The organism is Limnohabitans sp. Hippo3 (assembly GCF_003063665.1).
GTDB lineage: Bacteria > Pseudomonadota > Gammaproteobacteria > Burkholderiales > Burkholderiaceae_C > Limnohabitans_A.
In genome coordinates this window covers 1-56304 of the sequence record NZ_NESF01000011.1, presented here as the reverse complement: position 1 = coordinate 56304, position 56304 = coordinate 1, and the positions used below count along the sequence as shown (strand labels likewise).

Sequence of the window (56304 nt, the reverse complement as noted above, 5' to 3'; positions counted from 1 at the left end):
GCGCTCGCGTGTGTCGGGCATGCGCCTGGGCGTGTCGTTCGCGGTCAGTTCCCTGTCGGTCTGGGCCTTGGGGCCGGTGGTCAAGGCCATGGGCTTTGGCCACTCGCTTTTGTTGCTGGCTGGTTTTTCAGTGACCACCACGCTGATTCTGACCTTGCTGCCCGGTGCGTCGCACGAGCAGACGTCGGGGGTTTGAAGCGCTCAGCCGATCAAGGCGTCAGTCCTGCCCCTCGGTCAGCGTGTCGAGCTGGAACTTGCCGCTCTTGTGCCACAGCCACACATCGGTGTAGGTGACCTGGCTCATGTGTTTGGGCACAGGGTAGGGGGCGGACGCTTTGACCATACGTTCGATCTCTGCCATGACATGGGGCACATGCTTGGGCGCACGCATCCAATTGACCGCCTTCACCGAGCCTTTGTGGTCGATGTCCACATTCAGCACGCCCACGGCTTCGAGCAGTGGCGGCATGCGGCCTTTGTAGATGCGGTGCGCGTGCATGCCATAGAGGTGGCCTGCAGCATCTTTTCGGTACTCTTTGCTGTTGCGGGCCAGCGATGTGGGGCCTGTGGGGGCAGGGACGGGTTCAGGCGCTTTCGCTGCCGGGGGCGGCGGGGGTGGAGGCGTCACGGCAGGAGGCGGTGTGCTGCAGCCGCTCAACAAACCCAAGACCGCTGTACCCAAGCCCAACAAGGCGGTGGTGACTTTGTGGTGAGTGGTAGGAATCCAGCGTGTGGTCATGGTGAGCCCTTGTCCTTGGCATACTCTGTGGTGGCCGTGATTGTGGCATTGAGTCGGCTTGGTGGGCAAGCCAACAGCGACCCTTTTCTTTGAATGGACCCCAAAGCGTGAACTGGATTGAGAAAGCCCTGAAGCGGTTGAACAACGACAAGGCCGTGGTAGTGCGTGTGCAAGCCGTGCAGGGCTCTGTGCCGCGTGGACCCGGCACCAGCATGTTGGTCTTTGCGCAAGGCGAGGAGGGCACGATCGGTGGCGGGCATCTGGAGTTCCAGGCGTTGGCGCACGCACGGCGTTTGTTGACCGGGCAAACAGAACAAACTGCCTTGCGCCAGGTCTTGGGCCCCAGTTTGGGGCAGTGCTGCGGCGGTGCGGTGGACTTGGTTTTTGAGCGGGTGGGCCGCGACGATGTGGCGCGTTTGCGCACGCAGTTGGTGCCACCGCGCACCCCGCTGGCGCTGTTTGGCGGTGGGCATGTGGGCAAAGCGCTTGTCAAGACCTTGGCCCCTTTGCCTTTTGCCGTGCGTTGGATCGACAGCCGCGACGAAATTTTTCCGCCCGATGTGCCCGATGAAGTGGCATGCGAGCATTCCAACCCGGTGCAGGCTGCCGTGGCCGATTTGGTCCCGGGCAGTCGGGTGTTGATCATGAGCTTCAGCCACGCCGAAGACCTGGACATCGTGGTGGCCTGCCTGAAGCGCCTGCGCGCGAGAGGTGATCTGCCATTTGTGGGCTTGATTGGCAGCCAAACCAAATGGGCCACCTTCCGCCACCGCCTGGAAGACCGTGGCTTCACGGACGAGGAAATTTCGCGCATCACTTGCCCGATTGGGGTGCCGGGCATCACGGGCAAAGAACCCGAAGTCATTGCCGTGGCCGTGGCGGCACAGCTCTTGCAGCTGGGTTGAGGATTCGGCATCGAGGCTGACGCATGCGTGTGGTGCTGGTTTTCCCTAGGCACTGAAAGGTGCAGCGCACTGGATTCGGACCTTTAAACTGTATACACTTCGGTGCACTGGTCGCAGCGGCGCAGGTTTCTCCGGAAACATGTTCGCGACCGAATACCCGCTCACAGGGCCCGCGGTGGTGAGGGGGTTGGAGATTCCTTCATGGAAACGTATCTGCTGGAATGGGCCAATTTGTTGTTGCGATGGGTGCATGTCATCACCGCCATCGCCTGGATTGGCTCCTCGTTCTACTTTGTCTTTCTGGACAACAACCTGCAAAAACCCAACTCGCCCGATCTGCTCGAAAAAGGTGTGGGCGGTGCCATGTGGGCGGTGCACGGCGGCGGTTTTTACAACCCGCAAAAGTACATGGTGGCCCCGAAAAAGATCCACACCAAGCTGCACTGGTTTTATTGGGAAAGCTACTCCACCTGGCTGAGCGGCTTTGCGCTCTTTACGGTGCTGTACCTGTACAACGCAGGCACCTTTCTAATCGACAAATCGCTGATGGACTGGACCCCTGTGATGGCCGGATCGGCCGCGGTGGGGATGCTGGTGGCCTTTTGGTTTGTTTACGACATCGTGTGCCGTGTCTTCGGTTTCCGCAAAAACGGTGAACTGATCGTGGCGGGCTTGATGATTGTGGTGGTCGGCTTTTCATCGTGGCTGGCCAATGAGTTATTCGCAGGCCGCGCCGCCTTCTTGTTGGTGGGCGCGATGATCGCCACCGCCATGAGCGCCAACGTGTTTTTCTGGATCATCCCCGGCCAGCGCAAAGTGGTGGCCGCCATGACCAGCGGTGAAGCCTACGACGCCAACGCCTTGGCCATTCACGGCAAGCGCGGCAAGCAGCGCAGCGTGCACAACACTTACTTCACGCTGCCCGTCATCTTTGCGATGCTGAGCAACCATTACAGCTTTTTGTACACGCACGAACACCGTTGGGTGCTGCTGTTTGTGATGATGTTGGCGGGCGCACTGATCCGTCAGTTCTTTGTGCAGCGCCATGCCTTCCACCTGGGCCGCGCAGGCAACCCCTGGCCTTTTGCGGCCGTTGGCGTGGTGCTGATTGCGGGTGTGATCGTGGCCTTGAAACCTGCAGCGCCCAAAGTGTCGGCTGCTCCTGCTGCGCCTGTGGCGTTTGCACAGGTGCAAAGCCTGGTGAGCCAGCACTGTCTGACCTGCCATGGTGCGCAAGTGCAAATGAAAAACGTGCGCCTGGACAGCCCCGAGTTGATCAAACAGCATGCGCAAAACATGTACCAGCAAGTGGTGGTGACCAAGCAAATGCCCATGGGCAATACCACGGGATTGACCGAAGAAGACCGCGCATTGTTGAGCCGCTGGTTTCAGGCGGGGGCCCGTTTGGATTGAAGGCGGACGGCTGGCGAGGCAGTCGCCAGAGTTACTGGTGCTATGGTTGACCCTATTGGTATGACGTTCGAATGGGTATAAATTTTGATGCAGCAGGCCCATTCGGGCCCGGCTGTTCAAATCAAAAGGAGACACCCATGTTCAATCGCTCGCGTCGTACTTTGGTGGCCAGCGCTGTTGCTGGTCTGGCCTGTTTGGCAGCTGCCCTGCCTGCTGCAGCACAAAACTATCCCACACGCCCCATCACCATGATCGTGCCCTGGGGCGCAGGCGGTGGCACCGACGCCGTCGCCCGCATCGTGGCCAGTTTGCTCGAAAAAGACCTGGGCCAACCCGTCACGGTGGTCAACCGCACGGGTGGCAGTGGCGTGGTGGGCCATGCGGCCATTGCCTCGGCACCCCCTGATGGCTACACCATCGGTCTGGCCACGGTCGAGATTGGCATGATGCATTGGCAAGGCCTGACCCAGTTGACAGGTGCCTCCTACACCCCCATCGGTCTGGTCAATGCCGACCCGGCAGGCATTCAGGTGCGTGCGGACGCGCCTTATAAAAACGTGAACGATTTGCTGGCCGCCATCAAGGCCAACCCCGGCAAGTTCAAGGCATCGGGCACGGGTCAGGGCGGCATCTGGCACCTGGCGATTGCCGGCTTGTTGCTGGACCAGAAAATCGATCCTGCGGCGCTGCCCTGGGTGCCCAGCAACGGTGCCGCGCCTGGTCTGCAGGACATGGTGGCCGGGGGTGTGGAAGTCGCGCCTGTCTCCTTGCCTGAGGCGCGTTCGCTGATCGATGCGGGCAAGGTCAAGAGCCTGGCCATCATGGACGCCAAGCCTTCGACGCTGTACCCCAATGTGCCTACGCTCAAATCGGTCACCGGCAGCAACTGGACCATGGCGGCCTGGCGCGGTGTGCTTGCGCCCAAAGGTTTGCCCGCACCCATCCAGACCAAGCTCGCTGAGGCGGTTCGCAAAGCTGTGGCCAGCAAGGAGTACAACGACTTCATGAGCAGCCGTGGCTTGGGCGTGATCTATGGTGGACCGGATGAGATGGCCAAATTCATGGCCAAGTCGGACGCCGAAATGGGCGTCACCATGAAGGCTGTGGGTCTGGTCAAGTAAGCCAGCCCATGAAAATCAACGACGCTTTTTGGGGCGTCCTGCTCATGGCCTTGGGCGCTGCGGTGCTCTTGGCTGTGCGTGGCTACCCCAACATCCCAGGTCAGCCAGTTGGGCCTGCTTTGTTTCCGGGCTTGATTGCGCTGGGCCTGTGTGCTGGAGGCGCTTTGCTGGTTTGGCAAGGCTGGCGAGACCGAGCCCATGGTCCTTGGCTGGCTTGGGAAAATTGGGTTCGCTCGCCCAAGCATGCCCGGGCTTTGGCCGTCTTGTTGGGCTCGGTCGTGTTCTACATCTTGGTGTCGGATGCGCTGGGCTTCTTGATCACAGCAGTGCTGATGTTGATGGCGCTTTTCAGATCATTGCAAGTCGCATGGGGTCGCTCGGCCTTTTGGGCGGTGGTGGCCACTTTGGTGGTTCACTTTGCCTTTTACAAATTGCTCCGTGTGCCCTTGCCTTGGGGCATTTTGACGCCCATGGCCTGGTAAGACCTCGGGTCCACTTTCCGCTTTTACCCAAATGACTTTGAAAGTCTGAGGAGACTCATCCCATGTGGACCGCCGTTGGCCAAGCTTTTTCGATGGTGTTCGAACCGTACACCTTGATGGTGATGGTGTTTGCCTCTTTGTATGGTTTGTTTGTGGGGTCGGTGCCGGGTTTGACAGCCACCATGGCCACCGCTTTGCTGGTGCCGGTGACCTTCTTCATGCCACCGATCCCTGCCGTCGCGGCCATGGTGACGGCGACCGCCATGGCCATTTTTTCAGGCGATATTCCGGGTTGTCTGTTGCGCATTCCCGGCACGCCCGCATCGGCCGCCTACACCGACGAAGCCTATGCCATGACGCGCAAGGGGCAAGCTGAAAAAGCCTTGGGTGCGGGGCTGGTGTTTTCTGCCGTGGGGGGATTGTTTGGCACAGTGGTGCTGATCGTCGCTGCACCTGCCTTGGCCGACTTCGCGCTGAACTTCAGCTCCTTCGAATACTTTTGGCTGGTGCTGCTGGGCCTGACTTGTGCGGTCTTTATCTCCACAGGTTCTCCGATCAAGGGGCTGATGATGTTGTGCCTGGGCTTGCTGGTGGCTTGCGTGGGCTTGGGCAATCCGGCGGGGTTTCCGCGTTTTACCTTTGGCAACACCGAAATGTCGGGCGGCATTGGCATGATCGCCATGATGATCGGCATGTTCGCCATCTCTGAAATCATCCGCTACGTGGTGGACACCAGCCCTCCAGCGGAGTTGGTGGTGGAGGAAGTGGGCGGTGTGCTGAAAGGGCAGTGGGCGCTGGCCAAAAAATACCCCAAGCAAATCCTGCGCGGTAGTGTGTTGGGCACGGCCGTGGGCGCATTGCCAGGTGCCGGGGCCGACATTGCCGCCTGGATGTCGTATGCGATGAGCAAGAAGTTTTCCAAAGAGCCCGAAAAGTTTGGTACGGGCCACGTGGAAGGCATTGTGGAGTCCGGTTCGGCCAACAACAGTGCGCTGGCGGGCGCGTGGATTCCGGCTTTGGTGTTTGGCATTCCGGGTGACTCGATCACGGCCATCGTGATCGGCGTGCTCTACATGAAGAACATGAACCCCGGCCCCACCTTGTTCACCACCAACCCGCAAAACATTTATGCGGTGTTTCTGCTGTTCATTGTGGCCAACCTCATCATGATTCCGCTGGGTATTTTGTGCATCAAGGTGGCCAAGCGCATTCTGCGTGTACCCCGCGAGATCCTCATGCCCATGATTTTGCTGTTTTGTGTGGTGGGCACTTTTGCCATCAACAATTCCGTGTTCCAGGTGGGTGTGATGTTGGTGGCCGGAATTCTGGCTTATGTGTTGGAGGCCAATAAATTCCCGGTGGCGCCTGCCATTTTGGGCGTGGTGCTGGGCGGCATGCTGGAGGAAAACTTCATCACCTCGATGATCAAGTCCAACGGTGATCTGATGGCTTTTGTCAGTCGTCCGATTGCGCTGACCTTGGCCATACTGACCGCCTTGGTGTGGTTTGCGCCCCTGCTCTTGCGGGTTTTGCGTAAACCTGCCGCGCCTGCTTGACGCGCATCTTTCGGGCATGCGCCAGACGCCTCAACCCGGCCTTCGTGCCGGGTTGGTTTTTTCAAAGAGGTGAAGGCGCCGCCACTTGGAGTTTCTCGGCCCAGGGCAAGAGCATGGGCATGATGTTGGGGTACAGCGCTACGCCTTCACGAGCGCTGCCCGCTTTGAGCTTCAGGCCACGTTCACCCGGCGTGCGCACCCAGCGGTCGGCCTGCGCAGGCCGCGACGCATGGCATTGGCGCGAGACCTCGTCCATTTGGGTGTTGAAGGCACTGGCCCCCGCAAACGCTCGCGGATCGATGATCTGCAAGAACACCGTGGCACCCCAGCCCTCGGGCGCATCGGCGCGGCCGTGTCCGGCCAGGCCACCCGTCAGCGCCTCCACCATCCAGCTCAGGCCATAACCCTTGTGGCCTGAATCCATGCCGCCCAGCGGCAAGATCGTGCCTTTGGGTTCCTTGAACAGCACGGCCGGGTCGCGGCTGGGCTGGCCGTGGCCGTCCATCACCCATTCGGCAGGCAACAAGCCGCCTTCCTTGTGCAAGCGGTTGGTCATGCCATTGGTGGTGGACGAGGTGGACACATCGATCAGCACGGGCAGGCCCGAAGTGGGGATGCCCACCGACATTGGGTTGGGCGTGAACACCGGGTCCAGCCCGCCAAAAGGCGCGATGCTGGCGGCGTTGGGGTCCGAGCAGTACAGCAGCATCATGAAACCCTGATCGGTCACGCGCTGGTGGTAAGCGGCCAGGCAGGCAATGTGGTGACTGCGCCGGATGACCACCGTGCAGGTGCCTTGTGTGCGTGCGCGTTGGGTGGCCAAGTCAATCGCTTGCAGCACCAACCAGGGGCCTGGCAAGCGCTGACCATCCCAGGTCACAGCGGCCGGGTGGTCAGAGACCACCAGAGGCTGGCCGTCCTTGCGCATCTTGCCTGTTTCCAGCTCTGCCAGATAAGGCGCCAGCAAGGCCAGACCGTGGGTGGTGTGGCCGAGCAAATCACCTTCGAGCAGCACATCGGCCACGGCTTGCGCCTTGTCGGGCGGCAAGCCCGCGGCTTGCAAAAGTTGATCGGCAAAGGCCAGGAGGTCGGGGGCAGCGTAGTTCATGGGCTTCATCATAAAAAGAAGCCCGCCTGGCCCTGTCACGCGGTGGACTCGCCGGGACGTTTGGCCTCTAAAACCACCAAGCCACCGCGTAAGGGATCAGCATGGCCCCCGCGATGCCATGCAAGCCCATGCCCAGGCTGGCATAGGCCCCGGCTTCGGCGTTCACGCTGAAAGCGCGTGAGGTGCCAATGCCATGCGCGGCCACGCCCAGGGCGAAGCCGCGTTGCCACCATGCTGTGACGCGCAGGGCGTCCAGCACATAGCGGCCCAGCACCGCGCCCAAGATGCCGGTGCTCACCGCAAAGATGGCGGTCAGGGTAGGCGAGGCCTGCACGCGTTCGGCAATGCCCATGGCAATGGGCGCGGTGACCGATTTGGCGACCAGACCGCGCACCAGCGCCTCGTCCACGCCCAGCCAACGCGCCATGCCCACGGCCGTCAGCACCGAGGTGATGCCACCCGCCAGCAGCGAGAGCAGCAACACCCCCATGCGCCCCTTGAGCGAGGCAAAGCCTTTGTAGATGGGGATGGCCAGCGACACCGTGGCCGTGCCCAGCAAGAAGTGCACAAACTGCGCGCCTTCAAAGTATTGGGCATAGGGCATGTCGATCACGCTGATGCCAATACTCACCAGCACCACCGCGATCAGCACCGGGTTGGCGAGCGGGTTGCGCTGGCTGCGTTCGTACAGCGTCAGGCCCAGCAGGTAAGCGCTCAGCGTGAGCACCAAGGCCAGCAGCGGACTGCCCGAGAGGTAAACCCAGATTTCGGAGATAGGTGGCAGGGTGTTGTTCATGGCGTGCTGTCTTTTTTGGCGAACAGTTTGAGCACCAACGCCACCACCGCCACCGTGGCTACCACGCTCAGCACCAGCGCCCCCGTGATGGCCCAGGCGTTGGCCTGCAGCAGGGGCAGGTAAAGCACCACGCCCACCGACGCGGGAATGAACAACAGCCCCAGGTGCTGCAAGATGCTGCTGCCCACCCCGTCCATGGACGCGGGCACATGTCCGCGCAGGGCCAAAAACGCCAACAGCAGCACCAGGCCAAGGACAGGCCCGGGGATGAAGGGCAGGGCGAATTTGGACAGCAGCTCGCCCAGCGCCTGAAAAAGGAAGAGTTGAACGAGGCCTTGGATCATGGCCTCAGTTTAGACAAGCGTCAGCAAGATGGCGAGTTGCAACAGTTGTGACTCTGATCAGGCTGATGAGTTGCTGGCCAAGGCCAACTGCACGGCCAACTGGTTGTGCCGTTCGATCAGCGGCCCCATGTCCACCGTGGTGATCTGGCCTTGCCGCACCACCACGCGCCCATTCACGATCGTGTAGTCTGCGTTGTCACTGGCGCACAGCAAGAGCGCCCCCACCGGGTCGTGTACCGCGCCACCCGTCATGCTCAGGGTGTCGGTTCGGAACATGGCGATGTCGGCGCAATAGCCTTCTTTGATTTGACCCAGTTCGTGGGCGCGGCCCAGCACTTCGGCGCCGCCACGTGTGGCCAGGCGCAGGGCGTCGCGGGGTGTCATGTCGGCGGGGCCGTGGTCACAACCGAACGGCTCTAAGGCCTTACCCACACGCGCCAGCAGCATCGCCTGGCGGGCTTCGTTGAGCAAGTGCGCCGCGTCATTGCTGGCGCTACCGTCCACGCCCAGGCCTATCGGCACGCCTGCATCCAGCATTTTCCGCAAGGGCAAGATGCCGCTGGCCAGGCGCATGTTGCTGCAAGGGCAGTGGGCGATGCCGGTACGGGTCTTGGCAAACAGGTAAGTGCCCTCGTCGTCGAGTTTGACGCCATGGGCGTGCCACACATCGTCGCCCACCCAACCCAAATCTTGCGCGTATTGCGCGGGGGTGCAGTTGAATTTCTCTCGGGTGTAGGCGATGTCGTGGTCGTTTTCGGCCAGGTGGGTGTGCAGGCGCACGCCGTGGGCGCGGGCGAGCTTGGCCGATTCGCGCATCAGGTCCTGGCTCACGCTGAAGGGCGAGCAGGGGGCCACGGCCACATGTGTCATCGACCCGTAGCTGGCGTCGTGCCAAGTCTCGATCAGGCGCTGGGTTTCTTTGAGGATGGCGGGTTCCTGCTCGACCACGCGGTCGGGTGGCAAGCCGCCTTGGCTCTCGCCCATGCTCATGCTGCCGCGTGTGGCCGTGAAGCGCATGCCGATGGTGTGTGCCGCTTCGATGCTGTCGTCCAGCCGCACGCCGTTGGGGTAGATGTAGAGGTGGTCAGAGCTGGTGGTGCAGCCGCTGAGCAGCAACTCGGCCATGGCCACTTGGCCCGAAACACGCACCATCTCGGGCGTGAGGCCCACCCAGATCGGGTACAGGCCTTGGAGCCAGCTGAACAGCTCGGCGTTTTGCACCGACGGAATCGCCCGCGTGAGCGACTGGTACATGTGGTGGTGCGTGTTGATCAGGCCTGGCACCACGACATGGCGGCGGGCGTCGATGACCTCATCGACCTGTTTCAGCAGTTCATCGACATTCTCACTGGCGGGGATGAGGCGTTCGATGCGGCCGTCGCGGATCAAGAGCGAGGCGCCGGGTAATTCGGTGTTGGCATCGTCCATGGTGGCGATGCAGCGTGCGCGGTGGATGAGCAAGGTGGTCATGTGAAGAACTGTACCTGCCTTGGGGCACAATTTGTCCATGCAAGACGTCCAGCCCCACATTCCTGCCTCGACCCAAGACCCCCAAGCCTTCCTGAAAGCGCTGTACGACGTGGCCGTGCAACGGGCCTTGCCACTGCACAACACCGCAGTCCATTTGCCTGTACCCCCCAAGGGCCGCACCCTGGTGCTGGGTGCAGGCAAGGCCGGGGGGGCGATGGCGCAAGCGGTCGAGGCGCTGTGGCCAGCTGAGGCCCCGCTGTCGGGCCTGGTGGTCACGCGCTACGGGCACACGCCGCCACGGCCTGCGGGGTTGCCCGAGCGCATCGAGGTGGTCGAGGCCTCGCACCCTGTGCCTGACGCTGCGGGCCTGCAAGCGGCCGAGCGCATTTTGGCCTTGACGCAAGGCCTGACGGCCCACGACCTGGTGCTGTGCCTGATCTCGGGCGGCGGATCGTCGCTGCTGACCTTACCTGCCGACGGCATCGATCTACAGCTCAAGCAGGACATCAACCGCCAGTTGCTGGCGAGTGGGGCTAATATTGCCGAGATGAACTGCCTGCGCAAGCACCTCTCGCGCATCAAGGGCGGGCGCCTCGCGGCCGCTTGTGCGCCTGCCCGGGTGGTCACGCTCACCATCAGCGATGTGCCGGGTGATGATCCGTCCATCATCGCCAGTGGCCCGACCGTGCCCGATGCCACCAGCTGTGCCGATGCGCTGGCCATCCTCAAGCGCTATGCCATCACGGTGCCCGACTCGGTGCTGCAGGCTTTGCAGTCGGGCGCATGGGAAACGCCCAAGCCCGGATCGCCCGTGTTTGCGGGGCACAGCGTGCACATGATCGCCACGCCCCAGCAGTCGCTGGAGGCGGCTGCAGCGGCTGCCCATGCGCAGGGGCTGAATGCCTACATCCTGAGTGACGAGATCGAAGGCGAGTCGCGCGAGGTGGGCAAGGTGCATGCGGCACTGGCCCGTGCGACGGCCAAAGGCCTCGGGCCATTCACCAAGCCGTGTGTGATCCTGAGCGGTGGTGAGACCACGGTGACCATCAAACCGCAGCCTACCGGCACGCCCAAAGGTCGCGGCGGCCGAGCAGGCGAGTTTTGCATGGGTCTGGCGCAGGGTTTGCAAGGGCAGCCCGGTGTGTGGGCTTTGGCGGCCGATACCGATGGCATCGACGGCATCGAGGACAACGCCGGGGCGCAAGTGAGCCCCGATACCTTGGCCCGTGCTGCGGCGCTGGGGCACAAAGTGGATGAGCACCTGCAGCGCAACGACGCCTATGGGTTTTTTTCGCCCCTGGGCGATCTGGTCATCACCGGGCCGACACACACCAATGTGAATGATTTCCGGGCTATTTTGGTGGTGTGATCTGCATGGTTTGTCGCGCGATGCGCTGAAAACGCCGACGATCTGCCATGCCCGCGTATGCGGGTAGCCATTTGTCGGGGGTGTTGTTGATTTGTGTCAAAAACGCAGACCCGAGGCTCTGGCACATTCCGCTTCACCATGTTGGATTCTTCTTTGCCCTCTTTGTCCGAGCCCACAGCCACCTTGGCGGCTGGCACGGTGTTGCTGCACCGCGGCGATGTGGTGGACCGCATCGTGCATGTCATGCAAGGGCGTGTGGTGTTGGGCGTCATGGGCGCCATGGGTCACGGGGACATGGCGCACCAGCTGGGCGTGGTGGAGGGTCCGTTTTGGCTTGAAGCGGCTTCTGGTTTGATGGACCTGCCGCATGTGGTCGACGCGGTGGCCGAGACCGAAGTGCAGGTGCAGTATGTGCGCGTGCCCGATTTCGTGGCCCAGGTTCGGGCGCTGCCCGAGGCTTCCCAAACCCTGCTCACGGACATGGCGCGATCGCAGCGCCAGCAAACCGAATTGGCCGTGAGCCGTCTGGCCAAGGACGCCGATGCGCGCTGCGCCGAATGGTTGCTGCGCCATGCCGAACCCGTCGATCTGAGTGGCAGCCTGGCCGTGAAACTCACCGAGCGCAAACGCACCATCGCCGCACAACTGGGCATTGCGCCCGAAACCTTCTCGCGCGTGCTGCGCCACCTGCGCGAGCGCCAACTCATCAGTGGTGGCGGGCGTGTGTTGGGCCTGCCCAATCCGCAAGCGCTGCGCGAGTTGGCAGGGGTGTGAGCAACACCCTCAATAGCGGTCTCTGACCGTGATCAGGCGCACACCAGTAGGAGCGGTCTCTGACCGCGACTGTGCGCTTCGCGGTCAGAGACCGCTCCTACAGGGATCTTGTGCGTCAATCTCCGCTGATCTTGCGTTCGCGGATGATGGCGCCAAAGCGTTTGGAGTCGTCGGCTGCGCGGGCGCCAAATTCAGCGGGGGTCAAAGGCAGTGCCTCGCCGCCCAAATTCTGGATGCGGTCTCTCAAGGCCTGGGTGCCCAGGATGCGGTTGATCTCGCGGTTCAGGCGGTTGACCACATCGGTGGGCGTGCCCGCAGGCGCGTAAAAGCCAAACACCGAGTCAGCGTCAAAACCTTTGAGGCCTGCTTCATCCAGCGTGGGCACGTTCGGGAACAGTGGCGAGCGCTTCAGGCTGCCCACGGCCAGCAGCTTGAGCTTGCCGGCGCGCACCTGACCGAGACCAATGCCCGGGTCAAAGTAATAGTCGAGCTGACCGGCCAGCACGTCTTGCAAAGCAGGGGCGGCACCGCGGTAGGGCACATGCACGGCAAACAAACCGGCCTGGCTTTTCATCATTTCACCCGCCAGGTGGGGCGAGCTGCCGTTACCTGCGGAGCCATAGGACAAACGCCCTGGGTTGGCCTTCACATGGGCCAGAAATTCCTGGATGGTGTTGGCCGGGAAGTTGGGCTTGGCCACCAGAAACACCAGCACCCGTGCGGCCGAAGCCACGGGCACCAGGTCTTTGACCGGGTCAAAAGGCATGCGCGCATAGATGTGCGGGTTGACCGAGACCATGCCACCCGAACTCATGAGCAGGGTGTAGCCGTCGGCGGGTGATTTGGCGACCATCTCCCCGCCGAGGTTGCCGTTGGCACCACCCCGGTTTTCCACGATGACAGGCTGGCCCAGCGCCTCGCCCAGGGGCACGCCAATGGCGCGGGCAATCTGGTCGGCCGCGCCGCCCGGCGGAAAGTTGACCACGATCTTGACCGGCTTGGTGGGCCAGCTTTGCGCGGCGGCGTTCAGGCACAGCGCTGGCCCTGCGGCGATGGCCAGCAGCGCGGTGCCGAGTGCACGGCGTGAGATGAATCCGGCTTTTTTCATGTCTGTCTCCTTGAAGTTGCTGAGTGTATCGGTGGTCAGGGTGAGCCGGTTTCAGGACTTTTGCAACCGGGGGTTTTTCATCCACAGCACAGGTTGCTCCTTGACTGGACGCGCTGGCGCACCATGTTGCAGCAAAGCCTGGTCGAGCGCTTGACCGGCCTCGTCTTGCAATGCTGCTTGACGGATGCGGGCCACGGCCTGAGCTTGCTCGGCCACAGGCACTTTGGAAGCTGGGCCACACACATGGCGCAGGATGTGCAGCAGGTTGTCCTTGCCGCGCTCGTTGGTGCTGCCGTAGCCTTTGATGAGCTGCCCGCAACGCGCCAGCTCCAGACCCAGCGCGGGTGACTGGCGTGTGGCCGCTTCGATGCCGCCCAGCCATTCTTCGATCAGGGCTTGTTCGGTGGCGTAGCGGCTACCCAGCGGGCGCAGCACACGCAAGCTGGCCAAGATGCGCAAGCTGGCCATGCCCCACAGCGCGTGCCGCGCCACCTTCAGCGGCATGGACCAAGGCGCTTTGCCATTGGCTACACGGGCGCGGTCCCAGCGCAGCAACCGGTTAGCCAAGCCCTGTGGCAACAGCGCAGCCAGCTCGGGCACGCCGGGTTTGAAGTGGTCATACACCTTGAGCACATCGCCCTCTTTGGCCTTGACTTCTTGCGTGACGCGCGTCCAGCGGCTGGCACGGCTTTTCAGGTCGGCCACGCGGATGATGTCGTCAAACGCCATCCACAGGGCCAACCAGCGGGTGGCCTCCAACGTCACGGGGTAGGTGGCGTCTTTTGAACTGGCTTCTGCACTGAGTAAGCGTTCGAGCCGTTGCACATACAGGCGGGCATAAGCCGGGCCTTGATACTCCACCAGGCGCTGGTGCGCCAGGCCCATCAAGGGGTGCAGCACCGCTGGAAATTTCACGGCTACGTCGGCAGGCAATGCCGCCGACACGACAGGTTCAGTCGCAACTGGTTTCATCACTTGCTCGACATACTGCGCCTGTTCGCGCTGGCGCGTCACCAAATCAAAGGCCAGCGCAAAGCCGCGCAAGCTGGCCTTGGCCGAGCTGCTTGGGCCAGCCAGCACGGCTTCGTAATGCGCCCGCTCAAAAGGCAGCAAGCCACAGCCCGCAATGGCACCCAGCATGACGGCGCTGACCATGGTGCCGCTTTGCTGGCACAGGCTGGCCATGTCCATCACATGGTGGCGTTGGCTGTGCGCGGCCACCACATCGAGCAGCGGGCCTTCGGCACGGCGTCCGTCCCCCATGGTCATTTTTTCGGCGGTGGTGAGTGCCCGCGACGAGGCGCTGATGACCAGCGTGCGGTCGGCTGAAGCCAGGCCGTTGCCAATCTGGCGGGCGGTTTCCAGCAACTCGGACGACACCAGTGCGTCGAGACGCCCAGGCAGCGGGTTCAGGCCCAGCACGGGCAAGCGGCCTTGCAGCTGGCTGTGGGGCAGGGGGTAGACCTCGAGGTAATAGGTGGTGGCCCCGGTGCGCTGCGCCACGCCAGGAATGGAGGTGGCTTGTGCCGGGTGGCCTGCGTGGCGGGCCACGTCGACCAGCCAGTCGGCCAGCACGCCGCCACCTTCGCCGCCCAGGGCGCACAGCAAAATCGAAATCGGTTGGGTCATGGTGTGTCTCGGAATGGGGCGAATCAAGCGGGTTGCAGCCAGCGTGTGGCCAGGCCTTGCCAGCGGGCCCACAGGCGCTCGTGCCATTTGGGGTTTTGCACCACTTCGGCGCGGTAAAACGAGGGGCACAGCGTGGCCGCGTGCGCGTTTTCACCGCACAGGCCGCAGCCCACGCAGCCGTCGATCACGGTGGCCACCGGGTCGACTTTCAGCGGGTCGGGGTTGTCTTTGAGCGTGAGGGTTGGGCAGCCCGACAAGCGGATGCAGGCGTGGTCCCCATTGCACACGTCTTCGTCCACACCGTATTTCACGCGCTCCACGCGCTCGCCCTTGGACAGCAGCGAGGCCAGCCAGGGCTTGATGCGGCGCTGGCGCTCCAGCTGGCATTCGCCTTCGGCCACGATGACTTTCAGGCCCTGAAATTCGGTGGTGAAAGCTTCCGTGAGTGTGGCCTGCATGTGGCTCACTTCATACGTGTGCACCGTGCGCAGCCATTGCACGCCCACGCCTTTGAGCGTGGACTCGATGGTCTGGTTGGTGTGCACCATGCTCTGGCGTTTGTCACCTGCCAACTCCTTGGCGATGTCGCTGGGGGTGTTGATGATGTCTTGTGTGCCGGTGGCCGAGGTGTAGCCGTTTTTGAAGATCAGCAGCACCGCATCGTCGCCGTTGAACAGCGCACTTTGCACGCCCGTGAGCAGGCCGTTGTGCCAGAAACCGCCATCGCCCATGACCGACAGCACCCGCCGCTTCATGACCGGCGACACGCCCGCCCGGCTGGCCAGGCTCATGCCGTAACCCAGGATGGAGTGGCCAAAAGAAAACGGCTCGAAGGTGGCCAGCGCGTGGCAGCCGATGTCGCCCGCGATGTGCACCGGGCCCACGTCTTGTTGCGCCAGTTTGAGCGCTGAAAACACCGGCCGCTCGGGGCAGCCAATGCACATGCCCGGTGGCCGCGCGGGCACCGGGCTGCCCAGCAGGGCTTGCACTTGCTGGCGGCGCTCGCCATTGGTGGTCAGCCATTGGCGTGTGGCCTCGGGCACGGCGTCGGCTTGGTGGCGGTCCATGAATTTCAGCAGGCCCTGGGCCATGACCTCGGCGGTGTATTCGCCACCCGAGGGCAGCATGTCTTTGCCGTGCAGCGGGGTTTGCAGATCGAGGCGGCGCAGCATCAAGGCCAGTTCTTGCTCGATGTATTCAGGCTGGCCTTCTTCGAGCAGCAGCACAGCCGATTTGTCTTTGCAGAAATTCACCAGCTCGTCAGGCACCAGCGGGTAGGTCACGTTCAGCACCAGCACCGACAGGCTGGTCACGCCAAAGGCATCGGCCAGGTCAAACTGCTGCAGGGTGCGCATCAGCGTGTTGTACAGGCCGCCCTGCACGATCAGGCCCAAGTGGCGGTGGGTGCTGCCCTCAAAGTGCTCGTTCAGGCGCTGCTCGGCAATGTATTGGCGTGCGGCGGGCAGCCGGTGCTCCACTTTGCGCTTTTCCTGCGCAAAGGTCACGGGCGGGTGCGCCAGGCGCATGTAGTTGAAACCCGCCGGCTCGTCGATCAGGTGTTTTTTGGACAGCTTGGGGGCCTGGTTGTCCTTGGCCACAAACTGGCCGCGCACATGGCAGGCGCGGATGCGCAGCTCCATCATCACCGGCATGTTGGACGCTTCGGACAACCTGAAACCGTGTTCGACCATGTTGACCATCTGGCGCAACTCGGGGCGTGGGTCGAGCAGGCACATGCCCGATTTGAGCGCATAGGCGTGTGTGCGCTCCTGAATGACGCTCGCGCCTTCGCCGTAGTCTTCGCCCACCACGATCAGCACCCCGCCCGTCACGCCGGGTGATGACAAATTGGACAGTGCATCGGCCGCCACGTTGGTGCCCACAATCGACTTCCAGGTCACCGCGCCGCGAATCGGGTAATGGATGGACGCGCCCAGCATGGCCGCGGCCGAGGCTTCGTTGGAACAGGCTTCCACATGCACGCCCAGCTCGTCCATGTAGGGCTTGGCTTGCACCATCACATCGAGCAGGTGCGAGACCGGCGCGCCTTGGTAGCCGCCCACATAGCTCACCCCCGATTGCAGCAGGCCTTTGGTGATGGCCAGGATGCCCTCGCCATGAAAGACCTCGCCCGCGCCCATGCGCAGGGCCTTGATTTCTTCGTGAAATGAAACTTCCAAAGCACGCTCCTTGCGTTGTTGCCGTCTATTTGCATTTGTAGGAGCCCACCCCGTGGGCGATGGGCGTGGCACAAGCCCTTGAAAACCTTCGCCCACGGGGTGGGCTTCTGCAGACCTGCGCAGACCATCTTACGTATAAGTACATAAAATATTCAGAATAAACGGTATGCTTTAAATGAATATCAAAGACCTGGACCTGAACCTCTTGCGTTTGTTCGACGCGGTGTGGCGCACGCGCAGCGTGAGCCTGGCCGCGCAGCAATTGGGCATGTCGCAGCCCGCGGCCAGCCAGGGGCTGGCGCGTTTGCGGGCGGTGTTGGGCGACGCCTTGTTCGAGCGCAGCGGCGCGGGTGTGCGGCCCACGCCGCGTGCCGACCGGCTGGCGCAGGCGGTGCAGTTGGCACTGGGTACGATCGAGGATGCGCTCAATGCCTCGCAGGTGTTTGACCCGCAGCGCTCGGTCCGCGTGCTGCGTGTGCACTTGAGCGACATTGGCGAGGCGCGTTTTCTGCCCGAGCTGGTGTTGGCGCTGCAGCACCACGCGCCGGGCATGCAGCTCGAAACCATGCCTCTGCCACACGAAAAAATTGCCCCCGCCCTGGACAATGGGCAGCTGGATCTGGCCATCGGTTTCTTGCCCGAGGTGAGCGACACCTTGCAACAAGCCTTGTTGAGTGACCGCTATGTGGTGCTGATGCGCCAAGGTCACCCAGTGGCCAAGCGTTGGGCCCAACTCCAGAAAATCGGCAGCCCGCAGTCCGAGGAAACGCTCGCACTTCTGGCCGAGCTGGAGTTTGCCGCTGTGCGTACCCATTCAGACACCTTGCGCATCCTGGAGCGGATGCATTGGCAGCACCGCCTGCGCCTGACGGTGAGCCACTTTTTGTCGCTGCCCGGCATTGTGCGCAGCAGCGATCTGGCGGTGTTGATGCCCCGCAATTTTGCGCAAGGCTTTGCCGAGGCGGGGGCGCTGGCCCTGATCGAGCCCGAGTTGCCCTTGCGCGATTTCACCGTGTCCATGCACTGGAGCGCCCGCTTTGACAAAGACCCCTGTCTGTTGTGGCTGCGGGGCACCGTGTCCCGTTTGTTCAGCACCACCCACAACCCCACACCCAGCACCACCGAGGTCAAGCCATGAGCACTTTCAAACCCTACTTGAGCGCCATCGAAGCGCCTAGCTTGGCCGAGGTGCAGGCGCTGCCCGGCCTCACGCTCCTGGAATTTGGCACCGAATGGTGCGGCCACTGCCGCGCTGCCCAGCCCCTGATCGCGCAGGCGCTGGCCGATCGGCCGCAGTGGCAGCATCTGAAAGTGGAAGACGGCCCGGGCCGTGCGTTGGGTCGCCATTACCGCGTCAAGCTCTGGCCCACCCTGGTGGTCTTGCGGGATGGTCAGAAAGTGGGGCGGCTGGTGCGACCTGCAGCTGCGCAGGAAATTCAGACCGTGATGGCAAAGGCCTGAGTCATGCCATGACCGTTTTTGACTCCGGGCGCTAACGCTGGCCCCCGAGAAAGATGGTTTCATTCGCAAGGCCGATGGCGGGTTCCTGCCAGTCCTCATGCGAAGGGAGGAGGGCCAACATCCGGGTTGCAGAAGGGCGCTGGCATGCAAATACTGTATAAATGAACAGTTATGCAGAAACCACCGATCGCCATCCCGATCAGCCAGATCAAAGGCCGCGGTAGCGCCACGCGCCTGGCGCACCGCTTCGAGTGCGATGCCCGCGAGCCGTTTGACGACGGCTGGACGGTCGACCCCGAGGAGGCCACGCGCATCGCCACCACCTGGACTTGGGAAGACGCCAAAAGCGCCATCAGCCGCAACACCTCGCCCGATATCGGCTTTGACCGCTCGCTCAACCCTTATCGCGGCTGCGAGCACGGTTGCAGCTACTGCTATGCCCGCCCCTCGCACAGCTATCTGGGCTTGTCGCCCGGACTGGACTTCGAGACCCGTTTGATCGCCAAGCGGGGCTTGGCCGACCGGCTGGTGCAAGAACTGACCAGCCCGCGATACACCCCCGGCATGATGGCATTGGGTACTGTGACCGACGCCTACCAACCCCTGGACCGCGAATTGCGCCTGACCCGCGAGGTGCTGCAGGTTTTGCACGACTGCCACCACCCCATGGCCGTGGTCACCAAGGGCAGCGGCATCGAACGCGACATCGACCTGCTCGCACCCATGGCCGCGCGCAGGCAGGCGGGTGTGTATGTGAGCGTGACCACGCTCGACGCAGAGCTGGCGCGACGCATGGAGCCGCGCGCCGCCGCCCCTTGGCGGCGCTTGCGCACCGTCCGCACGCTGGCCGATGCGGGCATCCCGGTGGGCGTGAGCGTGTCGCCACAAATCCCGTTCATCAACGACGACATGGAGCAGGTGCTCGAAGCGGCCCGCGACGCCGGAGCCACCAGCGCTTTTTATGTGGTGCTGCGCCTGCCGTGGGAGCTGGCACCGCTGTTTCGGCAATGGCTGGACCTGCATTACCCGGACCGCGCTGCACGTGTGATGGCCCGCATGCACGACCTGCGCGGAGGCAAGGACTACGACGCCAGCTTTGCCACGCGCCGCAGCGGTCAGGGCATCTGGGCCGACCTGATCGCCCAGCGCTTTGACAAGGCCTGCAGGCGCTTGGGCCTGAACCGCCAGCGGCACGAATGGAACGTAGAAGGCTTCAGGCCGCCGTCCGCGGTCGGGCAGATGGGCCTGTTTTAACGCGCCGTGCCCAGCGGGTTCTTGGCGTTTGTGAATGCGCGCAAGCTGTACAGGTGAGGTTCACATTGGCGCGGATTCAATGGAGCAAGGCTGCGGCGTCTTCGTACCAAAACATCAGGGCGTCGTCGTAACTCTCCCATACACAGCCATTGCAGCCGCGCCCGCAGCATGAAGTGGGCTCGGGTGGTGGTTCGCGGAAGTCGTGGCCTGCAGCCTGCAGCCGCGCCTGGAATTGTGCGATGCCCCTGCGCACGGACTCGCGCTGGGCTTGGTTGGGATCAATGATGGGGTGTTCGTTGCCTTCGCTCATACCCTATTGTCGTTGAGCTCTGCTTTGGTTTTTGTAGGTCGATGGTGACTGTCTGGCCCTGGACCACCGTGTGTGCAATCAGCCGCTCATCGCCCAGCACGATCATGGCGAACAGCCATTCGGCCAGGGTTTCTGTTTGCGCGGTGCGGCGGGCCAGCAGGGGCGTGGCTTTCGTGTTGAGCACCACGAAGTCGGCTTCGCAGCCGGGCAGCAGGTTGCCCACCTTACCGCCCAGGTCCAGCGCGGCGGCAGCGCCTGCGGTGTGTTGCCACCACAGGTGTTCGGGCGCGAGGCTGATGCCCGGCTGCCCCACGCTTTGCCGGGCCACGGTGTAGGCTGCGTGCATGGTGTGGAAGGGGCTGAAGCTTGTGCCGCCGCCCACATCGCTGGCCAGGCCATAGCGCAAGCCGGCCGCGTCCGAGGCGGTGTAGTCAAAAAAGCCGCTGCCCAAAAACAGGTTGCTGGTGGGGCTGACGGCGGCGGTTGCACCCACTTCGGTCATGCGGCTGCGGTCGGCTTCATCGAGGTAGATGCAATGCGCGTACACCGAGCGTTGGCGCAGCAGGCCTGCGCGGTCGTACACATCCAGATAACTGCGCGCTTCGGGGAACAGTTCTTTCACCCATCGGATTTCATCCACGTTCTCGGCTACATGCGACTGGATCCACACATCGGGGAATTGCTGCGCGATCTCGCCCGCACCGTGCAGCTGCTCAGATGTGCTGGTGGGCGCAAAGCGCGGCGTGATGGCGTAGCCCAGGCGGTCCACGCCGTGCCAGCGACCAATCAACTCTTCGGTTTGGCGCAGGCTCAAGGCGGTGTCGGTGTCGCGCAGGCCGTCGGGGCTGTGCCGGTCTTGCAGCACCTTGCCGGTGACCATGCGCAAGCGGCGCTTTTGCGCCTCGGCCATGAACACGTTGACCGACTCGGGGTGCGCGGTGGCAAAGCACAGGGCCGTGGTCACGCCGTGGCGCATCAGCTCGTCCATGAAAAATGCGGTCACTTCGTGCGCATAGGCCGGGTCTGAAAACTGCATTTCGTGCGGAAAGGTGTAGTGCTCCAGCCAGGGCAGCAAGCCGTCGGCGGGCGAGCCGATCACATCGGTTTGTGGGTAGTGGATGTGCAGGTCCACAAAGCCCGGCGCGATGCACAGGCCGGGCCAGTGGGTCACAGGCAGGTCGGGGTACTGCGGGGCCAGCTCGCGGTAGGGGCCAATGGCCTGGATGCGCACGACGCCGTCGGACTCGCGTGCGGTGACCAGCAAGCCGTCGGTTTCGTGGCGGGCCTTGGGGCTTTGCGGGTCGGGAAACCACAACAGGCCTGCGCGCCAGCCTTGCAGATGGGAAACAGCAGAAAGCGTCATGGGGCAAGGATAGCGCGCAGCACGCGCTCGGGCGTGGCGGGGGTGTCCAGATGGATGGGCGTGCGGCCCGCACGGGTGGCACCGATGGCGTCGCGCAGGGCTTCGAACACGCTGATGGCCAGCATGAAGGGCGGCTCGCCCACGGCTTTGCTGCCGCCCACATTGTCTTCGCGGTTGGCTTCGTGCCAGAGGTCGATGTTCAGTTGCGCGGGCATGTCGGCGGCCGTGGGGATTTTGTAGGTGCTCGCGCCCTTGGTGAGCAGCTCGCCCTTGGCGTTCCAGACCAGCTCTTCCGTGGTGAGCCAGCCCAGGCCTTGGGCGAAGCCGCCTTCAATTTGGCCGATGTCGATCTCGGGGTGCAGCGAATGGCCCACGTCGTGCAGGATGTCGGTGCGCAGCACGCGGTATTCGCCCGTTAGGGTGTCGATGGCCACTTCGCTGCAGGCTGCGCCATAGGCGAAGTAATAGAAGGGTCTGCCGGTCAGGGTGCTGCGGTCGTAGTGGATTTTGGGTGTGGCGTAAAAGCCGTCGCTCCACAGCTGCACGCGCTGGCCGTAGGCGTATTGCACAGCCTCGGTGAAGCTGCGCTGGCGCACCGGTGTGATGACCTGGCCGCCTTCAAAGCGCACGGCCTCGGCAATGCAACCATCGGCCTTGGCAATGCAGGAGGCGATGTTGTGGCGCACCTGCAGCGCAGCGTTTTCGGCGGCGCGGCCATTGAGGTCGGTGCCGCTGGACGCTGCCGTGGCGCTGGCGTTGGCCACTTGGTCGGTGTCGCTGGCGCTGGCTTGCACCTGGGCGGCGGGCAAGCCCAGCACACGGGCCACCAAGCCGCACACCTTGGTGTGCAGGCCCTGGCCCATTTCGGTGCCGCCATGGTTCACGCGCACACTGCCGTCGGTGTAGACCGACACCACCGCCCCGGCCTGGTTGAACTGCGTGGCGGTGAAGCTGATGCCGAACTTGACCGGTGTGAGCGCCAGGCCTTTTTTGATCACGCTGTGCTGGGCATTCCAGTCGGTGATACTTTGTCGCCGCGCACGGTAGTCGCAGCGCTCGGCCAGCTGCGTCATCAGCGGGTGCAGGATGTTGTCTTCGACCTTCATGCCGTAAGGTGTGGTGTCGCGCTTGTTCTCACCATCCGCCACACCGTACAGGTTGGCCAGTCGCACATCGAGCGCGTCCACGCCGAGGTGGCGGGCGATGTCACCCATGACGGTTTCGATCAGCAGCACGCCCTGCGGCCCGCCAAAACCGCGGAACGCGGTGTGGCTTTGGGTGTGGGTTTTGCAGCGGTGCGAGGTGATGTGCAGGTCGCTCAAAAAGTAAGCGTTGTCGGTGTGGAAGATCGCGCGGTCGGCCACCGGGCCGCTCAGGTCGGCGCTGTGGCCGCAATGGACCAGTTGCATCGAATCCAAACCCAGCACGCGGCCCCTCGCATCAAAGCCCACTTCCCAGTCGTGGCTGAAGGGGTGGCGCTTGCCGGTGATCAGGATGTCGTCGCCCCGGTCCAGTCGCATCTTGACCGGCCGACCGAATTTGTGCGCGGCGAGCGCCGCCCACACGGCCAAATGACCGGCCTGTGTTTCTTTGCCGCCGAAGCCGCCACCCATGCGCCGGCACACCACGCGCACCTGTGACAGCGGGATGTGCAGCGCGTGCGCCACCCAGTGCTGCACCTCGCCGGGGTGTTGGGTGCCGCTGTGGATCAGCCAGTGGCCGTTGTCTTGCGGAATGGCGTAAGCGATCTGGCTTTCCAGATAAAAGTGTTCTTGCCCGCCGATCTCCAAAGTGCCTTGCAGGCGGTGCGGCGCTTGTGCCAAGGCCTTCGCGGCATCGCCGCGCTGCACCGTGATGGGGGGCAGCACAAAGCTGCCCGCTTGTTGGGCCTCGCGGGCGTGCAGCAGGGGCGGCTGTTGGGTGGTTTGCAGCCGCACCTGGCGGGCGGCTTGGCGCGCCCGGGTGTGGCTGTCACCCACCACCAGGCCCATGACCTGGCCCACATGCATGAGCTGCGGCCCGGCAAAAATGGGCTCGTCGTGCACAAAGGTGGCCAGCAGTGGGTCACCCGGAATGTCTTGTGCGGTGACCGTGCCCACCACACCGGGCGCGGCCAGCACCGCCTCCAGGTCCATGGCGATCAGTTTTGCGTTGGCCAAGGGGCTCATCAGTGGGGCGGCGTGCAGCGTGCCTTCGACCAGTGGCAGGTCGTCGATGTAGCTGGCGCGGCCTTGCACCTGCGCGGTGGCGCTTTCGTGGAAGCGGTGGGTGCTGGCGGTTGGGGCATTCGTGTTCATGCGAGGTCCTCCAAACGAACCGTGGCTTGCCCGGTGCTCTCCAGCCAGGCTCGGCGCAGCAGTTGCCCCAGAATCCGGCGGCGGTAGTCGGCACTGGCACGCAAATCGCTGAGTGGCGCGAACTCTTGCTGGATGGCTTGTTGAGCCACCGCCAAAGTGGCTTCGTTCCAAGGCTGGCCGATCAGCGCGGCCTCGGTCTTCACGGCGCGTGCGGGCGTGGCGGCCACACCGCCTGCACCGATGCGGGCGGCCGTGATGCGCCCACCCTCCACATGCAGTTCCACTGCCAGGCACACGGCCGAGATGTCGTCCTCCTGCCGTTTGGACACCTTATAAGCGCCCAGCCATTCGCCGGGGGCAGGACGCGGCACCACTACCCAGGCCAGCACCTCGTCGGGGGCCAGCAGGCTTTGGCGGTAGCCGGTGTAGAACCGGTCCAGCGGCACATGGCGGTGCACAGCGCGGCCTTTTCGCCAAGCCATGAGCACCACCTGCGCGCCCAGCGCAATCAACAGCGGCATGCTGTCGCCAATCGGCGAGCCATTGGCCACGTTGCCGCCCAGCGTGCCCGACTGCCGCACCGGCCAGCCCGCGAAGCGCTCGCCAAAGGGCGCGATCACCGGCCGGTCGGCGGCCAGCGCCTCAAAAGCGTCTTGCAAATTCACGGCGGCGCCGATGGCGATGTGGTGTGGGTAACGCTCCACCCGGCGCAGCTCGGCCACGCGCGTCAGGTCGATGATCTGCGGCAGGCGGCGCAGGCCCTGCGTGATCCACAGCCCGGCGTCGGTGGCCCCGGCGATCAGCTGTGCTTGCGGGTGCTGGGCGCGGGCTTGCAGCAAAGCGCTCAGGGTGTTCGGGCGCAGGTAGTTGCCGCCGGTTTTTTCGGTGGCCGCCAGTTTTTGCAACGCCGCCACGATGGGTTTTTCATCCACAGCTTGCGCGGCATCGGCTTCCAAGCTGCAAGCGGCTTGCATGATGGGCCGGTAGCCGGTGCAGCGGCACAGGTTGCCCGACAAGGCTTCGTGTGCGCGGTGGCTGTCCACGGTCTGGCCTTGGGCCACCGTGCGCTGGTAAAGCGCGAACAGGCTCATCACAAAGCCTGGCGTGCAAAAACCGCATTGCGAGCCGTGGCACGCGACCATGGCTTGTTGCACCGGGTGCAGCGTGCCATCGCTCTGGGCCAGATCGGCGGCGGTCCACAGGGCTTGGCCGTCGATGGCGTGCGCCGGCTTGATGCAGCTATTGACAGCGCGGTATTGCAAGCGTCCGTTCACCGCTTCGGCCACGACCACCGTGCAGGCCCCGCAGTCGCCTGCGGCGCAGCCTTCCTTGGTGGCGGTCAGGCGCAGGTCTTCGCGCAGCAGGTCCAGCAGGGTGCGGTCTGGTGGTACATTGCCCGGATTCATCATTTGACCGCGATGCCAGAACCGCAAGGGGCTCGATGGCAGCGGCGCCGATTTAAGAGGGGAGACAAGCGTTTTTGACATGGCCCATGTGTCCTTGAGGATCGGATGATCCTAGGGCAAACCCGATGTTTACCCATGGGTAAATCGCCATAACGCTTATCTGAAAATGGATATGAAGCAGCCGCATCTTTTCGACAAGATCGACCTTCAACTCATTCGCACCCTTCACACCTTGCTCACCGAACGCAGTGTCTCCAAAACCGCCATGCGGCTGGGCCAGCAGCAACCGGCCGTGTCGGTGGCGCTCAAACGCCTGCGCGAGTTGACGGGCGACCCGATTTTGGTGCGCTCGGGCACCGGCATGGTGCCCACCGATGTGGGCTTGAAGATGCTGGGGCCGGTCACGCAGATTTTGCAATCGGCCGAAAGCCTGTTCTCTCCTGCCCGGCCGTTTGACCCGTCTGAGGCCCGCGAGACTTTCCGCATCGCGGCCAGCGACACGCTGGACCCTTTGTTCCTGCCGTTCGTCATGGCCCGGATCAAGTCGCTGGCCCCGGGCTGCCGGGTCGAGGTGCATGCCCTGTCGGCCCAGGCGCAATACGCGCATGACCTGGGTCAGGGCCTGATCGACGTGGTGATTGGCAACTGGGCCCAGCCCAGCGAAGAGCTGCATCGCGCCGAGCTGTTTGAGGACGAGGTGGTGTGCCTGGTCAGCAGCAAGCACCCTGCCGTGCGCCGTGGCTGGACGCCAGACGATTGGCTCGCTTGTGAACACATTGCGCCCACCCCGGCCTATCCCGGCTGGCGAGGCGTGATCGATGAACACCTGGACCGCCTGCACCTGTCGCGCCACATCGCCGCGCGTTGTGCCCACTTCGGTCTGATGCCGCGCATGGTGGCATCGAGTTTGCTTGTGCTCACCACGGGCCGCCAGTATTGCCAGCGGTTTTTACAAGGCGCTGAATCGCACAGCGGTTTGGCCTTGCTGCCTTGCCCCGTGCCGTTTCCCAAGATGGTGTACTACCAGCTTTGGCATGAACGCAGCCACAGCTCGGCCGCCGCCAAGTGGCTGCGGGAGCAGGTGAAAATCAGTGCATCCCAATTGCCTCATCCTCAGAATTCTCATTTGACATGACCACACCCCTTTTGTCGTTGCAAGGCATCACCAAGCGCTACCCGGGCGTGGTGGCCAACCAGGACGTGTCGCTGACCGTGATGCCCGGCCAGGCCCATGCCGTGCTGGGCGAAAACGGCGCGGGCAAGTCCACCCTGATGAAAATCATTTATGGCTCGGTCAAGCCCGATGAGGGCCAGGTGGTGTTCAACGGCCAGCCCGTGCAGATCCGTAACCCGCAGGAAGCGCGCAAGCTGGGCATCAGCATGGTGTTCCAGCACTTCAGCCTGTTTGACACGCTGACCGTGGCCGAAAACGTCTGGCTGGGGCTGGACAAATTGCTCAGCCTGGCCGAGGTGACCGAGCGCATTGTGGCCAAGGCCAGCGAATACGGCCTGGACCTGGAGCCCGAGCGCCCGGTGCACACCTTGAGCGTGGGCGAGATGCAGCGCGTCGAGATCATCCGCGCCTTGTTGACCGAGCCCAAGCTCTTGATTTTGGACGAGCCCACTTCGGTGCTGACGCCGCAGGCGGTTGAAAAGTTGTTTGTGGTGCTGCACAAGCTGGTCAGCCAGGGCGTGAGCATTTTGTACATCTCGCACAAGTTGCACGAAATTCGGGCGCTGTGCAGCGCCTGCACGGTGCTGCGCGGCGGCAAGCTCACGGGCGTGTGCGACCCGCGTGAAGAGTCCAACGCCTCGCTCAGCCGCTTGATGATCGGTGCCGAGCCCCCGACTTTGCAGCATGTGGCGCGTTCGCCGGGCGAGGTGGTGTTGTCGGTCAAGGGCCTGAGCCTCACACGGCAAGACCCGTTTGGCGTGGACCTGGACAGCATCAGCCTGCAGGTGCGTGCGGGCGAGGTAGTGGGTTTGGCCGGGGTGTCGGGCAATGGCCAGAAAGAGTTGATGTGGGCTTTGTCGGGTGAAGACACCCGGGCAGGCGTGCAGTGTGGCGCGGCCAGCGTGAGTTTGGCCGGTCAGCCGGTTGCGGCTTTGGGGCCGGTGCCACGCAGGCAAATGGGCCTGCACTCTGTGCCCGAAGAGCGCCTGGGCCGGGGCGCTGTGCCGTCGCTGAGCCTGTCGCAAAACCTGCTGCTCACGCGCAGCGAGGCCGTGGGTACGGGCGGCTGGGTGCGCATGGGGGCATTGGCCGACCAAGCGCGCAGCATCATCGACCGCTTCAAAGTCAAGGCCTCCGGGCCGGATGCCGCAGCGCAGTCGCTGTCGGGCGGCAATTTGCAAAAGTTCATTGTGGGGCGCGAAATCAGCGCAGCCCCGAAGCTGCTGATCGTGTCGCAACCCACCTGGGGCGTGGACGTGGGCGCGGCGGCGCAGATCCGCGCCGAGATTTTGGCGCTGCGCGACGCGGGTTGTGCGGTGCTGGTGGTGAGTGAGGAGCTGGAAGAATTGTTCGAATTGTCTGACCGATTGCATGTGATCGCCAAGGGGCGCTTGTCGCCATCGGTGGCGCGGACCGAGGCCACGGTAGAGCGCATTGGCGAGTGGATGAGCGGCTTGTGGCCCGACGCCACCCCGACTGCAGCCGCCCAACAAGGAGCCCAACATGCTGCGGCTTGAACCCCGTCCCCAGGCTTCGCGCCTGTGGACTTATGCCTCGCCCCTGCTGGCGCTGGTGCTCACGGTGCTGTTGGGTGTGGCGCTGTTCATGGCGCTGGGCAAAGATCCGGTGCGCGGATTGCAAATGTTTTTCTGGGAGCCCGTCAAAACCGGCTACGCCCTGGGTGAGTTGATGGTCAAGGCCACACCGCTTCTGGTGATCGCCTTGGGCTTGTCGGTGTGTTTCCGTTCCAACGTCTGGAACATCGGGGCCGAAGGGCAGTTTGTCATCGGTGCCGTGTGTGCGGCGGGCGTGGCGCTGCTGGCGGACAAGGACACGGGCCGCTGGATCGTGTTGGCCGTGCTCTTGGCGGGTGTGCTGGGTGGCATGCTGTGGGCGGGCATCACGGCGCTGCTGCGCGACCGCTTCAACGCCAGTGAGATTCTGGTCAGCCTGATGCTGGTGTACGTGGCCGACATGGTGCTGAGTTACCTGGTTTATGGCCCTTGGAAAGACCCAGCTGGATTCAATTTCCCGCAGTCCAAAACTTTCGAGGCGGTCACGCAGATCCCGCGTTTGATGACGGGCTCGCGTATGAGCGTGGGCTTGCTATTGGCGCTGGTGGGCGCAGGCTTGCTGTGGGTGTTTTTGTTCCGCACGCGGGCGGGCTTTGCCCAGCAAGTGGGCGGTTTGGCCCCTGATGCGGCGCGCTACGCAGGCTTTTCTTCGCGCAAGGCGCTGTGGGTGGCGCTCTTGGTCTCGGGCGGCGCAGCGGGTTTGGCGGGCGCTTTGGAGGTGGCTGGGCCCATCGGGCAGCTGACGCCTTATGTGCCTGCGGGCTACGGCTTTGCCGCGATCATCGTGGCCTTTGTCGGGCGCTTGCACCCGGCGGGCATGGTGTTGTCGGCGGTGCTGATGAGCATGTTCTACATTGGCGGCGAACTCGCGCAATCGCGCCTGGGCCTGCCCAAGTCGATCACGGGCGTGTTCCAGGGTTTGTTGTTGTTTTGCCTGCTGGCGTGTGACACGCTGGTGGCTTACCGCCTGCGCTGGGTGGCCAAGAAAATGGGGAGTGTGTGATGGAGTCGTATGCATTGCTGATCGCCGCGACCCTGAACGCGGGGACGGTGCTGGCCATTGCCGCTTTGGGTTTGCTGATCAACGAAAAAGCCGGGGTGGTGAACCTGGGGGCCGAGGGCATGATGCTGTGTGCGGCCATCGCGGGCTTTGCCGCCGTGGTGCACACCGGCAACGACTGGCTGGGCTTTGCGGCGGGCATGGGCGCCGGGGCGTTGCTGGCCGCTATTTTTGGGGTGCTGGTGATTTGGCTGAACACCAACCAGTACGCCACGGGGCTGGCGCTGAGCCTGTTTGGCGTGGGTTTTTCAGCTTTTGTGGGCATTGGCTATGTGAAAGAAAAGTTGCCCGAGCGGCCACAGTTCGAGATTCCCGGCCTGTCCGATATCCCCTTGCTGGGCCCCGCCTTGTTCAAACAGCATCCGCTGGTGTACCTGGCCATGCTGCTGGTGCTGGCCCTGATCTGGTTTTTGTACCGCAGCCGCACCGGTTTGGTGCTGCGCGCCGTGGGTGAATCGCCCGCATCGGCGCACGCATTGGGCTACCCGGTGCGTCGTATCCGCCTGGCGGCCGTGGTGGCCGGGGGCGCTTTGTGCGGTCTGGCTGGGGCTTACATCTCGGTGATCTATACCCCGCTGTGGGTCGAGGGCATGGTGGCGGGCAAGGGCTGGATTGCGCTGGCGCTGACCACCTTTGCCACCTGGCGTCCGGCACGGGTCTTGCTCGGTGCTTACCTGTTTGGCGGTGTGACCATGCTGCAGTTCCATTTGCAGGGTGTGGGCGTTCAGGTGCCCAGCCAGTTGCTCACGGCGCTGCCCTACATCGCCACCATCGTGGTGCTGGCCCTGATTTCGCGCAACCCGACCTGGATCCGCGTGAACATGCCCGCTTCCCTGGGCAAGCCGTTTTATCCCGGTTCATAATGAGTTTTTTCCAACCCCTGTAACCCTGTTCAACAAAAAAGGAACTGACATGACAGACATCTCCAAGCGCACCATCGTGAAGATGGTGGCCCTGACCGCTGTGGCCGCCGCCGCACTGGTCGGCTGTGGCAAGAAGGAAGAGGCCCCCAAGGCCGAGGCGCCCGCTGCGGCCAAGGCCGAGCCTCTGAAGATCGCGTTTGCCTATGTCGGCCCGGTGGGCGACGGCGGCTGGACCTTTGCGCACGACAACGGCCGCAAGGAAATCGAAAAAGCCTTCGGCGACAAAGTGGTCACCAGCTTCGTGGAGAAAGTGCCGGAAAGCGCTGACGCCGAGCGCGTGATCCGTGACATGGCTGCCCAAGGCAACAAGCTGATTTTTGGCACCACCTTCGGTTACATGGAGCCCATGCTCAAGGTGGCCGCTGACCATAAGGACATCAAGTTCGAGCACGCCACCGGCTATAAGACCGCCGACAACATGCGCACCTACGACAGCCGCACCTACGAAGGCGCTTACATGGCGGGTGTGATCGCGGGCAAGATGACCAAGACCAACACCCTGGGTGTGGTCGCCTCCATCCCAATCCCTGAAGTGGTGCGCAACATCAACAGCTTCACCCTGGGTGCCCAGTCGGTCAACCCCAAGATCAAGACCAAGGTGGTCTGGGTGAATGAGTGGTTCAACCCACCGAAGGAAACCGAAGCCGCCACTTCGCTGATCAACGGCGGCGCGGACGTGCTGATGCAAAACACCGACTCGTCGGCTGTGCTGCAGACCGCCGAAAAAATGGGCAAGCGCGCCTTCGGCTGGGATTCCGACATGACCGCCTACGGCCCCAAGGCCCACCTGGGTTCGGCCGTGATCAACTGGGGCCCTTACTACGTCAAGGCCGTGGGTGAAGCCCTGGAAGGCAAGTGGAGCACTGGCCAAAGCTGGTGGGGCGTGAAAGAAGGCGCGATCGACATGGTCGGGGTGGCCGCGGATGTGCCTGAAGACACCAAGAAAAAGATCGATGAGATCAAGGCCGGTCTGAAAGACGGCAGCTTCGCCATCTGGAAAGGCCCGATCGTGGACCAGGCTGGCAAGGAAGTGCTGGCCAAAGATGCGGTGGCCGACGACAAGTTCCTGGGTGGCGTGATGTTCTACGTCAAGGGCGTGGAAGGCAAGATTCCGGGCAAGTGATCGGGGCAAGATGGGTCCCCGACTTGAAGGAACTCCCCCGGCCTGTCATGTTTGACGGGGTGGGCCGCCCTTAGGGCCTGTCGTTCCCGACTTGATCGGGAATCCATCCTCCTGTAATCCGAAGGCCGCCTGACGCAAGTCAGGCGGCTTTTTTTCATGGCGCTGGCCCCTTGGTGACGGCCAAGCCCAGCAGGTTTGATACGCTGGCATCGTTTCGTCTTTCGCAAAGGCCCGCTTTGTCCAAACACCTCGAATCCCCCGCCGCAGCGCCCAGGACCTGGCCGCAAATGCTTTCGGACTTTGGCAGCACCTACGCTGCCAACGCGCTGATCGGTTTCATCTTTGCCGCCACCGGTCCGGTGGCCATCATTTTGTCGGTGGGCACGCGCGGCGGCTTGTCCCCCGAAGAGCTGGCGTCCTGGGTGTTCGGCGTGTTTTTCGTCAACGGTCTGGTTACCTTGTGGATGACCTGGCGCTACACCACGCCGCTGGCGTTTGGCTGGACGATTCCGGGCACCGTGCTGGTGGGGCCGGCCTTGCAGCACCTGAGTTTTGCCGAGGTGATCGGCGCTTTTTATGTGACCAGTGCGCTGATTTTGTTGCTCGGCCTGAGCGGCTGGGTCAAGCGCGTCATGGCGGCGCTGCCCATGCCCATCGTCATGGGCATGGTGGCCGGGGTGTTTTTGCGGTTTGGTCTGGACATCGTGCGGGCGCTGCACAGCGATGTCGCGATTGCGGCCCCCATGGTGGCCGTGTTTCTGTTGCTGTCGGCCCGCGCCGACTGGGGCAAGCGCTTGCCGCCGGTCATTGGCGCTTTGCTGGTCGGGGCTTTGGCGGTGGCGGTGTCGGGCCGCCTGGATTCTTCGGCTGTGGGGCAATTGACCTTGGCGCAGCCCGTCATCCAGGCGCCGTTCTGGTCCTTGGCGGCGATGCTCGAGCTGGTGGTGCCCCTGGCCATCACGGTGCTGGTGGTGCAAAACGGGCAGGGGGTGGCTGTGCTCAAAAACGCCGGGCACGAGCCGCCCGTCAACATGATCGCGGTGGCCTGCGGCTTGGGCGCGGCTGTGAGCGCGGTGTTTGGCGCGGTCAGCACCTGCCTCACGGGGCCAACCAATGGCTTGCTCACCTCGTCCGGCGAGAAATCGCGTCACTACACCGGGGCGCTGATGGTGGGTGTGCTGGCGATCTTGTTCGGCTTGATGGCACCGACTTTCACAGGTCTCATGCTGGCCGCGCCCAAGGAGTTCATCATGGTGCTGGGCGGCTTGGCCATGCTGCGCGTGTTGCAGGGGGCCTTTGTGGCCTCGTTTGGTGCGGGCAAATTTTCACTCGGGGCATTGGTCAGTCTGTTGGTCACAGTGGCTGACATGGGGTTGTTCAACATCGGCGCGGCTTTTTGGGGCCTGGTCGCCGGGTTTGCGGTGTCGTGGTGGATGGAGCGGGGTGATTTCCAGAAAACTTGATGTGTGTGCGGGTGTCGTTGGGCTTGTGCGTGTAAGCTGGCGCTGAAGGCGTGTGCAAGCTCGCCGATGTCCTCCAACGCGTCTCAAAGGGCCTCACATGCTGGAACGTTTCATTCAAAACAAGAAACTTGATGCGGCCAGGCTGAGCGCCAAAAAATTGCTCAGCGCCCGGGGTGAGGCCAATGCGCAAAGCATGGCGGTCAAGTTGATCGACCATTACGAACATCTGGACAAGCGCAGCCAGATCGACTTTTTCCATTTCTTGTCCAGCCAATTCAATCCTGACCCGTCCCTGGTGGTGGATGCGGCCAACCGCTACAACACCGAGCGCAACGAGGCCAGCTTGATCCATTTGTTCCAGACGGTGGAGCCACCCCGTCAGGAGCTGCTGCGCCGGGTGAACCGCGCACCTGCGGGCACGAGCACGATTTTGAAAATGCGCCAGACGCTGCTGTCTTACCTCAAGGACCATCCGGCTTTTCGCGCCACCGACGCGGACATGCACCATTTGCTCAGCTCCTGGTTCAACCCGGGCTTTTTGGAACTGCACCAGATCACCTGGAACTCACCTGCGCAATTGCTCGAAAAAATCATCGCGCATGAGTCGGTGCACGCCATCGACGGCTGGGACGACTTGCGCCGCCGCTTGCAGCCGGATCGCCGTTGCTTCGCTTTTTTCCATCCCCAGCTGCCCGGCGAGCCGCTGATTTTTGTCGAGGTGGCCTTGGTGCCGGGCATCGCCAAATACGTGGCAGGCCTCATCAACAAACAAGCCCCGGTGGGTGATGCCAAAAGCTTCAAGGCGGCGATTTTTTACTCCATCAGCAATTGCCAGCCGGGCCTCAAAGGGGTGTCGCTGGGCAATTTCCTGATCAAGCAGGTGGCGCAAAAGTTGATCGAGGAAATGCCTTCGCTCAAGACCTTTTGCACCTTGTCCCCCATTCCGGGCTTCACCCAGTGGCTGGACGCGGGTGCGTCTCTGCCCGAAGAGCGCCTGAGCCCCACGCACCTGCGCAAGTGGCAGGAAGCGCAGAAAAGCCTGGCGGTCGGCGGCTTGAGTTGGGCAGAACGCCTCAAGTCAGGCTGGCACCCCGAGCGCAGTGAGGAGGCCGAGCGGGCCACCCTCATGCGCCTGTGCGCCCTGTACCTGATGTACCAAACCCCTGAGGCGCGGGGCGACGCCGTGGGCAAATTCCACCTGAGCAATGGGGCGACGCTCCACCAGATCAACTGGGCGGCCGATCTGTCCAAAAAAGGGCTGCAACAGTCGGGCGGCCTCATGGTCAATTACCTGTACGAGCTGGACAAAGTGGAAGAGCAACACGAGGCTTTCAGCCACAAGACCGTGTGCTTTTCGCGCGGCGTTGAGAAGTTGGTGTAGCCATGTCCACCCAGTTTTTGAAACCCGTGAGCGAAGGCGTTTGCGCGCTGCATGACCCGTCGGGCCTGCATGTGGGCCACTTCAAATGGGTGAATGGCCAATGGAAGTTCAAGGCCGTGGGCTATGGCCCTGCAGGCCAAGTGATGCCGGGTCATGGGCCTTTGACCGACCGGCACAACGCTTGTTTCGCGCAATTGGATGAAGCCACCATCCGCGCCCGATTTTTTGAGGAGTGACCATGTTCAAAGTCCACGCCATACCGCCCACCCGCTTGCCCGAGTTGCTGCGCGTCATGCCCAAGGCCGAGCTGCATATCCACATCGAAGGCTCGCTGGAGCCCGAGCTGATCTTTGCCCTGGCCCGGCGCAACGGCGTGCAGTTGCCTTATGCCGATGTGGCCGCCTTGCGCAGCGCCTACGCCTTCACCAACCTGCAAAGTTTTCTGGACCTGTATTACGCCGGGGCCAGCGTGCTGCTGCACGAGCAGGACTTTTACGACATGGCCTGGGCGTATTTCGAGAAGGCTGCAGCCGACCATGTGGTGCGGGCTGAATTGTTTTTTGACCCGCAGACCCACACGGCGCGTGGCGTGGCCATGGGCGCGGTCATCGAAGGCCTGAGCCGCGCCTGCCGCGATGCGCAAACCCGGCTGAACATCAGCGCCGATCTGATCCTGTGCTTTTTGCGCCACCTGTCCGAAGAAGAGGCCCTGGCCACCCTGGAGGAAGCCATGCCTTGGCGTGAGCACTTCATCGGCGTGGGGCTTGACTCCAGCGAGTTGGGCCATCCGCCTGAAAAATTTGCGCGTGTGTTTGCCCGCGCCCGCGAGCTGGGCTTGCACTGCGTGGCCCACGCAGGCGAAGAAGGCCCGCCCGCCTACATCTGGGGCGCACTCGACGTGCTCCAGGTCGAGCGCATCGACCACGGCGTGCAGGCTATCCACGACGCGGCGTTGATGAAGCGCCTGGCCGACGACCACATGCCCCTCACGGTCTGCCCGCTGTCCAACCTCAAGCTGTGCGTCTTCAAAAACCTGACCGATCACAACCTGGGCCAGATGCTGGATGCGGGCCTGTGTGTGACGATCAACTCGGACGACCCGGCCTACTTTGGTGGTTACCTGAACGACAACTACCTGCAGACCTTTGCCGCCTTGCACCTGAACGCCCAGCAAGCCTATAAACTGGTCGCCAACAGCATCGAAGCGAGCTTTGCCCCCGAGGCCGACAAGCACCGTTGGATGCATGAATTGAAAGCGTGTTTTCAGGGGTTTTCGGAGCAGGATTGAGGGCGTTGCCGCTCTTGGTAAAATTCACCCCGAAGCCCGCTGCCCCGGCGGGCTTTGTTTTTTCATCCCCGGGGCCATGTAGAGGACTACCATGTATAAAAACCTCGCTGCCGCGCTCGTGGCCGCCTGCTTTTTTCTTCCCGCCGTTCAGGCTCAAACCCCCGCCCAATCCACCGAGCCCATCAAGGCCGGTTTTGTCTACGTTTCGCCGATCACCGAAGCGGGCTGGACGCGTCAGCACGACGAGGGCCGCAAGGCCGTTGAGCGGGCTTTGGGCGATCAGGTCAAGACCACCTTTGTGGCCGATGTGGCCGAGGGTGCGGATGCCGAGCGCGTGATCCGCGACCTGGCCCAGCAGGGCCACCAAATCATCTTCACCCCCAGTTTTGGCTACATGGAGCCCACGCTCAAGGTGGCCAAAGAGTTTCCGAATGTGAAGTTCGAGTCCGTGACTGGCTTCAAGACCGCGTCCAACGTGGCGGCCTCGAATGCCCGCTATTACGAAGGTCGCTATCTGGCGGGCATCGCGGCGGGTCGCATGACGCAATCGAATGTGGCTGGTTATGTGGCGGGTTTCCCGATTCCCGAAGTGCTGCAAGGCATCAACGCCTTCACGCTGGGCATGCGCTCGGTCAACCCCAAAGCCACGGTGAAGGTGGTCTGGCTCAACGCCTGGTTTGATCCACCGAAAGAGCGCGAAGCGGCCATGGCCTTGTTCAACCAGGATGTGGACGTGATCGCCTTCCACACCGGCTCCACGGCGGTGATGGCGGCTGCGCAAGAGCGCGGCAAGATGGCTGTGGCCTACCACTCCGACATGCGCAAGATCGGCCCCGATGCCCAGATCATCGCGGTCACCCACCAGTGGGGCGATTACTACACGGCCCGCGTCAAGGCGGCATTGGCCGGTCAGTGGAAATCGGGCAGCCTGTGGGGCGGCGTGAAGGAGGGCATGATCCGCGTGGGTGATTTTGGCCCCAAGGTGCCCAAGCCTGTGCAAGACGAAATTCTGGCCAAACAAAAAGCCGTGGGCGCAGGCAAGCTGCAAGCTTTTGCCGGTCCGATCTCTGACAACGAGGGCAAGTTGGTGTTGCCCGCAGGACAGACTCTGAGCGATCCCCAAATTTTGAACATGAACTACCTGGTGCAGGGGGTTGTGGGGCGGATCGCCCGGTGAGCCGCCAGCCCGGACCGGGTGTCCGGGCGAGACCCTAAAATAGCGCGATCGATACAAAGGCACACCATGAGCATCAAGAGCGACAAATGGATCCGCCGGATGGCCGAGCAGCACGGCATGATTGAGCCGTTTGAGCCGGGACAGATCCGTCAAAACGCCGCAGGTCAGAAAATTGTGAGTTACGGCACCAGCAGCTATGGCTATGACATCCGCTGTGCCCCTGAGTTCAAGGTGTTCACCAACATCTACAGCACGGTGGTGGACCCGAAGAATTTCGACGACCGCAGCTTCGTGGACATCGAAGGCGATGTCTGCATCATTCCGCCCAACAGCTTTGCGCTGGCCCGCACGGTGGAGTACTTCCGTATTCCCCGTAATGTGCTGACCATTTGCCTGGGCAAAAGCACCTACGCCCGCTGCGGCATCATCGTCAACGTGACGCCTTTCGAGCCAGAGTGGGAAGGTTATGTGACCCTGGAGTTCAGCAACACCACGCCACTGCCCGCCAAAATCTACGCGGGCGAAGGCTGTGCGCAGGTGCTGTTCCTCGAAAGCGATGAGGTCTGCGAGACCAGTTACAAAGACCGCGGCGGCAAATACCAAGGTCAAGTGGGCGTGACTTTGCCCAAGACCTGAGGCCTGAAACCCGAGGGCCGAAACCGGATTTCGGGGTCGTCAGCCCAAAATGAGACAATAGCGGGTTAATGACCGACTCTTTTTCCAATTTATCGCTGGCGCCCACGCTGGCACGAGCCGTAGCCGAAATGGGCTACGAATCCATGACCCCTATCCAGGCCCAAGCCATTCCGGTGGTGTTGACAGGTCAGGACGTCATGGGTGCAGCCCAAACGGGCACGGGCAAGACGGCCGCGTTTTCGCTGCCTTTGCTGCAGCGACTGCTCAAGCACGAAAACCCCTCTACTTCGCCCGCTCGTCACCCGGTGCGCGCCCTGGTGTTGCTGCCTACCCGTGAGCTGGCCGACCAGGTAGCCCAGCAGATCAAGATGTACGCCAAATACACCCAGCTTCGCAGCGCGGTGGTGTTTGGCGGCATGGACATGAAGCCCCAGACGCTGGAGCTGAAAAAAGGCGTTGAGGTGCTGGTCGCCACGCCGGGTCGCTTGCTCGACCACATCGAAGCCAAAAACGCGGTGCTCAACCAGGTCGAATATGTGGTGCTGGACGAAGCCGACCGCATGCTGGACATCGGCTTTTTGCCCGACCTGCAACGCATCCTGAGCTACCTGCCCAAGCAGCGCACCACATTGCTGTTTTCCGCCACGTTCTCGCCCGAGATCAAGCGGCTGGCTGGCAGCTATTTGCAAAACCCGATCACCATCGAGGTGGCGCGTCCCAACGAAACCGCTTCCACCGTCGAGCAGCGTTTTTACGCCGCGCAAGACGATGATAAGCGCCGCGTGATCCGCAAGGTGCTGACCGACCGGGGCATCAAGCAGGCCTTCATCTTTGTCAACAGCAAGCTCGGTTGCGGCCGTTTGGCCCGATCACTCGAGCGCGAGGGCTTGCGCACAGCCGCTTTGCACGGCGACAAGAGCCAGGACGAGCGCCTCAAGGCACTGGAAGCCTTCAAACAAGGTGAAGTCGATTTGCTGGTGTGCACCGACGTGGCCGCGCGTGGTCTGGACATCAAGGACGTGCCTGCCGTCTTCAACTTTGACGTGCCCTTCAACGCCGAAGACTATGTGCACCGCATTGGCCGCACAGGCCGTGCTGGCGCCTCCGGTCTGGCGGTGACTTTGGTGAGCCCCTCCGACACGCGTTTGGTGGGCGATATTGAAAAGCTGATCAAGAAAAAGCTGGAGGTTGAAACCCTGCAGCTGGACACCCGCCCCACGGGTCCCGCGCCTGAAAAATGGGGTGAAAGGTCCGAGGATCGCCCCCGTTCGCGTGCTTACGAAGGCCGTCGCCGAGAGCACGATCCCCGTGATGCCCTGGATGCGCCGCATGAGCGCCGTGGCGGTTTCCGGCCCGCGCCGATCAACCGCGATCCGTTTTTTGAAAAACCTTACGAGGCTCCGGCCGCTGACGTTGCACCCAGCTGGGAGCCCAGCGGCCCCAAAGTGGTTCGATCCGCCATCTCGGCCAACATCAAACCCAAGCGCAAGGTGGCCGCCTTGTTCAAGTCGGGTGATTGATCGGGTGTGAAGCCCGGTCTTTGCAGAGGCGTCGAACAACGGTCATTTGACACTGTCAAAATCGGCCCATGCGCGATACCTGCTCCAACCCTCCGTTTTCTCTGGTTTCCAATGCCTTGATCTGGCCCAGTGGGCCTTTGCCACGGACCTGCTTGGGTCCGGCGATTGTGTTTCTGGCGATGTCCAGCACCGCCTTGGCGCAAAGCGATTCAGCCACGCCTGCGGCCACCGATCTCGGGCAGGTCGAGATCCGCAGCAACCGCAACAACGACTCTGAGGTGCGCCGCGAGTCCACGGCCTCCAAGATCGTGATTGGCCGTGAAGAGATCGACAAGCAAGGCGATGCGACGCTCGGCGACGTCCTCAAGCGCTTGCCGGGCGTGACGGTGCAAGGCGCACCCGGCCGTGGCGGGGCCATCCGGATGCGCGGCTTGGGGGGTGGCTACACCCAGATCCTGCTGGACGGTGAACGCATGCCGCCGGGTTTTTCGGTCGATTCACTGACCCCTGAACAGGTCGAGCGCATTGAGATCCTGCGGGCGCCGACCGCGGAAACCGGGGCCCGTGCGATCGCCGGCACCATCAACATCGTGCTGCGCGAGGGCCAAAAAGCCAACCCCGATGATCTGAAACTCACCCGCAGCCAGGAGCACGGCGAGGGCTCGACCATGGTCAATTGGGTGCACAACCTCAAGACCGAGCCGGTGAACGGAACCTTCACCTTGTCGGCCATGGACAACCAACGTGCTGATGAAAGCGTGACCGCGATCGATTCGGATTACCGGGATGACCAAGTGCGCCTGTCCGACTCGTCGGGCCGCCGACAAGGGGTGCATGCGAATGCCCGTTTGCAATGGAAAGGCGAGCAGGGCAAGAACCTGACCTTGACGCCTTTTTTGATTTATTCCGAATACGCGGCACAAGGGCGGATCGATGCCCGGCGTTTGACGTCCGCCAGCATCACCGACACCGCGCTGACCGACAACCACAGCCGCTACGCCGCAGCCCGATTGAACGGCCAGTGGAGCCAGCGCTTGTCGGCCGATGACCGGCTGGAAGTGCGTTTCGGCTTGGGCCAGGCCAAGTACAACCAGCAGATCACGCAGACCGCTGTCAACCGCACTGGGCTCTTGTCCAATGCGCTGGACGAGCAACGGTTCACTGACCGCAGTACCGGCCTGAATGGCAAGTGGACCCGTGTTCTGGACAATGGCCACCAGTGGGTCAGCGGTGTGGAGCACGAAGGGGTTCGCCGCGTCGAAGAGGCCAGCGCTGGCGCGGGTGACGACAGTGGCAACCTGAAGGCCCGCACATCACGTTGGGCGATGTACACCCAGGATGAATTCAAGATCAACCCGAACTGGTCGGCTCATGCAGGCGTTCGATACGAGCGCATCCTGACCGAGGGGCAGGTGAGCGAAGAATTCAAGCGCAACAAGAGCGAGGTGTGGACACCTTTGATCCATGCTCTTTGGAAGCCTGACCCGGCCAAGCGCGACCAAGTGCGCATGAGTCTGACCCGCAGCTACAAGACGCCCACGCTCTACAACATGGTGGCGCCACTGCGTTATTCGCGCGATTATCCTGTTCCAGGTAACAACGTGCCGACCCAGCCTGACCGTGTGGGTAACCCTGATCTGAAACCCGAGTTGGCCACAGGCATTGATTTGGGTTTTGAGCGTTATCTGGAGGGTGGTGGTGTGCTCAGCGCCAATGTGTTCCGGCGCAACATTCAAGACCTGATCCGTTACCAAACCACCACCACTTGTGTGAACGGCGGAGCGCGTTGTGTCTCCTCTCCCCAAAACGTGGGTGATGCCGTCACCCAAGGTCTTGAGCTGGAAGCCAAGTTCCGCTTGAACCAGGCCTGGACTCAGGCTTGGCCTGTGGACATCCGCAGCAACATCAGCTTTTTCCGATCCAAGGTGAAAGATGTGCCCGGCCCCGACAACCGACTGGACCAACAGCCCAGCATGACCGCCAATCTGGGGGCCGATTACCGGCTGCGCGGCATGCCCTTGACCTTGGGCGGCAATGTCAACTGGAACCCGGACTACGAGACGCGGCGCAGCCAGGAACAGCTGTCCTACCAAGGCATCAAACGTGTGGTCGATGTGTACGGTCTGTGGCGTTTTTCGGCCGGGACCGCCTTGCGGTTAACGGTCAGCAACTTGCTGCCGCGTGACTACGAGACTGCCACCACATTCAACACGGGCACCCAGAGCGAGACCGCCCGCACCACCGACCGCAACTGGCGCAACATCCAGCTGCGTCTGGAAATGAAAATCTAAATCTAAATCTAAAACAGGAGACATCCATGCCCATCAAAGACGCCGCCTGGCACGACCGCATGTACAACAACCGGGCGCTGGTGCCCGATTTTGCCGACCACTTTGCGCACTGGAAAAACGCTTCAGTCCAAGCACGTGAGACGCTCAAGCCTCTCCTGGACGTGCCTTATGGCGACGGCCCCAATGAGACGCTGGACATTTTTCCGGCGGCCCGCGCCAACGCACCTGTGGTGGTTTTCATCCACGGCGGGTACTGGCGCAGCCTGGACAAGTCCGACCACTCCTTTGTCGCCCCTGCGCTGCGTGACATGGGGGCCTGCGTGGTGGTGGTCAATTACGCCCTGTGCCCGGGCACGCCCGAGCAACCCGTCACGATTCCCGATATCGCCTTGCAGACGGCCCGTGCCACGGCCTGGGTCTGGCGGCACATTGCCGAGCATGGCGGTGACCGCAGCAACATCACCGCCATCGGACATTCGGCGGGCGGTCACCTGGCCGCCATGTTGCTCGCTTGCGACTGGAAAAAACTGGGGCGCGATTTGCCCGCAGGCTTGGTGCGCAAGAGCATGTCCATCTCGGGCTTGTTTGATCTGGAGCCTGTGCGCAAGACCCCATTTGTGCAAGCGGATCTGCGCATCACACCCGCCCATGTCCGCATGGCCAGCCCGGCCAAATGGCAACGCCCCCGCAAGGGCGTCTTGTTCACCGTGGTCGGAGGCGATGAGAGCCCCGAGTTTTTGCGACACAACCGCTTGATTCACCAAGCCTGGGGCCCCAAGACAGTCCCAGTGTGTGAAGACTTGCCGGGTTTGAACCACTTCAGCGTGGTGACAGAGCTGACGCGTGTGGGCTCTCGGCTGAACACACTGGCCCAAACTTTGATTCATCAGACACCCACCTGAGCCGACGGTTTTCATTCGGCCGCAGGGGCAGCCTCCCACAAGGAGACCTTCGACTTCAGGCTGGCAGGAACCGCTCCAAAAAGAAAGGGCAAGCCAATTGGCTTGCCCTTTTGCTTGAACCTTGTTGAAAGTTTAGGCCGGCAAGAACCGCTCCACCAGCAGCGACCAGAACGCTGAGCCGATGGCCACGTTTTTGTCGTTGAAGTCGTAGCCGGGGTTGTGCACCATGCACGCCCCGTGGCCATCACCTGTGCCGTCGCCGTTGCCGATCAGCAAATAGCTGCCCGGCACCTCTTCGAGCATGAAGGCAAAGTCTTCACTGCCGTTGAGTGCGCGGCCCTGGCGCACCACCTTGTCGGGGCCCACCAGTTCTTCGGCCACCGCGCGTGCAAAGTCGGTCTCTTGCAGGTGGTTGACCAGCACGGGATAGCCGCGCTGGTAGTCGATCTCGGCGGTGACGCCGTAGCTTTGCGCTTGCGCATGGACCAGCTCGGTGATGCGTTTTTCGAGCAGGATGCGCACATCGCGGTCGAGCGAGCGCACGCTGAGGCGCAGCGTGGCGGTTTGCGGGATCACGTTATTGGCCACCCCGGCGTTGAAGGCACCCACGGTGATGATGGCCATCTGTTGCGGATCGACGTTGCGCGCCACGATGCTTTGCAAGCCCATGACGATGGCCGAGCCGGCCACCACCGGGTCAACGGCCATGTGGGGCATGGCGCCGTGCCCGCCTTTGCCGTGCAAGGTGATGGTCACGTTGTCAGAAGACGCCATGGCTGAGCCGTCACGCAAGACCAAGTGACCTTGCGGTTGACCAGGCATGTTGTGCATGGCGAAGATGGCGTTGCAGGGGAACTGCTTGAACAGGCCGTCTTCCATCATCTTCTTGGCCCCGCCCAGGCCTTCTTCTGCCGGTTGGAAGATGAGGTTCACAGTGCCTGAAAAATGGCCTTTTTGCGCGATGTGCTTGGCCGCTGCCAGCAGCATGGCGGTGTGCCCGTCGTGGCCGCAGGCATGCATGATGCCCACGTTGCAGCTGGCATAGGGCAGACCGGTGGCTTCGTCGATGGGCAGCGCGTCCATGTCGGCACGGATGCCGATGCTCTTGCTGCCCGTGCCTTTTTTGATCTGCCCCACCAGGCCCGTGCCGCCGAGGCCGCGCGTGACCTGATAGCCCCAGGCGTTCAGTTGCTCGGCCACCAGGTCGCTGGTCCGGTACTCCTTGTAGCCCATCTCCGGGTGCTTGTGGATGTCGCGGCGCACCGCGATGAACTCATCCGCTTGCGCTTGCAGGGATTGGAGCTTGTCGTGCAAAAAAGCGTCACTGGGTGCATTCATGGGCTGACCTCTTGCGGTGTGAAAGGTTTATTGAGGTTGCAGGTTAATCGATTTGGCGATCGCACGGTAGCGCTCGATCTCGCCTTGGTACACACGGGCCAGCTCGGCGGGGGTGCGTGAAGGCAGGATCACGTTGCCGTTGGCCTCAAAGGCTTTGCGGGTCTCGGGCACTTCAACCGCGGCATAAAAAGCCTTGTTCAAAGCGGAGACCACATGGTCCGGGGTGTTTTTGTGCACTTGAATGCCGGCCCAGATGTCAAATTCCATGGCTTCCAGGCCCTTCATGGCGGCCATTGGGGGGAATTGCTTGAACAGGGGGTGTGGTGTTTTGGAGGTCACGGCCAGGCCCTGAATTTTGCCTTCCATGATGGTGGCAGGGATGGAGCCACCCATGGGCAGAAAAGCCATGTCGATCTGGCCACCCATCAGGTCGGACAACAAGGGCGCGATGCCTTTGTAGGGCACGTGCAACATCGGGACTTTGGTCACCTGGGAGAATTTTTCACCGATCAGGTGGTACAGGGAACCAGGCCCCACGCTGCCAAAGCTCATCGGTTTGTCCGGATTTTTACGGGCCGCAGCCAGCAGGGCATCTACCGTTTTGACGTTGAGCGAGTTGCGCACCACCAGGATGGTGTTGGTGGTGGTGAATTGCGCGACCAATTTGAAGTCTTCGGATTTGTACTTCACGCCTTGGATCGCCATCGGTGCCAGCACCAGTTCCATGGGGCTGCCCGCACTCAGGGTGTGGCCATCAGCGGGTGCATTGATCAGACGGCTCATGCCGATCACACCACCGGCACCACCCACGTTCTCGATGATCATGGTCGCCCCCAGCTTGGCAGATGCGTCAGGTTGCACCCTGCGGGCAAAAAAGTCAGAAGGCCCCCCGGCCGGGTAGGGCACGATCAGGCTGATGGTTTTGGCGGGGTAGGTTTGCGCCCATGCCGCACTGAAACTGCTGGCGACCAGAACAAGTTCGCTGAGAAGGGTTTTGACTTTCATGATGTTTTCTGTTGAAGGCTCAAAAGAGCGCTGGGGTTTAAAAACCAGATGCGGCGTGCAGTTGCTCACGCCTGTAAGCGTCAAGGGGGGCGTACTGGGACGCCCCCCGTTCGATCACTGCGGTTGCAGGTTGATCGATTTGGCAATGGCGCGGAACTGGGCGGTGCCGTCGCTGTAGACCTTGCTCAGCTCGGACAAAGGCAAGGGCTTGGCGACCAGCAGGCTGTTCGCGTCCAGACCTGTGCGCACACCTGCGTCGTTGAGGGTTTCCGTGAGCGCTTTGTGCAGAGACTGAACGACCGCTTCTGGTGTGTCTTTCTTCACGAAATAGCCAGTCCAGATGTTGAAGTCAAAGTTCTTGAGCTGCTTGCTTTCGGTGATGGCCGGGTACTGCTTGACGCCTTCCAGGCGCTCCTTGTTGAGCATGGCCAAAATCTTGATGCGGCCGTCTTTGGCCAGATCGCTGTAGGCTTTGCCAAAGGGGGCCAGGAAAATGTCCACTTGACCGCCGATCAGGTCCTGGTTGGCAGGCGCTCCGCCTTTGTAAGGAATGTGCGTCATCGGGATGCCTGTCACTTTGGACAATTGCTCGCCCAGCAAGTGGTAAAAGGAGCCCGGGCCGACCGAGGCATAAGTGACAGGCTTGCCTTCCTTGGCCATTTTGCGGGCGTAATCGAGGAATTCATCCACCGAGTTGGCCGGGATGTCTCTGCGCGCCAAAAAGGCGATCTGGGCGGCACCGACGATTTGCACCAGGCGGAAGTCCTCGCTCTTGAACTTGACCGCTGCGTTGGCCAGTGGTGACAAAATCAGCTCATTGGGTGAACCTTGGAACAGGTAGTAGCCGTCCGACGGGGCACTGAGCACCTTTTGTGCGGCAATCGCACCGCTCACGCCGCCCAGGTTTTCAACGATCACAGGCTGATTCAATTGCTTGCCCAGCGGCACGTTGACCATGCGAGCGATCACGTCCGACAGGCCGCCTGCAGGGTAGGGCACCATCAGGCTCACAGGTTTGTTGGGGAAAGTCTGGGCTTGGGCGCCCAGCACGGTCAAGCCAGCCAGTGAAGCCAGCAGCAGGCGGCGAAAAGATGAAGTCTTGTGCATGTTTTGTCTCCGTTGGGTTATGGATATGAAAAATAACGCAGGATGGATACTAGAAACACAGTATTTATGTGTCAAATGACTTATATTTCTCGTTTTCATTCATAAAATGAATACATGAACCTCAAGCACCTTGCGCATTGGCTGGCCCTGGCCGAGACCGGTTCTTTCAGCCGTGCGGCCGAGAAGCTGCACATCACCCAATCGGCATTGAGTCGCAGCATCCAGGTGCTGGAAGACGACTTGGGTGGTCCCTTGGTCGACAGGGTGGGCAAAAAGAATGAACTGACGCCGCTGGGCCGATCGGTGCTGGAGCGGGCGCGGCGCATCGTGCACGAAGCACAAGAGCTCAAACAGGGTGCTGCGCTGTTGCAGCAAGGGGGCATGGGCAGCTTGCGGGTGGGGCTGGGTTCGGGGCCGGGGGCCATGTTGATGACGCCTTGGTTGAAATACATGGCCGAGCACCACCCGAGCGTGCAGGTGGCCGTGTCCCGTGGTTCCACCGAATTGCAGCTCATGCAACTGCGCGAGCGGCAACTGGATGCCTTGGTCGTGGACGTGCGGCGGGTGGCGACCGCACCCGATCTGAATATGGCGCACATCGTTGAACTGCGGGCCGGCTTTGTGTGTCGCCGGGGGCATCCGATCCTGGCTCAATTCCCTGACCAAGTGCCTTTTGACGCCTTGTTGGCGTATCCGATGGCGTCTACCCCTTTGTCGCAAGAGGTGGCCCGCATCATGGTGGACCATTACGGTCCGCGCGCCAATCCGGCCCACATGACCACCTTACAGTGCGAGGAAATTCCCAGCTTGATCGATGTGGTGCAGCAGACCGATGCCATTTATCTGGGGATTTTGGGGGCCGCGCGGCAGGGACTGGCCAGCGGTTCGCTGGTGGAGCTGACCATGGACCCGTCTTTCCGCGCAGGGGCACTTCTGGCGCTGATCACCTTGGCGGGCCGCACCGAATTGCCCATCATGTCGGTCTTCAGGGAGTTTGTGACCCGTCAGCTCACCGATTGAGAACAACAAGGATTTCACATGCAAGAGTGGTTGCTGCCCATCGCGGTGGTTTTGGGTGGGTACACCGTGCTGGGCCTGAGCGGCTTTGGCTCGGCCTTGGTGGTGGTGCCTTTGCTGGCCTGGAACTGGCCCTTGCCCGAGGTGGTGGCCTTGACTCTGCTGATGGATGTGCCCGCATCGGCGTTTCACAGTGGCCTCAACTGGCGACGGGTGCAGTGGCGTGAGCTGCGCCGCTTGTTGCCGGGCATGGTGGTGGGCACGCTGGTCGGCTTGTGGCTCATGCAGCACATGAGTGCCCGGTGGCCCCTGCTGTTGCTGGGTTTGTACGTGGCGGCTGCCGGGTTGAATGCTTTGCGACCCCGTACAGCTTCTCAAGCGACGGTGGCCATGGGGTGGGCATACCCGGTGGGCACGGCGATCGGGCTGGTGGAGATGCTGTTTGGCACAGCAGGGCCTTTGGTGGTGGCCTGGCTCAACCGGCGCTTGAGTGACGTGCAGCAGATGCGGGCTAGCACACCCATGATCATTACGGCCGCAGCCGCCACGGTGCTGCTCGGCATGGCTTGGGAGGGGCGTTTGTCGAGTGGGCTGCTCTGGCAACGTTGGACCGTGCTGATGGGGGTGGCCCTGGTCGGTGTGTGGCTGGGTCACCGCGTGGCACACCGGGTGCCCGCAGCACGCTTGCGACAAATCATCTGCGGTCTGCTGGTCATCAGCGGCCTGATGCTGGCGCTGGGGGCCTTGCGCTGAATGGCCAAAGCAATTTGGTCATCCCGAAATGATCGGGGGGCATTTTTTGAAGTCGTCACCCCCGACTTGATCGGGGGCCCATGGCTTCGGCTGTCCTAGATACCCGTGTGCACGGGTATGACAAAGAGGTGTTGTCGCCCCGGACTTTATCGGGGGCCCATGGCTTTGGCTGCGATGGATGCCCGTGTGCGCGGGCATGACCTAAGTCGACTTACATCAACAGGTGTTCACCCGCGTTGTCACCGCCCAGGATCACGTAGTTGACTTTGCGGATGTCCATCAGCTTGGTGCCACCGGCATAGCTGATCGAGCTTTGCACGTCTTGTTCCATCTCAATGAGCGTGTTGGCCAGCTTGCCTTTGATGGGCTCCAGAATGCGCTTGCCTTCCACGTGCTTGTACTCGCCCTTGTTGAAGTCGCTGGCCGAGCCGTAGTACTCCTTGAACAAGGCGCCATCGACCTCCACGGTCTTGCCGGGGGACTCTTCGTGGCCAGCAAACAGCGAACCGATCATGACCATGCTCGCACCGAAGCGGATGCTCTTGGCGATGTCGCCGTGGCTGCGGATGCCGCCGTCGGCGATGATGGGCTTGGTCGCCACGCGGGCGCACCACTTGAGGGCCGACAGCTGCCAGCCGCCCGTGCCAAAACCGGTCTTGAGCTTGGTGATGCAGACCTTGCCCGGGCCCACGCCCACTTTGGTCGCGTCAGCGCCCCAGTTTTCCAGATCGATCACGGCCTCGGGGGTGGCCACGTTGCCCGCGATCACGAAGCTGGTGGGCAGCTTCCCTTTGATGTATGCGATCATGTCGCGCACGCTGTCGGCGTGGCCGTGGGCGATGTCGATGGTGATGTACTCGGGCACCAGCTTCGCTGCAGCCAATTCGTCCACGGTGGCGCGGTCGGGGGCTTTCACGCCCAGCGAGATCGAGGCGTAAACGCCCTGGGCGTGCATGTCGCGAACGAACTGGACGTTGTCCAGGTCAAAGCGGTGCATGACATAAAAGTAGTTGTTTTGCGCCATCCACAGGCAGATGTTCTCATCCACCACCGTCTTCATGTTGGCAGGCACCACCGGCAAGCGGAAGGTGCGGCTGCCCAGCGTGACACTCGCGTCGCACTCTGAACGGCTTTCCACGCGGCACTTGCGTGGCAAAAGCAGGATGTTGTCGTAGTCAAAAATTTCCATGAGAAAACCAAGCTCCAAAAAGGGATTCGTTGAAAGAACGAGTGAGCGCTTGGCCTGGCCGGTTTTCTGGCCCTTGGAGGGAACCCGTTGCAGGTTCAGGGCAAAAAAAACCGGGCGCAAGAATCTTGGGCCCGGTGTCTGATTCTACCCGCATTGCCTGACGGCTTGTTTCGGACAAAGCGGCGAGCCACTTAGTTCCTACAATCTCCCCCTATGCAGTCAGACACCGCCTCGAATACTTCTTCCCCCTTGCTGGCCCAGCTCAACGACGAGCAGCACCGTGCGGTGGCTTTGCCTGCCGAGCATGCGCTGATTTTGGCGGGCGCAGGCTCGGGGAAGACCCGTGTGCTGACCACGCGCATCGCCTGGCTGCTGCAAACCTCTCAGGTCTCGCCCGGCGGCATTTTGGCGGTGACCTTCACCAACAAGGCCGCCAAGGAGATGAAGCTGCGCCTGCAAGCCATGCTGCCGGTCAATGTGAATGCGATGTGGATCGGCACTTTCCACGGCCTGTGCAACCGGTTTTTGCGGGCGCATCACCAGCTGGCGGGTTTGCCGCAGACCTTTCAGATTCTTGACACACAAGACCAGCTGTCGGCCATCAAGCGCCTGTGCAAGCAGTTCAATGTGGACGAAGACCGCTTTCCGCCCAAGCAGGTGCAGTATTTCATCTCAGGCTGCAAAGAAGACGGTCAGCGTCCGGGTGATGTGCCTGTGCGCGACGACGAAACCCGCCGCAAGGTGGAGCTGTACCAGTTGTACGAAGAGCAGTGCCAGCGCGAAGGCGTGGTGGACTTTGGCGAGCTGATGCTGCGCTCGTATGAATTGCTGCGCGACAACGCGCATGTGCGCGAGCATTACCGCCACCGTTTTCGGCATGTGCTGGTGGACGAGTTTCAGGACACCAACAAGTTGCAATACGCCTGGCTCAAGCTGCTGGTGGGCTTGCCGGGCGAGGGCACCGAGGGTGCCATCCTGGCGGTGGGTGATGACGACCAAAGCATTTACGCCTTTCGCGGGGCACGTGTGGGCAATATGGCCGACTTTGTGCGCGAGTTTCAGGTGCAGCACCAGATCAAGCTGGAGCAGAACTACCGCAGTTTCAGCAACATCCTGGACTCGGCCAACCAGCTGATCAGCCACAACAAGACGCGCCTGGGCAAAACCCTGCGCACCGATCAGGGCGCGGGCGAACCGGTGCGGGTGGTCGAATCGCCGTCCGACTTTGCCGAGGCCCAGTGGCTGGTGGAGGAGCTGCGCCAACTGGTCAAGCAAGACGGTTTTGAGCGCAAGGAAATCGCGCTGCTGTACCGTAGCAACGCGCAAAGCCGGGTGCTGGAGACCGCGCTGTTCAACGCCGGGTTTCCGTACCGCGTGTATGGCGGTTTGCGCTTTTTTGAACGCGCCGAGATCAAGCACGCGCTGGCCTATCTGCGCCTGATGGAGAACCCCAACGACGACACCAGCTTTTTGCGGGTGGTCAACTTTCCGCCGCGTGGCATCGGGGCGCGTTCCATCGAGCAACTGCAAGACGCGGCCCGCGCCGCTGGCTGCTCGCTGCACGACGCAGTGAGCGCCACCACCGGCAAGGCCGGGGCCAATCTGGCGGCGTTTGTGGCCATGGTCGATGTGCTGCGCGAGCAGACGGAAGGGCTGACGCTGCGCGAGATCATCGACCTGGTGCTCGACAAGACCGGCCTGGTGAACCACTACCGCACCGAAAAAGAAGGTGCGGACCGTGTCGAGAACCTGGAAGAACTGGTCAACGCCGCCGAGAGTTTTGTCACGCAAGAGGGTTTTGGCCGCAGCGCGGTGGCTTTGCCGCAAGCCTTGTCGCAAAGCCCGGCCAGCCAAGGCTTGAGCGACTCAACAAACGCAGACCTGGGCACGGTTGACGAGTTCAGCGAAGACGGCGTGATCATGAGCCCCTTGGCCGCATTCCTCACCCATGCTTCGCTCGAAGCTGGTGACAACCAGGCGCAAGCGGGCGAAGACGCGGTGCAGCTCATGACGGTGCACGCCAGCAAGGGTCTGGAGTTCGATGCGGTGTTCATCACCGGTCTGGAAGAGGGGCTGTTCCCGCATGAAAACGCGATGAACGATTTTGACGGGCTGGAAGAAGAGCGCCGCCTGATGTACGTGGCCATCACCCGCGCCCGCAAGCGTTTGTATTTGAGCCATTCGCAAACCCGCATGCTGCACGGCCAGACCCGCTACAACCTGAAAAGCCGCTTTCTGGACGAGTTGCCCGAGGAGTGCCTCAAGTGGGTCACGCCCAAAAACGGCGGCTTCTCCAATCTGGGCAGCTCAGGAGGCGGGGGTGCCAGCACATCGGGCGGTGGCTGGCCGCAAACCCCGGCCTTCAACCGTCATGCCCGTCCGGCTTGGGGCCAAAGCAGCTTGAGCACCGAAACCTACAAAAGCCCACCTGTGCCAGTCCAAAAAGCCGAACCCGAGCATGGCATCACCGCAGGCAAGAACGTGTTCCACACCAAATTTGGCGAGGGCAAGGTGCTGGCGGTGGAAGGCGTGGGCGCAGACGCCCGCGCCCAGGTCAATTTCCCTCGCCACGGCGTGAAATGGCTGGCGCTGAGCGTGGCCAAACTCACCGTGGTTTAAACCCGATGTCTCTTTTGAAAGACGCCATGAAAATCACCCAAGACACCGTCGTCACCATGCAGTACAAGGTGACCAACGCCCAAGGCCAGTTGCTGGACAAGGCGCAAGAGCCCACCTCGTATTTGCACGGCGGCTACGACAACACCTTCCCCAAAATCGAAGCCGCGCTGGAAGGGCAGGACGTGGGTTTCAGCACCACCTTGAAGTTGGCACCGGCCGATGCCTTTGGCGAGCGCGACGAGAGCCTGGTGCAGACCATCCCCAAAAGCGAGTTTCCGCCCGGTGTCAAAGTGGGCGGTCAGCTGCGTGGGCGCACGGCCGATGGGCGCGAACAGGTGTTCAACGTGCTCAAGATCAAGGGCGACAAGGTGATTCTGGACGGCAACCACCCCTGGGCCGGTCAGCACCTGACCTTGAGTCTGAAAGTGCTGGACGTGCGGGCGGCTTCAGCCGAAGAGGTGACGCACCGCCACGCGCATGGGGCGCACGGCCACCACCACTGAGGCGCAGTCAAGGGCCGGAGGAGGCCCTGTTGGTCAAACCGGCCCTTCGGGGCTGGCGCTGAAGCAGTCCTGCACGGTGAACAGCATGGACGTGAAGAACATGGCTGCCACCATCAAGGCCATGGGCATGAGGACCGCCATCATCAGCTGGGGATCACCCAGCAAGCTGGCGATCAGCAAGGCCAAAATGCCTGAGCCGGTGAAAATGCCGATCCAGACCAGCAGGTAAACGGCAAATGCCTTCAAGTTGCGCCAGCATGCCACGAAGCTGAAAAACAGGCTTTTGGCCGCTGGCAGACCATGCCAGTACACCAGCGCGGGGGCGTGCCAAAACATCATGGACACCGGGATGTAGAGCACCATCGACACCCACAAAGCGGTCTGAAAGGATGGGCTGTTGACCACTTCGGGCGTCATGGGGCTACCACCGAAATAGACCTTGGCAAAAGTGCCACCGTCGGCCAGCATCGACACCACCATCACGCCCAGAAACAACACGGCGTACCAGCCGCCCAGCTGGAACATGCTTTTGCGTTGGGACCCGGCCTTGAGTGCGCTGAACAAGACGCTGGGCATGGGAAATTTGCCTTGCAGCGCGGTCTGCGTGGCGACCATCATGCCCAGCGTCAGCGCTGGCAGCAGCACCAGCGCCAAGGCGCCACCGATGAAAGGCACGATGGACACCAGCGACACGGTGGCCATGAACAGAAAAAACAAGCCGGACATGGCCAGGGGTTGCTGCCAGAACGTGCGCACGCCTTGGGTGGCCCAATGCAGGCCGGTGCGGGCAGGAACAATTTGCAGATTCATGGTGTCAGACGAGGGCAGAGGCCAAAACAGGGTGTTTTACCCGGGCACGCAGCACGCGCTCAAAATGCGTGGGGTCGTGGGGCTTGAGCATGGAGGCTTCCCGGGGCAGATGGTAGTCCCACAGGCGGGAAATCCAGAAACGCAAAGCCCCTGCGCGCAAAAGGGCAGGCAGCAAGTCGCGCTCGGCGGCACTCAGGGGGCGCACCTGGTTGTAGGCCTGCACCATGGCCCGGGCGCGTTCGGCTTGGTGTGCTCCGCTGGGCAAATCGATGCACCAGTCATTCAGGCACACGGCCAGGTCAAACAGCCAGGTGTCCACGCCTGCAAAGTAAAAATCAAAAAAGCCCGTGAGCTGCTCGCCGTCAAACATGACGTTGTCGCGGAACAGATCGGCATGCACCGGGCCACGGGGCAGGCCAGCATAAGCGGCACTGGCGGCCACATGGTTTTGGTAGGCCAGTTCGCTGCGCAGCAAGGCGGCCTGTGCTTCGTCCACGTAAGGCAGCACCACGGGCACGGTTTCGTTCCACCAGGGCAGGCCGCGCAGGTTGGGTTGGCTGCGGTTGTAGTCGCTTCCGGCCAGGTGCATGCGCGCCAGCATGTCGCCCACGGCAGCGCAGTGCACGGCCTGGGGCTGCAGCTGGCTTTTGCCTGCCAGTTTGTTGACCACGGCGGCCGGTTTGCCGCTCACCGTGTGCAGCACATCGCCATCGCGGTTGGCGGCCGGGTCAGGCACCGGGATGCCGCGCCCGGCCAGGTGTTTCATCAAAAACAGGTAAAACGGCAGCTGCTCGTGGGTCAGGCGCTCGAACAGGGTGAGCACGTACTCGCCTTGTTCGGTGGTGGCGAAGTAGTTGGTGTTTTCAATGCCGCCCTCGATGCCGCGCAATTCGGTCAAGGTCCCCAGGTTCAGGGCTTGCATCAGGTCGTTGGCCTGGGTTTCGGTGACTTCGGTGAATACCGCCATGGGAAGAGGGTCAAAAGCCAGAAGTGGTGCTGGCGTGGGTGGGAAAACATCGATTGTAGAGGGCGAAAACTCAATAATGACCCGCCAAGGGCTGGGTGCGCAGGGCCGATGTGGCAAAGCGAAGCGCCTCTGAGGCCCTGCGCACCCAGCCCTTTGCGGGTCTGCCTGTTGGTGGGGCGATGGTGTGTGGGGCCTGGGCCGAGGTTGGGGGATCGGGACCCGGGTTTGCGCCGGAGCTCAGAGGCGCTTCGCTTTGCCACATCGCCCCGGCGCAAACCCGGGTCCCGATCTGGTGGGAGACGAAAAAGCATTAACCCGGTACACAATCGGGGGATGAGCGACAACACCCCCGACACATCCCAACCGACCCTCTTGCTGGTGGACGGCTCCAGCTATTTGTACCGTGCCTTCCACGCCATGCCCGACCTGCGGGCGGTGCCGGGTGACCCGAGCAGCCCTGCCACCGGGGCCATCCGCGGCATGATCAACATGATGGAGCGGCTGCGCAAGGATGTGCCGGCCACCTACGCGGCCTGCGTGTTCGACGCCAAAGGCCCAACCTTCCGCGACGAGTTGTACCCCGAGTACAAGGCCCACCGCAGCCCCATGCCTGACGACCTGCGCACGCAGATTGAACCCATCCACGAACTGGTGCGCCTGATGGGCTGGACCGTGCTGGACGTGCCCGGCGTGGAGGCCGACGACGTGATCGCCACGCTGGCCCACACCGCCGCCCAGCAGGGCATCGAGGTCACGGTGTCGAGCGGGGACAAGGACCTGAGCCAGCTGGTCAACGCACACATCACCATCATCGACACGATGAACGGCAAGGTTCGCGATGTGGCGGGCGTGACCGAAGAGTTTGGTGTGCCGCCGTCTCTGATGATCGACTACCAGACCCTTGTGGGCGACCCGGTGGACAACGTACCCGGTGTGCACAAGGTCGGCCCCAAGACAGCGGCCAAGTGGCTGCTCGAATACGGCTCGCTCGACAACTTGATGGCGCATGCCCACGAGATCAAGGGCGTGGCGGGCGAAAACCTGCGCCAGGCGGTGAACTGGCTGCCCAAGGGCCGGGCGCTGGTGACCATGAAAACCGACTGCGACCTGAACGGCTGGGTGCCCGGTTTGCCGTCGCTGGCCAGCCTGCACCTGCACGAGCCCGACAAAGACAAGCTGCTGAATTTTTATCAGACATACGGCTTCAAAGGGCTGGTGCAATCGCTGGGTGGGGCCATGCCTGCGCCTGTGGCGAAAAAAGCAGCCAAACCCAAAGACACGGGCATGGGCGATTTGTTCGGCGCGGCTCAAGAAGAACCCGCGGCATTGCCCGAATTGGACACAGCCGCCAGCGCGGTGCAAGGCGAACTCAAATACGACACGGTGCTCGACTGGGTCACGTTCGACCAATGGCTGGCCCGCATCGAACAAGCACCGCTCACCGCCATCGATACCGAAACCACTTCTTTGGACGCCATGCGTGCCGAGATTGTGGGCATTTCGCTGAGCGTCACGCCCGGCGAGGCGGCCTACATCCCGCTGGCCCACAACGGCCCGGGTGCGCCCGAGCAGCTGCCGCTGGCCGATGTGCTGGCCAAATTGAAGCCCTGGCTGGAAAACCCGGCCCGCCACAAGCTGGGTCAGAACATCAAATACGACCGCCATGTGTTTGCCAACCATGGCATCGAAGTGCTGGGCTATGCCCACGACACCATGCTGGAGAGCTATGTGCTCGAAGTGCACAAGCCACACGGCCTTTCAAGCTTGGCCGAGCGTCATGTGGGTCGCCGGGGCGTGACCTACGAAGAACTGTGCGGCAAGGGTGCGCACCAGATTCCGTTTGCACAAGTCGATGTGGACAAAGCGGCGCATTACTCGTGCGAAGACTCGGACCAGTGCCTGGACGTGCACTTGGCGCTGTGGCCGCAGATCGAGGCGCATGCGGGCCTCAAGTTTGTCTACGACTTGGAGATTCAGACCAGCGAAGCGCTCTACCGCATCGAGCGCAACGGAGTGCTGATCGACGCGCCCACGCTGGCCGCGCAAAGCCAGGCGCTGGGTGAGCGCATCGTGCAGCTCGAAACCGAGGCCTACGAGATCGCAGGTCAGCCCTTCAACCTGGCCAGCCCCAAGCAGCTGGGCGAGATCTTTTTTGACAAGCTGGGCTTGCCCGTCATCAAGAAAACCGCCACGGGCGCACGCAGCACCGACGAAGAGGTGCTGGAAAAACTGGCCGAAGACTACCCGCTGCCCGCCCGCATTCTGGAGCATCGCAGCCTGAGCAAGCTCAAAGGCACTTACACCGACAAGCTGGCGCAGCTGGCCTTGCCGCGAACGGGCCGGGTGCACACCAACTACGCGCAGGCGGTGGCCGTCACAGGCCGCCTGTCGAGCAACGAGCCCAATTTGCAAAACATCCCGGTGCGCACCGCCGAGGGCCGCAAGGTGCGCGAGGCCTTTGTGGCCCCCGCAGGCTGCGTGATCGCCAGCGCCGACTACAGCCAGATCGAGCTGCGCATCATGGCGCACCTGAGCGACGACGCGGCCTTGCTCAAGGCCTTCCACGAAGGCCTGGACGTGCACAAGGCCACAGCGGCCGAGGTGTTTGGCGCCACGCCCGACACGGTGAGCAGCGAGCAGCGCCGCTACGCCAAGACCATCAACTTCGGCCTGATCTACGGCATGAGTGCTTTTGGCTTGGCCAAGGCCTTGGGCATCGACAACACGGCGGCCAAGAACTACATCACCCGCTACTTCGAGCGCTTTGCGGGCGTCAAACGTTACATGGACGACACCCGCGAACAGGCCAAGGCCAAGGGCTATGTGGAAACCGTGTTTGGCCGCCGCCTGATGCTGCCCGAGATCAACAGCCCCAACGGCCCGCGTCGAGCCGGGGCCGAACGCGCCGCCATCAATGCACCCATGCAGGGCACAGCGGCCGACCTGATCAAGCTGAGCATGGTAGCGGTGCAAAAGGCACTCGACGAACAGGGCAAGGCCACCAAGGTCATCATGCAGGTGCACGACGAACTGGTGTTCGAGGTGCCCGAGTCGGAAGTCGAGTGGGTGCGCACCGAGGTGCCGTGCATCATGGCGGGCGTGGCGAACTTGAAGGTGCCGTTGTTGGCCGAAGTCGGTTTTGGGCCGAACTGGGAGCAGGCGCACTGATTTGTCCTATTGCGTCACGCCCGGTTTGACTTGATGTCCAGCTGTGTGAGGCGGCAATCTTTTAGACAGGCTCAGTGGTCAGGCCAGCATGGATGCCCGCGTTCGCGCATATGCGCTAACTTAAAATATCAATTTGAGATATGCTCTTCTCCATTGCGTATGGAAGGAGAAGGCCATGGAGTGCTCGGTGCAGCCGTCGGAATTTGTTCGCCTCGATGAGGACTGGCAGCT

At 62.4% G+C, this 56304-nt stretch carries 48 protein-coding genes (1 of these 48 only partly in view); 30 read left to right on the top strand and 18 right to left on the bottom strand.

Annotated elements, in window-relative coordinates; translation table 11 throughout:
- Window positions 1-196: the final stretch of an MFS transporter gene (locus tag B9Z34_RS11840; RefSeq protein ID WP_108428328.1), read on the top strand. It extends 1031 nt beyond the left edge of the window; 196 of the gene's 1227 nt are visible here — the last part of the coding sequence; the start codon falls outside the window, past its left edge; its stop codon occupies window positions 194-196.
- 21 nt (window positions 197-217) lie between these two features.
- Here B9Z34_RS11840 and B9Z34_RS11835 read toward each other — a convergent pair whose 3' ends face one another.
- On the bottom strand, window positions 218-739 hold the full coding sequence (locus tag B9Z34_RS11835) for a hypothetical protein (RefSeq protein WP_108428327.1): 522 nt from the start codon (window positions 737-739) through the stop codon (window positions 218-220).
- Window positions 740-846: 107 nt separating this feature from the next.
- Between B9Z34_RS11835 and xdhC the strand changes: the two genes are divergently transcribed.
- From xdhC to B9Z34_RS11810, 5 genes are all read left to right on the top strand, one after another.
- The gene (gene xdhC / locus B9Z34_RS11830) at window positions 847-1644 is read left to right on the top strand and encodes a xanthine dehydrogenase accessory protein XdhC (protein WP_108428326.1); all 798 of its coding nucleotides are present in this window, start codon (window positions 847-849) and stop codon (window positions 1642-1644) included.
- 201 nt (window positions 1645-1845) lie between these two features.
- Complete coding sequence (locus B9Z34_RS11825) at window positions 1846-3057, top strand: urate hydroxylase PuuD (RefSeq protein WP_108428325.1); 1212 nt, start codon at window positions 1846-1848, stop codon at window positions 3055-3057.
- A 137-nt stretch (window positions 3058-3194) separates the two neighbouring features.
- Window positions 3195-4178: a tripartite tricarboxylate transporter substrate binding protein gene (locus B9Z34_RS11820; protein ID WP_108428324.1), complete on the top strand. Its 984-nt coding sequence runs from the start codon at window positions 3195-3197 to the stop codon at window positions 4176-4178.
- 8 nt (window positions 4179-4186) lie between these two features.
- On the top strand, window positions 4187-4660 hold the full coding sequence (locus B9Z34_RS11815; protein WP_108428323.1) for a tripartite tricarboxylate transporter TctB family protein: 474 nt from the start codon (window positions 4187-4189) through the stop codon (window positions 4658-4660).
- Window positions 4661-4722: 62 nt separating this feature from the next.
- Window positions 4723-6216: a tripartite tricarboxylate transporter permease gene (locus B9Z34_RS11810; protein ID WP_108428322.1), complete on the top strand. Its 1494-nt coding sequence runs from the start codon at window positions 4723-4725 to the stop codon at window positions 6214-6216.
- A gap of 61 nt (window positions 6217-6277) precedes the next feature.
- On the opposite strand, the gene B9Z34_RS11805 is transcribed toward B9Z34_RS11810, so the two are convergent.
- From B9Z34_RS11805 to B9Z34_RS11790, 4 genes are all read right to left on the bottom strand, one after another.
- On the bottom strand, window positions 6278-7324 hold the full coding sequence (locus B9Z34_RS11805) for an Ldh family oxidoreductase (protein WP_108428372.1): 1047 nt from the start codon (window positions 7322-7324) through the stop codon (window positions 6278-6280).
- 67 nt (window positions 7325-7391) lie between these two features.
- The gene (locus tag B9Z34_RS11800) at window positions 7392-8120 is read right to left on the bottom strand and encodes an LrgB family protein (RefSeq protein ID WP_108428321.1); all 729 of its coding nucleotides are present in this window, start codon (window positions 8118-8120) and stop codon (window positions 7392-7394) included.
- The gene (locus B9Z34_RS11795) at window positions 8117-8464 is read right to left on the bottom strand and encodes a CidA/LrgA family protein (protein WP_108428320.1); all 348 of its coding nucleotides are present in this window, start codon (window positions 8462-8464) and stop codon (window positions 8117-8119) included. The genes B9Z34_RS11800 and B9Z34_RS11795 overlap by 4 nt, the downstream gene beginning before the upstream one ends.
- A 57-nt stretch (window positions 8465-8521) precedes the next feature.
- Window positions 8522-9934, bottom strand: coding sequence for an 8-oxoguanine deaminase (locus tag B9Z34_RS11790; RefSeq protein WP_108428319.1), 1413 nt, complete (start codon window positions 9932-9934; stop codon window positions 8522-8524).
- A 37-nt stretch (window positions 9935-9971) separates the two neighbouring features.
- On the opposite strand from B9Z34_RS11790, the gene B9Z34_RS11785 reads away from it, so the two are divergent.
- On the top strand, window positions 9972-11303 hold the full coding sequence (locus tag B9Z34_RS11785; protein ID WP_108428318.1) for a glycerate kinase: 1332 nt from the start codon (window positions 9972-9974) through the stop codon (window positions 11301-11303).
- 138 nt (window positions 11304-11441) lie between these two features.
- Complete coding sequence (locus B9Z34_RS11780; protein WP_108428317.1) at window positions 11442-12077, top strand: Crp/Fnr family transcriptional regulator; 636 nt, start codon at window positions 11442-11444, stop codon at window positions 12075-12077.
- 115 nt (window positions 12078-12192) lie between these two features.
- On the opposite strand, the gene B9Z34_RS11775 is transcribed toward B9Z34_RS11780, so the two are convergent.
- The 3 genes from B9Z34_RS11775 to B9Z34_RS11765 are packed head-to-tail and all read right to left on the bottom strand — an operon-like array spanning window position 12193 to window position 16994.
- Entirely contained in the window at window positions 12193-13185 is a 993-nt protein-coding gene (locus B9Z34_RS11775) for a tripartite tricarboxylate transporter substrate binding protein (protein WP_108428316.1), read from the bottom strand.
- A gap of 51 nt (window positions 13186-13236) precedes the next feature.
- A complete protein-coding gene (locus B9Z34_RS11770) occupies window positions 13237-14814 on the bottom strand; it encodes an indolepyruvate oxidoreductase subunit beta family protein (protein ID WP_108428315.1) in 1578 nt (525 codons plus the stop codon).
- 23 nt (window positions 14815-14837) lie between these two features.
- Window positions 14838-16994: an indolepyruvate ferredoxin oxidoreductase subunit alpha gene (locus B9Z34_RS11765; protein ID WP_108428314.1), complete on the bottom strand. Its 2157-nt coding sequence runs from the start codon at window positions 16992-16994 to the stop codon at window positions 14838-14840.
- A 175-nt stretch (window positions 16995-17169) separates the two neighbouring features.
- Between B9Z34_RS11765 and B9Z34_RS11760 the strand changes: the two genes are divergently transcribed.
- From B9Z34_RS11760 to B9Z34_RS11750, 3 genes are all read left to right on the top strand, one after another.
- Window positions 17170-18132, top strand: coding sequence for a LysR family transcriptional regulator (locus B9Z34_RS11760; RefSeq protein WP_108428313.1), 963 nt, complete (start codon window positions 17170-17172; stop codon window positions 18130-18132).
- Window positions 18129-18455 carry a thioredoxin family protein gene (locus B9Z34_RS11755; RefSeq protein WP_108428312.1) on the top strand — a complete coding sequence of 109 codons (327 nt, stop codon included), beginning with the start codon at window positions 18129-18131 and terminating at the stop codon, window positions 18453-18455. Before B9Z34_RS11760 ends, B9Z34_RS11755 begins: the two co-directional genes overlap by 4 nt.
- Before the next feature lie 171 nt (window positions 18456-18626).
- The gene (locus tag B9Z34_RS11750; RefSeq protein ID WP_108428311.1) at window positions 18627-19709 is read left to right on the top strand and encodes a PA0069 family radical SAM protein; all 1083 of its coding nucleotides are present in this window, start codon (window positions 18627-18629) and stop codon (window positions 19707-19709) included.
- A gap of 76 nt (window positions 19710-19785) precedes the next feature.
- On the opposite strand, the gene B9Z34_RS11745 is transcribed toward B9Z34_RS11750, so the two are convergent.
- Genes B9Z34_RS11745 through xdhA form a run of 4 tightly spaced genes read right to left on the bottom strand, consistent with a single transcriptional unit; the run spans window position 19786 to window position 25085 of the window.
- On the bottom strand, window positions 19786-20019 hold the full coding sequence (locus tag B9Z34_RS11745) for an oxidoreductase-like domain-containing protein (RefSeq protein WP_108428310.1): 234 nt from the start codon (window positions 20017-20019) through the stop codon (window positions 19786-19788).
- Window positions 19988-21382, bottom strand: coding sequence for a guanine deaminase (gene guaD, locus B9Z34_RS11740; protein ID WP_233249574.1), 1395 nt, complete (start codon window positions 21380-21382; stop codon window positions 19988-19990). Before guaD ends, B9Z34_RS11745 begins: the two co-directional genes overlap by 32 nt.
- Entirely contained in the window at window positions 21379-23679 is a 2301-nt protein-coding gene (xdhB, locus tag B9Z34_RS11735; protein ID WP_108428309.1) for a xanthine dehydrogenase molybdopterin binding subunit, read from the bottom strand. Before xdhB ends, guaD begins: the two co-directional genes overlap by 4 nt.
- Entirely contained in the window at window positions 23676-25085 is a 1410-nt protein-coding gene (xdhA, locus tag B9Z34_RS11730; protein WP_233249571.1) for a xanthine dehydrogenase small subunit, read from the bottom strand. Before xdhA ends, xdhB begins: the two co-directional genes overlap by 4 nt.
- Before the next feature lie 172 nt (window positions 25086-25257).
- Between xdhA and B9Z34_RS11725 the strand changes: the two genes are divergently transcribed.
- The 14 genes from B9Z34_RS11725 to B9Z34_RS11660 all read left to right on the top strand — a co-directional run bounded on the left by B9Z34_RS11725 (window position 25258) and on the right by B9Z34_RS11660 (window position 41597).
- Window positions 25258-26220 carry a LysR family transcriptional regulator gene (locus tag B9Z34_RS11725; protein ID WP_108428371.1) on the top strand — a complete coding sequence of 321 codons (963 nt, stop codon included), beginning with the start codon at window positions 25258-25260 and terminating at the stop codon, window positions 26218-26220.
- A complete protein-coding gene (locus B9Z34_RS11720) occupies window positions 26217-27776 on the top strand; it encodes an ABC transporter ATP-binding protein (RefSeq protein ID WP_108428307.1) in 1560 nt (519 codons plus the stop codon). Before B9Z34_RS11725 ends, B9Z34_RS11720 begins: the two co-directional genes overlap by 4 nt.
- Entirely contained in the window at window positions 27763-28836 is a 1074-nt protein-coding gene (locus tag B9Z34_RS11715; protein WP_108428306.1) for an ABC transporter permease, read from the top strand. Before B9Z34_RS11720 ends, B9Z34_RS11715 begins: the two co-directional genes overlap by 14 nt.
- The gene (locus B9Z34_RS11710; RefSeq protein WP_108428305.1) at window positions 28836-29756 is read left to right on the top strand and encodes an ABC transporter permease; all 921 of its coding nucleotides are present in this window, start codon (window positions 28836-28838) and stop codon (window positions 29754-29756) included. Before B9Z34_RS11715 ends, B9Z34_RS11710 begins: the two co-directional genes overlap by 1 nt.
- 49 nt (window positions 29757-29805) lie before the next feature.
- Window positions 29806-30939, top strand: a complete 1134-nt coding sequence (locus tag B9Z34_RS11705) for a BMP family ABC transporter substrate-binding protein (protein ID WP_108428304.1) — start codon at window positions 29806-29808, stop codon at window positions 30937-30939.
- Between the two features lie 236 nt (window positions 30940-31175).
- Window positions 31176-32402, top strand: coding sequence for a benzoate/H(+) symporter BenE family transporter (locus B9Z34_RS11700; RefSeq protein WP_199220119.1), 1227 nt, complete (start codon window positions 31176-31178; stop codon window positions 32400-32402).
- A 97-nt stretch (window positions 32403-32499) separates the two neighbouring features.
- Entirely contained in the window at window positions 32500-33783 is a 1284-nt protein-coding gene (locus tag B9Z34_RS11695) for a malonyl-CoA decarboxylase (protein ID WP_108428303.1), read from the top strand.
- 2 nt (window positions 33784-33785) lie between these two features.
- Entirely contained in the window at window positions 33786-34019 is a 234-nt protein-coding gene (locus B9Z34_RS11690) for a hypothetical protein (RefSeq protein WP_108428302.1), read from the top strand.
- Between the two features lie 2 nt (window positions 34020-34021).
- Complete coding sequence (locus B9Z34_RS11685; protein ID WP_108428301.1) at window positions 34022-35071, top strand: adenosine deaminase; 1050 nt, start codon at window positions 34022-34024, stop codon at window positions 35069-35071.
- Between the two features lie 91 nt (window positions 35072-35162).
- Window positions 35163-36248, top strand: a complete 1086-nt coding sequence (locus B9Z34_RS11680) for a BMP family ABC transporter substrate-binding protein (protein ID WP_108428300.1) — start codon at window positions 35163-35165, stop codon at window positions 36246-36248.
- A 66-nt stretch (window positions 36249-36314) separates the two neighbouring features.
- Window positions 36315-36884, top strand: a complete 570-nt coding sequence (gene dcd / locus B9Z34_RS11675; protein WP_090138747.1) for a dCTP deaminase — start codon at window positions 36315-36317, stop codon at window positions 36882-36884.
- Between the two features lie 68 nt (window positions 36885-36952).
- Window positions 36953-38404, top strand: a complete 1452-nt coding sequence (locus B9Z34_RS11670; RefSeq protein ID WP_108428299.1) for a DEAD/DEAH box helicase — start codon at window positions 36953-36955, stop codon at window positions 38402-38404.
- Window positions 38405-38472: 68 nt separating this feature from the next.
- A complete protein-coding gene (locus B9Z34_RS11665; RefSeq protein ID WP_108428298.1) occupies window positions 38473-40695 on the top strand; it encodes a TonB-dependent siderophore receptor in 2223 nt (740 codons plus the stop codon).
- Window positions 40696-40721: 26 nt separating this feature from the next.
- On the top strand, window positions 40722-41597 hold the full coding sequence (locus B9Z34_RS11660; RefSeq protein WP_108428297.1) for an alpha/beta hydrolase: 876 nt from the start codon (window positions 40722-40724) through the stop codon (window positions 41595-41597).
- A 132-nt stretch (window positions 41598-41729) separates the two neighbouring features.
- Here B9Z34_RS11660 and B9Z34_RS11655 read toward each other — a convergent pair whose 3' ends face one another.
- The 3 genes from B9Z34_RS11655 to B9Z34_RS11645 all read right to left on the bottom strand — a co-directional run bounded on the left by B9Z34_RS11655 (window position 41730) and on the right by B9Z34_RS11645 (window position 45047).
- Window positions 41730-42935, bottom strand: a complete 1206-nt coding sequence (locus tag B9Z34_RS11655; RefSeq protein WP_108428296.1) for a M20 aminoacylase family protein — start codon at window positions 42933-42935, stop codon at window positions 41730-41732.
- A 27-nt stretch (window positions 42936-42962) separates the two neighbouring features.
- Window positions 42963-43940 (bottom strand): tripartite tricarboxylate transporter substrate binding protein, encoded by a 978-nt coding sequence (locus B9Z34_RS11650; protein ID WP_108428295.1) that lies wholly within the window; start codon window positions 43938-43940, stop codon window positions 42963-42965.
- A gap of 114 nt (window positions 43941-44054) precedes the next feature.
- Window positions 44055-45047 (bottom strand): tripartite tricarboxylate transporter substrate binding protein, encoded by a 993-nt coding sequence (locus B9Z34_RS11645; protein WP_108428294.1) that lies wholly within the window; start codon window positions 45045-45047, stop codon window positions 44055-44057.
- 114 nt (window positions 45048-45161) lie between these two features.
- Between B9Z34_RS11645 and B9Z34_RS11640 the strand changes: the two genes are divergently transcribed.
- Window positions 45162-46067, top strand: coding sequence for a LysR family transcriptional regulator (locus B9Z34_RS11640; RefSeq protein WP_108428293.1), 906 nt, complete (start codon window positions 45162-45164; stop codon window positions 46065-46067).
- An 18-nt stretch (window positions 46068-46085) separates the two neighbouring features.
- Complete coding sequence (locus tag B9Z34_RS11635) at window positions 46086-46817, top strand: sulfite exporter TauE/SafE family protein (RefSeq protein ID WP_108428292.1); 732 nt, start codon at window positions 46086-46088, stop codon at window positions 46815-46817.
- A gap of 211 nt (window positions 46818-47028) precedes the next feature.
- On the opposite strand, the gene B9Z34_RS11630 is transcribed toward B9Z34_RS11635, so the two are convergent.
- Window positions 47029-48006: a GMP reductase gene (locus B9Z34_RS11630; RefSeq protein WP_108428291.1), complete on the bottom strand. Its 978-nt coding sequence runs from the start codon at window positions 48004-48006 to the stop codon at window positions 47029-47031.
- A 213-nt stretch (window positions 48007-48219) separates the two neighbouring features.
- On the opposite strand from B9Z34_RS11630, the gene B9Z34_RS11625 reads away from it, so the two are divergent.
- Both B9Z34_RS11625 and B9Z34_RS11620 read left to right on the top strand, forming a co-directional pair.
- A complete protein-coding gene (locus B9Z34_RS11625) occupies window positions 48220-50625 on the top strand; it encodes a UvrD-helicase domain-containing protein (protein ID WP_108428290.1) in 2406 nt (801 codons plus the stop codon).
- A 26-nt stretch (window positions 50626-50651) separates the two neighbouring features.
- Entirely contained in the window at window positions 50652-51128 is a 477-nt protein-coding gene (locus tag B9Z34_RS11620; RefSeq protein ID WP_108428289.1) for a peptidylprolyl isomerase, read from the top strand.
- Between the two features lie 33 nt (window positions 51129-51161).
- Here the strand turns inward: B9Z34_RS11620 and B9Z34_RS11615 are convergent, their stop codons facing one another.
- Both B9Z34_RS11615 and B9Z34_RS11610 read right to left on the bottom strand, forming a co-directional pair.
- Window positions 51162-51938, bottom strand: coding sequence for a BPSS1780 family membrane protein (locus tag B9Z34_RS11615; RefSeq protein ID WP_108428288.1), 777 nt, complete (start codon window positions 51936-51938; stop codon window positions 51162-51164).
- Between the two features lie 4 nt (window positions 51939-51942).
- Window positions 51943-52905 carry a homoserine kinase gene (locus B9Z34_RS11610; protein WP_108428287.1) on the bottom strand — a complete coding sequence of 321 codons (963 nt, stop codon included), beginning with the start codon at window positions 52903-52905 and terminating at the stop codon, window positions 51943-51945.
- Between the two features lie 333 nt (window positions 52906-53238).
- On the opposite strand from B9Z34_RS11610, the gene polA reads away from it, so the two are divergent.
- On the top strand, window positions 53239-56073 hold the full coding sequence (gene polA / locus B9Z34_RS11605; RefSeq protein WP_108428286.1) for a DNA polymerase I: 2835 nt from the start codon (window positions 53239-53241) through the stop codon (window positions 56071-56073).
- The last annotated feature ends 231 nt before the right edge of the window (window positions 56074-56304 follow it).

What these genes read in the sequence shown, in the direction of transcription:
- B9Z34_RS11835 (WP_108428327.1), bottom strand. Translation starts at nt 739, where the DNA reads ATGACCACACGCTGGATTCCTACCACTCACCACAAAGTCACCACCGCC.
- B9Z34_RS11825 (WP_108428325.1), top strand. Translation starts at nt 1,846, where the DNA reads ATGGAAACGTATCTGCTGGAATGGGCCAATTTGTTGTTGCGATGGGTG.
- B9Z34_RS11820 (WP_108428324.1), top strand. Translation starts at nt 3,195, where the DNA reads ATGTTCAATCGCTCGCGTCGTACTTTGGTGGCCAGCGCTGTTGCTGGT.
- B9Z34_RS11815 (WP_108428323.1), top strand. Translation starts at nt 4,187, where the DNA reads ATGAAAATCAACGACGCTTTTTGGGGCGTCCTGCTCATGGCCTTGGGC.
- B9Z34_RS11810 (WP_108428322.1), top strand. Translation starts at nt 4,723, where the DNA reads ATGTGGACCGCCGTTGGCCAAGCTTTTTCGATGGTGTTCGAACCGTAC.
- B9Z34_RS11805 (WP_108428372.1), bottom strand. Translation starts at nt 7,324, where the DNA reads ATGAACTACGCTGCCCCCGACCTCCTGGCCTTTGCCGATCAACTTTTG.
- B9Z34_RS11800 (WP_108428321.1), bottom strand. Translation starts at nt 8,120, where the DNA reads ATGAACAACACCCTGCCACCTATCTCCGAAATCTGGGTTTACCTCTCG.
- B9Z34_RS11795 (WP_108428320.1), bottom strand. Translation starts at nt 8,464, where the DNA reads ATGATCCAAGGCCTCGTTCAACTCTTCCTTTTTCAGGCGCTGGGCGAG.
- B9Z34_RS11790 (WP_108428319.1), bottom strand. Translation starts at nt 9,934, where the DNA reads ATGACCACCTTGCTCATCCACCGCGCACGCTGCATCGCCACCATGGAC.
- B9Z34_RS11785 (WP_108428318.1), top strand. Translation starts at nt 9,972, where the DNA reads ATGCAAGACGTCCAGCCCCACATTCCTGCCTCGACCCAAGACCCCCAA.
- B9Z34_RS11780 (WP_108428317.1), top strand. Translation starts at nt 11,442, where the DNA reads ATGTTGGATTCTTCTTTGCCCTCTTTGTCCGAGCCCACAGCCACCTTG.
- B9Z34_RS11775 (WP_108428316.1), bottom strand. Translation starts at nt 13,185, where the DNA reads ATGAAAAAAGCCGGATTCATCTCACGCCGTGCACTCGGCACCGCGCTG.
- B9Z34_RS11770 (WP_108428315.1), bottom strand. Translation starts at nt 14,814, where the DNA reads ATGACCCAACCGATTTCGATTTTGCTGTGCGCCCTGGGCGGCGAAGGT.
- B9Z34_RS11760 (WP_108428313.1), top strand. Translation starts at nt 17,170, where the DNA reads ATGAATATCAAAGACCTGGACCTGAACCTCTTGCGTTTGTTCGACGCG.
- B9Z34_RS11755 (WP_108428312.1), top strand. Translation starts at nt 18,129, where the DNA reads ATGAGCACTTTCAAACCCTACTTGAGCGCCATCGAAGCGCCTAGCTTG.
- B9Z34_RS11750 (WP_108428311.1), top strand. Translation starts at nt 18,627, where the DNA reads ATGCAGAAACCACCGATCGCCATCCCGATCAGCCAGATCAAAGGCCGC.
- B9Z34_RS11745 (WP_108428310.1), bottom strand. Translation starts at nt 20,019, where the DNA reads ATGAGCGAAGGCAACGAACACCCCATCATTGATCCCAACCAAGCCCAG.
- guaD (WP_233249574.1), bottom strand. Translation starts at nt 21,382, where the DNA reads ATGACGCTTTCTGCTGTTTCCCATCTGCAAGGCTGGCGCGCAGGCCTG.
- xdhB (WP_108428309.1), bottom strand. Translation starts at nt 23,679, where the DNA reads ATGAACACGAATGCCCCAACCGCCAGCACCCACCGCTTCCACGAAAGC.
- xdhA (WP_233249571.1), bottom strand. Translation starts at nt 25,085, where the DNA reads ATGAATCCGGGCAATGTACCACCAGACCGCACCCTGCTGGACCTGCTG.
- B9Z34_RS11725 (WP_108428371.1), top strand. Translation starts at nt 25,258, where the DNA reads ATGAAGCAGCCGCATCTTTTCGACAAGATCGACCTTCAACTCATTCGC.
- B9Z34_RS11720 (WP_108428307.1), top strand. Translation starts at nt 26,217, where the DNA reads ATGACCACACCCCTTTTGTCGTTGCAAGGCATCACCAAGCGCTACCCG.
- B9Z34_RS11715 (WP_108428306.1), top strand. Translation starts at nt 27,763, where the DNA reads ATGCTGCGGCTTGAACCCCGTCCCCAGGCTTCGCGCCTGTGGACTTAT.
- B9Z34_RS11710 (WP_108428305.1), top strand. Translation starts at nt 28,836, where the DNA reads ATGGAGTCGTATGCATTGCTGATCGCCGCGACCCTGAACGCGGGGACG.
- B9Z34_RS11705 (WP_108428304.1), top strand. Translation starts at nt 29,806, where the DNA reads ATGACAGACATCTCCAAGCGCACCATCGTGAAGATGGTGGCCCTGACC.
- B9Z34_RS11695 (WP_108428303.1), top strand. Translation starts at nt 32,500, where the DNA reads ATGCTGGAACGTTTCATTCAAAACAAGAAACTTGATGCGGCCAGGCTG.
- B9Z34_RS11690 (WP_108428302.1), top strand. Translation starts at nt 33,786, where the DNA reads ATGTCCACCCAGTTTTTGAAACCCGTGAGCGAAGGCGTTTGCGCGCTG.
- B9Z34_RS11685 (WP_108428301.1), top strand. Translation starts at nt 34,022, where the DNA reads ATGTTCAAAGTCCACGCCATACCGCCCACCCGCTTGCCCGAGTTGCTG.
- B9Z34_RS11680 (WP_108428300.1), top strand. Translation starts at nt 35,163, where the DNA reads ATGTATAAAAACCTCGCTGCCGCGCTCGTGGCCGCCTGCTTTTTTCTT.
- dcd (WP_090138747.1), top strand. Translation starts at nt 36,315, where the DNA reads ATGAGCATCAAGAGCGACAAATGGATCCGCCGGATGGCCGAGCAGCAC.
- B9Z34_RS11670 (WP_108428299.1), top strand. Translation starts at nt 36,953, where the DNA reads ATGACCGACTCTTTTTCCAATTTATCGCTGGCGCCCACGCTGGCACGA.
- B9Z34_RS11665 (WP_108428298.1), top strand. Translation starts at nt 38,473, where the DNA reads ATGCGCGATACCTGCTCCAACCCTCCGTTTTCTCTGGTTTCCAATGCC.
- B9Z34_RS11660 (WP_108428297.1), top strand. Translation starts at nt 40,722, where the DNA reads ATGCCCATCAAAGACGCCGCCTGGCACGACCGCATGTACAACAACCGG.
- B9Z34_RS11655 (WP_108428296.1), bottom strand. Translation starts at nt 42,935, where the DNA reads ATGAATGCACCCAGTGACGCTTTTTTGCACGACAAGCTCCAATCCCTG.
- B9Z34_RS11650 (WP_108428295.1), bottom strand. Translation starts at nt 43,940, where the DNA reads ATGAAAGTCAAAACCCTTCTCAGCGAACTTGTTCTGGTCGCCAGCAGT.
- B9Z34_RS11645 (WP_108428294.1), bottom strand. Translation starts at nt 45,047, where the DNA reads ATGCACAAGACTTCATCTTTTCGCCGCCTGCTGCTGGCTTCACTGGCT.
- B9Z34_RS11640 (WP_108428293.1), top strand. Translation starts at nt 45,162, where the DNA reads ATGAACCTCAAGCACCTTGCGCATTGGCTGGCCCTGGCCGAGACCGGT.
- B9Z34_RS11635 (WP_108428292.1), top strand. Translation starts at nt 46,086, where the DNA reads ATGCAAGAGTGGTTGCTGCCCATCGCGGTGGTTTTGGGTGGGTACACC.
- B9Z34_RS11630 (WP_108428291.1), bottom strand. Translation starts at nt 48,006, where the DNA reads ATGGAAATTTTTGACTACGACAACATCCTGCTTTTGCCACGCAAGTGC.
- B9Z34_RS11625 (WP_108428290.1), top strand. Translation starts at nt 48,220, where the DNA reads ATGCAGTCAGACACCGCCTCGAATACTTCTTCCCCCTTGCTGGCCCAG.
- B9Z34_RS11620 (WP_108428289.1), top strand. Translation starts at nt 50,652, where the DNA reads ATGAAAATCACCCAAGACACCGTCGTCACCATGCAGTACAAGGTGACC.
- B9Z34_RS11615 (WP_108428288.1), bottom strand. Translation starts at nt 51,938, where the DNA reads ATGAATCTGCAAATTGTTCCTGCCCGCACCGGCCTGCATTGGGCCACC.
- B9Z34_RS11610 (WP_108428287.1), bottom strand. Translation starts at nt 52,905, where the DNA reads ATGGCGGTATTCACCGAAGTCACCGAAACCCAGGCCAACGACCTGATG.
- polA (WP_108428286.1), top strand. Translation starts at nt 53,239, where the DNA reads ATGAGCGACAACACCCCCGACACATCCCAACCGACCCTCTTGCTGGTG.